The following is a 57,303-nucleotide window of genomic DNA, read 5'->3' as shown; positions in this document are numbered from 1 at the left end:
GTGCACATGGCAAGTACGGAGTCACCCGATCTCATCGTGCTCGACGTCATGCTGCCCATCATGGACGGCTGGCAAGTCTTGCGCGCGCTGCGCTTGCAGGAGGGCGGCGCCGACGTGCCCGTGATTTTCCTCACGGCGCGCGACGAAGTGCAGGACCGGGTCAAAGGGCTGGAACTGGGCGCCGACGATTACCTGGTGAAACCGTTCGCGTTTGCCGAATTGGTGGCGCGCATCCGCACTTTGCTGCGGCGCGGGCCGCCGCGCGAAGACGACGTCATCCGCATCGGCGACATGGAAATCGACGTGATGAAGCGCAAGGTGAGCCGCCAAGGCCAGCGCATCGCCTTGACGGCGAAGGAATTCGGCTTGCTGCATTTATTGGCGCGGCGCCAGGGCGAAGTCTTGTCGCGCTCCATCATCGCTTCGCAAGTATGGGACATCAATTTCGAGAGCGACACCAACGTCATCGACGCGGCCATCCGCCGCCTGCGCAGCAAGCTCGATGACCCGTTCGAACCCAAGCTGATTCACACTTTGCGTGGCATGGGCTATATCTGCGAATTGCGCGCGCCTGCCGCACCTGACAGTGGCGCGGACGCATGAAGCTGGCGCAACTTCGCCGCTCGCTGACCCTGCGCGTCACGCTCGTCTTCGTGCTGATCGTGGCGCTCGTGTCGGCCGGGCTGGGCATGCATTTATACCGCTCTTTTGTGGCGGAAATCGAGCGCCGCGACGACATATTATTGCTGGGTAAACTGCGGCAGATCCAGCAGCTGCTGGGCAATGCGGGCACCCTCGACATCATCCGCGAGCGGCCCCAGTATTTCCGCGACACCATGAGCGGCCAAGAAAATTCCCTGGTGCGCATCGTGCGCGCCGATGGCATGCGTTTGATCGATGTCAACCCGAACGGCGAGGCGGTGGCGCATCCTGTGCCCGTGGCCGTCGATGCGCCCGTGACAAACAACGACATCGTCAGCTGGACCAGCCGCGACGGTTATCCCGCACGCGTGGTGGCGGCCAGCGCGCGCATCGGCGACCCGGCGCAGATGGCCGACATCTCCGTCGCCCGGGTCTACGGCGACCGCACGGCCATGTTCGCCGCCTACCGCTGGCAAATCGTCGTCTCGGTGGCCGTCAGCGCGCTGGTGGCCGGCTTGCTGTCGAGCGTGATGCTGCTGCGGGGACTGCGGCCGCTGCGCAATATCGCCGCGCATGCGGCCCTCGTGCGGCCGGGCAAGCTGGAGCAGCAACTCGATGCGCGCGGTGCGCCGACGGAACTCTTGCCCCTGATTCAGGCCTTGAATGCCATGCTGGCGCGGCTGCAGGAAGGCTATGCGCGGCTGTCGCAGTTTTCCGCCGACCTGGCGCATGAATTCCGCACCCCCGTCACCAATCTGCTGGGGCAAAGCCAGGTCATGCTGGCCCGCCCGCGCAGCGCGCAAGAATATGAACAGCTGGTGTCATCGAATGTGGAAGAGCTGGAACGGCTGTCGCGCATGATCGACAGCATGCTGTTTCTGGCGCGCGCGCAGCAGGATGAAATGGTGCTCGTCAAGCAAGTCTTGCCCGTACAGGACGAGTTTTTGCGCCTGGCCGATTTCTTTGAGGGACTGGCCGAAGAGCGCGAGCTGGCGCTGGCTTGCCACGGCAGCGGCACGGTGACGGCCGAGCCGCAACTGCTGCGCCGCGCACTGGGCAATTTGCTGTCGAACGCGATACGCCACGCGGCGCCGGGCAGCACGATCCTGCTGCGCTCGCATGCGACGAACGAGGGCGTGGAACTCAGCGTGAGCAACCTCGGCCCCGCCATCCCCGCGCGCCACTTGCCGCACCTGTTCGAGCGCTTTTACCGCGCCGACCCGGCCCGCAGCGACTCGGCCGCTTCCACAGGCCTGGGCCTGGCCATCGTCACGGCCATCATGCAGTTGCATGGCGGCAGCGCGACCGTGGCATCGGACGCGGCCGCCACGACGTTCACCCTCGTTTTCCCCGCTGAGAACGCCTGATAAAACCGTAGCGAGCGGAAGAGAGTTGCTGTCGAGAAGCGGAGCTGTGCGAATGCACAGTGAGCATCGGAGACGGCAAATCGCGACGCGCAGTAGGTTTGATCAGGTGTTCTACCCCATCTCCACCAAAAACTCATGCATGCCCGTATGCGGCAATTGCGCGCACGCGGGCGCGAAATACGGCAATTGGCCCCACAGCAGCGGGTTGCCGACGATGTACACATGGTGCTGCGCGCGCGTCAGGGCGACGTTGAGCAAGTTCGGCGTGGCTGCCGCCCACTGCGCCGCGCCCGCCGTGCTGTCGTCGGCGCCGAGGACCAGCATCACCACGCTTTGCTCCTTGCCCTGGAAGGTATGCACGGTGCCCACCATCTGGCTGCTCCACTGGCGCAATTCGCGCGCCGTCGGCGCCTTGCCGTAGCCGAGGCGGCGGTCCCAGTCCATGTCGACGATGCGCGAACGCAATTCGTTGCGCACGGCCTTGAATGGCGTAATCACATACATGTCGGGCAGCTTGCCGTCGCGGCGGTACAGTTTCAGCAGCACTTCCAGCACAAAATCGAGTTGCACGGGCACGACCTGCTTGTAGCTGACGGCGCCGATGGCGTCGATCCAGCAGCTGGGGCCTTTCGTGAGTCCCCGCGCGCCGGCCGGCGGCGTGCGCTCGCTCAAGCCATAGACCATCTTGTCTTCGTAGGCGATGCTGTTGGCCAGCGAGAACATCGGTTCCACGCAGCGGCGGTGCACGCGCAAGGGGCTGCCGATCCACAAGGGCTGTGGGCTGCCGGCGCCGACGACGGCACCATAGCGGTTGGCCTTGTCTGCCAGTGTCTGTACGGAAACGGAAGTCGGCGCATAACTGCCATCCTGCGTGTGCGGCGACAGGGCGGACAAGGTTTGCACGAGGCGGCCCGGCACCGTGAACACGGGCTCGATCTGCAGCGGGTCGCCCACGACGACGGCACGCTTGGCGCGCCACAGGCTGCCCAGCGCCGCTTGCGGCACGGCCTGGCCCGCTTCATCGATGAACAGCCAGCCCAGCGATTCGGGACCCATGCCCTGGAACTGGCGCGCGAACGAGGCAAACGTCGTCGACACGACGGGCACGACCATGAACAGGCTGTGCCAGACCATGGCGACGTGCGACTGGTCGTAGGCGCGCTTGTTTTTCAGCAATTTGGAGACGGCCAGCAAGTTGCCGCCAAAGCCGGGGCCGCCTTTCTTTGCCACTTCCGCCAGCCATGCCTCGTGCAGGGCCAGGGCCTTGGCGAACAGGCGCGAGCGCAAGCGGGCCAGGGCCGGTTCATGCCACAGGCCGCCAATTTGCAGGGCGTCGCCGTCCAGCTCGTCCAGGGTTGCCGGCGCGGCGATGGTGGGGAAGCGCATGCGCGCGCGGCGCAGCAGTTCCGTGCTGTCATCCCATTCGCGCTGGCGCGATTGCGCCGTGCGCAGGGCGATGTGCAGGCTGTTGCGGGCACGCTCGCAGCGCGGTTCCAGCTCGCCCTTCAGCAGCAGCTTGATGGCGGAGACGTCGCGCGCGGCCTGGCGCTGCGCTTCGGCGTTGGCCACGACGGCGTCCTTGTAGGCGCGCGCCGGCGCCGTGCGGAACAGGCGGGCAAAGAAACCGGGCTGCGTCAGCGCCACCAGGCGTTCTTCTTCCAGCAATTCCTTCTTGCTGGCGAGCAGGGTATCCTGCTGCGCCAGCGCGCCGGACAGGGCGCCATTCGCCGCATCCATCTCTTGCTCGGCTGCAATCAGCGCCTGCTGGCTGCTGTGGATGAATTCGGCTTCCGTGCACGTGCCCACGGCTTGCCACAGGGCCGCGTACTGGGCGTGCTCGGCCAGCGCCTTTTCCACCACGTGTTCCGTCTCGCGGAATTCTCGCGCGGCTTGGGCGAAGCTCACGCCCTGGTGGCTGGCCAGCCACTGGCGGATATTTTGCGCATTCGGCGTCTTGCGCGCCGTGGTCTTGTCCCAGTCGTCGTCATAGAAATTGCTGACGAAGCGGCGGCGGTTCGCGCTATTGCCCAGCGCGCAGGACATCAAGCCCCATGGTGCTTCCGCTTCGCTCAGGGCGCGGTTGGCGCCATTGCCGTCGGCCACGATCCGGCGCGCCACGTTTTCAAAGTAGCGCGTGCGTGCCCATTCCTTGCCCAGCTGCTTGGGTTTTGGGAGGTCGCCGGAAATGTTTTCCACGGCCGCGTTATTCGACGAAGCGACGACCATTTCAAAGCCCGTCAGTTCCGGACGCAAGCGGGCGATGGTAATCGGGTCGCGCACGCCTTCGAAGGCCACGGCCACCTTGCCGATGAAGGCGTCGCCGGCGCGGTCCAGGCAGGACAGCACGCTGGCGCGGCGCACGATGTTGTCGGCGAATAATTCGCGCAACAAGGTCGTCTTGCCCGTGCCGGGTGGACCGTTGACGGAAAAGATGCCCCGCTCGCTCAAGCCCGTGCGCGCGCCGTGGATGGCGAACTGCTGCATGAGGCTCATGGCGTAGCTGGCGTCTTCCAGCCAGTGTCCCCGGTTCATATTGCCGGGATTGAGCATGGCGGCCAGCGCCTGGCGTCCGGCCGGGCTGTACAGGTCGATGCGCTCATCCTGTGCCAGCGGCGTCAGATAGGCCGCGACTGTCGCCGGCAACTTGCCGCCACGCAAGGCGCGAATGATCTGTTCCAGGTCATCGAGGTAAAAACTGTTGAGGATATCGATCGACGGTTCCACCGCGTCGCCGAAGTCCAGGCTGCGGTTCTGGCTGGATTCAAGCGCATCGGTTTCCGTGGCCGTTGCGCGTTTTTTGCGCGTGCGCAATTCCAGTACGGCCAGTGGCTGGCCGGCGGACGGGTGGAAGCCGGCCCAGTCGCGCAACAGGTCGGCCAGGGCGGCGATTTCCATACCGGACAGGGGAGAGGAGACATTGCCGGCCTCGTCCGTCACTTGCTGTGGCGTGCGGCTTGCCGCGAAGTTGCGCAGGCTGTCTTGCAGCGCCAGCTGGCTGTTGCTGAAGGCGTCCAGGCTCAGGCCCGACCAGTCCGGCGTGCGGGCGCGGCCCAGGGCCCACGGCAAGGTCGACACGGAAACGGGATCGAACTGCGGCTCGCCCAGCGCATTGAGATTGAGGCGGGCAAAGCACGAGCGTCCCAGCAACTCTGTTTTTTCTGTTTCGGCAATGTTTTCCGGGCCGGTGGCCGGCGGACAAGCCTTGTTGATTTCGGCCTTGTCGAACACGCCAAGGAACAATGAGAAGCCGTCGATCTCGCGGTCGGACGGTACTTGCCATTGCGCGGCGAACTGCGGCGGCAATTGCGCCAGCTGTTCGCGGTGCAGGAGACGCACGGTGGACTGGTCTTCAACGTCCGTGATTTGATTCAGGTCAAACGGGATAAAGAATTCGATCTTGTGCCAATACTCCAGGATAGCCAGGAGGCGCTGCTGTTCTGCCTGATTCATGATGACCAATATTTTGTAAAGCGAGCGAGGATTGTAAAGCGTATGCGCGGTGCACGTTTTGCACTTTTGTCTATTGCGCGGGCTTTGCGGCAAAAAAAGTGGTATTGGCAGACGAAAAAAAGCCAGGCAGCAACTTCCTGCCTGGCTTTCCCCCATTGCGATGTTGCTGAGGGTTAAAACTCGTGCATTAAAACTCTTCCCATTCGCTCTCGGCGGCCGCATTGCTGCGGCGTGCCGGCGCGGCCGCGACGGCCTTGCGCGCTGGCGCTGGCTTGGCTGCGGGGCGTGCGATGGCGGGCGCTGCCGGTGCCGTGCGTACAGGCGCCAGCTTGGCAGCGCTGGCGACATGGTTGCCGGTTTTAAAGAAGCCGACCACATGCGCCAGTTCGCCCGCCTGGTCCTGCATGCTTTGCGAGGCGGCCGCCGCTTCTTCCACGAGGGCCGCGTTTTGCTGCGTCACTTCATCCATCTGGGCAATGGCCATGTTGATCTGCTCGATGCCGATGGTTTGCTCGTGCGTGGCGGAGGTGATCTCGCCCATGATGTCGGTCACGCGCACGATGCTGTCGACGATGTCGCCCATGGTCTGGCCCGCTTCATTGACAAGGCGCGAACCCGTGTCCACGTTGGCGACGGAGGCGGCGATCAATTCCTTGATTTCCTTCGCCGCGCCCGCCGATCGTTGGGCCAGATTGCGCACTTCCGACGCCACCACGGCAAAACCGCGTCCCTGTTCACCCGCGCGCGCCGCTTCGACGGCCGCGTTCAAGGCCAGGATGTTGGTCTGGAAGGCGATGCCGTCGATGACGCCGATGATGTCGACGATCTTGCGCGACGAGGCGTTGATCGTGCCCATGGTATCGACCACTTGCGAAACGATGCTGCCGCCGCGCACGGCCACTTCCGACGCGCTTTTCGCCAGCTGGTTCGCCTGGCGCGCATTGTCCGCGTTCTGCTTCACGGTCGAGGTCAGCTCTTCCATGGCCGACGCCGTTTCTTCGAGCGAGCTGGCTTGTTCTTCCGTGCGGGACGACAAGTCGAGGTTGCCGGCGGCAATTTCGCTCGATGCCGTGGAGATCGCATCCGTGCCGTTGCGCACTTGCGCCACCACGCCCAGCAGGCTGGTGTTCATGGCTTTCAGGGCGCCCAGCAGGCGGCCCGTTTCATCGCTGGAATTGACGACGATGTGCGACGACAAGTTGCCCGAGGCCACGGTTTCTGCCACGCTGACGGCCGCATTGATGGGCTGGGTGATCGAGCGCGTGATGATCCATGCAACAAAAGCGCCCAGCAGCACGGCCAGGCTGCCCAGGGTAATCATGGAGGCGCGCGCGCTGTTGCTCAGCGTTTCGGCTTCCGTTGCCGCTTGCGCCGCCTGCTCGCCTTCATACGCGACCAGGCTGTCGAGCGCGCCCAGCACGCGTTTCAGGCTCGGCGCCGCTTGCTGCGTCAGGAAAGCGATCGCTTCTTCCGTCTGGCCCGCATTGCGCAGCTCGATGACCTTGTTGTTCAGCGGTGCGCCCGCTTTCAGGGCGGCGTCCAGCTCGGCCATCAGCGCCGTTTCCTTGTCCGTCGAAATTTTCTTTTGCAAGGTTTCCTTGGCGGCGCCGTATTTCTTGCGCGCTTCGCCGATCTTTGCCAGTTCCGCCTGCACCAGCGCTTCCGTCGGCGCCACCACAATGCTCGTGATCGCCAGGGTAATGTTGCGCACGTTGTCGCTCATGGTATTGGCGGCCGCCATTTTGACGTTCTTGTCGGCCACGATATCGTGCGTGCGCGCGCTCAGTTGTCCCATGGAATACAAGCCGACGAGCAAGACGGCCACCAGCAGGCCGAGGACGACAGCGAACCCGATCCCGAGCCGGGTGCCGATTTTGAATTGTGTGAGTGACATGATTGCTTTCGTGTTGCGGAAGTGAGGGAAAACATCGGACAGACCGGGGCTACGGGTTTATACGTAGCGGCGGCTAGCCTGTAATTGTTCCTCAAAATTCCGCACTGCAATACAAAAACTTGTATCAAGTCCGTGAAAAGCTGAAAAACTGGTAGCAACTTAACTAAGTTGTCGTGTGGAAACAACGAGCGCGGCGCCGGATGCGGGCTCAGCTTTCCGGAAATACGTGGGTGGCGAGGAAGTCGATGAAGGCGCGCAGTTTTGGCGTCAGGTGGCGGCTGCTGGGCCACAGGATGCGGAAGGCGCCGTCATGCTGGCGGTGCGCGTCCAGTACCGGCTGCAGGCGGCCTGCGGCCAGCGCGGCGCGCACGGTAAAGTCGGGCAGGGCGGCGATGCCCAGGCCGCTTTCCGCAAAGTGCAGCAGGGTCTCCACATTGTTGCAGTTGAGCAGGGCTGGCAAACCGGCCGCATGCAGGGCAGGCCACTCGGGCAGGGGCCAGGCCTCGACCTTGCCGCTGCTGGGAAATTTGTACAGCAGGCAAGTGTGCTGCGCGAGGTCGGCGGGAAGCAGCGGCGTGCCGTGTTGCGCCAGGTAGGCGGGCGCGGCCACCAGCTGCAGCTGGAACTGGCCCAGCTGGCGGCTCATCAAACGGCTGTCGGCGCTCTCTCCCGCGCGCACGACGGCGTCGTAGCCTTCCTCGATCACGTCGACCCGGCGGTCGCTGAAGTCGAGGTCGAGTTCCACCAGCGGATACGCGCGCGCGAACGCGGCCAGCACGGGATTGAGCAGGCTGCCCACCTGCGGCAAGCTGACGCGCAGCCGGCCTCGGGGCGCGCTCTTGCTGTTCGATAACTCCAGCTCGGCCGCTTCGATCTCGCCCAGGATGCGCCGGCAGCGTTCGAGAAACACGGTTCCCTCGCTGGTGAGCGCGATGCTGCGCGTGCTGCGGTGAAACAGGCGCACGCCGAGACGCTCTTCCAGCCGCGCGATGCTCTTGCCCACAGCCGAGGCGGAAATACCGAGCACGCGGCCCGCCGCGACAAAACTGCGCGTTTCGGCCGCCTGCACGAAGGCCGTGAATCCCGCCAGGTTATCCATGTCGATCCTCATTGATTGCGGATGCCAACGTCCGCACAGACAGAAACTATAGCCTGTTTTTCTTTGATCGCGCCTGCCTTACCTTGGCAGCCTGATCATTTGAAAGGCTACGCCATGATGTACAACTTCTCTCCCGCGGCCTTGTCCGCCCGTATCGATCCCTTGCTGGACTTTGTTTTGCAGCAGCAGCGCCTGGCGGGCGCCGTCGTGCTGGTACGCCAGCGCGGCAAGGACGTGTACCGCCGCGCGGCCGGCTACCTGGACCGCGAGGCGGGCACGCCCATGGTTGAAGATGCCGTCTTCCGCCTGGCGTCCGTCAGCAAACCCATCGTCTCGACGGCCGCGCTGGCGCTGGTGGGGCAGGGCCGGCTGGGCTTGGACGACCTGGTGACACGCTGGCTGCCGTATTTTGCGCCGCGCCAGCCGGACGGTGCCGTGGCGGCCATCACCGTGCGCCACTTGCTCACGCACACGGCCGGGCTCGACTATGGCTTTTTCCAGCCGCCGGGCGGCGCGTATGCGCAGGCCGGGGTGTCCGACGGCATGGATGCGTCCCGCATTTCCCTGGAGGACAACCTGCACCGCCTGGCCACCGTGCCGCTGGCGTATGTACCGGGAGAGCGCTGGGCATACTCGATTGCCACCGATGTGCTGGGCGCCGTGATCGAAGCGGTGACTGATTTTCCGCTGGCGCACGCCGTGGCACAGCTGGTGACGGCGCCGCTGGCCATGCGCGACACGGGTTTTGTGGCTGCCGACCCGGCCCGCCTGGCCGCCGCGTATGCGGACCGGGCAGCGGGAGAATCCCGGCCGCGCCGCTTGCGCGACGAGGGTGAAGACCATCTGCCGTTTCTCGATGGCATGGCAGGGTTTGTGTTATCTCCGGCCCGCGCCCGCGATGCGCAGGCCTATCCGTCCGGTGGTGCGGGCATGGTGGGTTCCGCGCCCGATTTCATGCGTTTGCTGGAAACCCTGCGCCAGGGTGGCGCGCCGATTCTGCCAGCCGGTCTGGCGCAGCAGATGGGCACAAGCCAGACGGGCGGCTTCGACTTGCCGTTCTGGCCGGGCCGCGGCTTTGGCCTCGGCTTTACCGTGTTGACGGCCCCGCTTGCCGCCGCCACGCCGGAGTCCGTGGGTACGTGGCGCATGGGCGGCACGTATGGCCATTCGTGGTTTGTCGATCCGGCGCAAGAGCTGTCCGTGGTGGCGTTTACGAATACGGCACTGGAAGGCATGGCGGGGCCGTTCGTGGCGGAACTGTGCCAGGCAGTGTATGGCGCCAAGGAAACGCCATGACCCGCCCGCACCCGATCGTCTTTCTCGCGCTGGGCCTGTTCGGCGTGTACTGCATCGAGTTTGGCGTCGTCGGCATCTTGCCGATGATCATGCAGCGCTACGGCGTGACGGCCGCGCAGGCGGGGTCATTGGTGAGCCTGTTCGCCCTCGTGATCGCCGTGGGCGGCCCTTTCCTCGTGCTGCTGGCCACGCGCTGGCGCCGCAAGCGCGTGCTGATCGTTTCTCTGCTGGTGTTCGCACTGGCCAGCGTGGTGTCGGCGTATGCGCCCCGGTTCGAGTTGCTGCTGGCGCTGCGCATCGTGCCGGCCCTGTTCCATCCTGTGTATTTCTCGCTGGCCATGGTGGCAGCCGCCGCCCTGTATCTGCCACAGGATGCGGCGCGTGCTGGCGCGCATGCGTTCACGGGCACCAGCATGGGCATGGTGCTGGGCATCCCGCTCACCACCTGGATCGCCGCCCAAGTTGGCTACGAGGCATCGTTTCTTGCCTGCGCCCTCGTCAATGCGCTGGCGGCGCTGGGGCTATATCTGTTCCTGCCCAACACGCCGCAGGAAGCGCCAATGGCATATGGCCGCCAGCTGGCCGTGCTGCGCAAACCCGCCTTGTGGTTCACCATTGCCGCCGCTGTGCTCGTGTTTGCGGCCATGTTTGCCGTGTATGCATATGCGGCCGCGTATCTGCAGCAGCAGGCGGGCTTGTCGGCGCGCCAGACGGGGCTGGCGCTGGTGGTGTTTGGTATCGGTGGCGTGGCCGGCAATCTGTTCGCGGGGCGCCAGCTGGGTACGCACGTGCTGCGTACGGTCTTGCTGCAGCCTGTGCTGCTGGGGCTGGCATACTGGCTGCTGTACCGCTATGCGGGCAGCGGTATTGGCTGGGCGCCCATGGCGGTCCTGTTGCTGTTCTGGGGCGCCGCGCATACGAGCGGGCTGATCGTCACGCAAGTGTGGCTCAGCAGCGAAGCGCGCGAGGCGCCCGCGTTTGCCATCGGCGTGTATATCGCCGCCATCAACCTGGGCGTGACGGTGGGCGCGCTGGCTGGCGGCCTGGCCATTGCGCACTATGGCATGCAGGGGGCGCTGGCGTGCGGCGCGCTGCTGGGTGTGCTGGCGCTGGCGGCGATTGCCGGGAAAGCGTGGTTGTATCGCGTGCCGTCAGTCGGCAAGATGGTTGGGGATGCGAAACAGTAAATCCGTGTCGCCAATGTCGACGCCCGCTTGCGACAGCAAGGTGCTGGCCTGGCCCCGGTGATGGGTCTGGTGATTGAAGAAATGCATGAGCAGGCTGAAAAACTCGCGCCGGTTCGGCCCCTTGCTGTTGCGGTAGTCGAGCAGGTGGTCCAGGTCTTCTTCGCGGATGGAGGCGGTCCAGTCGACGATGAGCTGGTCCAGCCATTGCCGGTGCGCGTGCATGGCGGCAAAATCCTCGGCCGCGAACAGCGGGTGCGTGAGCGACGCGGGTGGTGTGATGGCGCGGATGGGGGCGAGCAGGGGGAAGCCGGCCGGGTGCTTTGCATAGCGCTGCAGCCACAGGGTGTCGCCCACCATCACGTGGTTCAAGGTAGCCAGCAGGGAGCCAAAAAAGGCGCCCCGCTCGCGCTCCAGCTCGCCGGGCGGCAAGCTGGCTGCCGCCGCATAGACCTTGGCATTCATCCACTGGTTGTAATCGGCCATCAGGCAAATGTGGGCGCAACGGCTCATGCTGGACTCCTTCAGTGGATGAATGCTGATGTTAAACGGATTTCAAAAACGCGCGTATGCCGGCGAGCAGCATTTCAATGGCCATGGCCGTCAGGATCAAGCCCATCAGGCGCTCGAATGCCGTCATGACCCTTGGACCGAGCGCACGCTGCAAGCGTTCGGCGCACAGGAAGACGGCCAGCCAGACGACGGCCACGGCCGTCAAGCCCGCCACGTGGGCGATCACTTCGTTCATTTCATGCGAGGAAAACAGCAGCACGGTGGCCAGCGCGGACGGGCCGGCCAGCGCGGGGATGGCCAGCGGCACGATAAACGGTTCGCCGCCCATCTCGTGGTCGCTATTGCCCGCGTTTGGCTGCGGAAACACCATGCGCATGGCGATCAGAAACAGGATCACGCCGCCGCCGATGCGCAGCGCCACTTCCGACAATTGCAAGGCGTTCAGGAAATGGCGGCCGAAGAACATAAACAACAGCAAGATGCCGAAGGCGATCATGCACTCGCGCACCACGACTTTCCAGCGCCGCTCGATGGGCACCCGTTTCAGGGCATTGACGAACAGGGAAACGTTACCGAACGGGTCGGTGACGAGCAAGAGCAGGATAAATGTCTGGAAGAAATTCTGTGTCATGGTGGTGTGAGCTGAGGTCAACACCGCTGCCAGGATGGGCGCGGTGCGATAAGGCTTGCGATGATAACAAGCCTGCTCCCAATCGCCCATGATTATTGATGCATAGCAGCATTTTTTTTACGCGGCGATGACTTTAGCCTGGTAAAACGCGGTCGGCGTGGTGCCGAAATGTTTTTTAAACATGGCCGTGAACGCGCTTTGGCTCGTGTAGCCGTTGTCCATGGCCACGTCGATGACCTTGACGCCTTGCGCCAATTGCTCGAGCGCCCGCAGCAATCGCGCCTGCTGGCGCCACTGGCCAAAGCGCATGCCCGTCTGTTTCTGGAACAGCCGGTGCAGGCTGCGCTCGGTGATCGCCAGTTCCTGCGCCCAGTGCGCCACCGTCTGCTGTTCGCCCGGTTGTTCCATCAGCCGCGCGCAAATGCCGCGCAGGCGCGCATCCATGGGCAGCGGCAGATACAGGGGCAGCACGGGCAGGCTGTCGAGCTCGTGCAACAGCAATTGCAGCAGATGCCAGTCGCGGCTGCCTTCCGTGAAATCGGGCGCGATGTCGACGGCCGCCACGATCAATTGCCGCAGCAGGGGACTGATGTCGAGCACGCAACTGTGACCAGGCAGCAATGGCGAATTGGCGCAGTTGATGAACACCGTGCGCATCTTGACGGCGCCGCTCATGCGCACCTTGTGCGCGATGCCGGGCTGCAGCCACACGCCGCGCGTGGGCGGCACCACCCAGCGCCCGCCCTGCGCCTCGATGGTCATCACGCCCTCGATGGCATACAGCAGTTGCGCATGCGTGTGACGGTGCGCGGAAATCACGTGGCCGTGCGCATAGTCGACGGCCAGCGCCATGGCGCGCGCCGTGACGGGCAGCAATTCCTGAAAGGCGGGGGACGAGCAATCCATGAAAGAGGGTCAGTTTTGCGATAGGTATGGACATCTTAGCGCGAGAAGGCGCGGCGCGCCTGCGGCATGATGAATACCCGCAATTATTTATGGAGCCTCGCATGCCTGTGCGCGCCTATCTGTATCCGTTTCTGGCCATGTTGCTGTGGGCCGGCAACGTCGTCGTGTCCAAACTGGCCGCGTCCAGCATCGCCCCCACGGCCATCACCTTTTACCGTCTGGTGCTGGTCTTGCTCGTGATGACACCGTTTATCGCCCGGCCCCTGTGGCGCAACCGCGCCGCCATCCGCCGCCACTGGTGGCAGCTGGCTCTGTGCGGCCTGATGTCGATGGCCCTGTTCCAGAGTTTGTCCTACCGCGCCGCCGAATCGACGACGGCGACGAATATGGCCATCGTCACGGCGCTGGCGCCCCTGATGACGGCCCTGCTCAGCGTGCTGCTGCTGGGCGAGCGCCTGACGGTGGGCATGGCGGCCGGCGGCCTGCTGTCGTTTGGCGGTTTGCTGTACCTGGTGGGGCGCGGCGATGTGCTGGCCCTGCTGCAGCAAGGCGTGCATGCGGGCGATGCGCTGATGCTGCTCGCCTGCCTGGTGTTTGCCCTGTACGGTGTGTTGCTGCGCCGCTGGCGGTTGTCCGTTCCCGCCTGGCAAGCCATTTATTGCCAGGCGCTGGCAGCCTTGGCGTGCATGCTGCCGTTCTTCCTGCTCTTGCCGCCCGGCAGCGCCAAGCTGGACGCGACCACCTTGCCGCTGATCGGCTATGCGGGCATCGGTTCGTCCATCGTGCTGTCCTACTTGTGGATCGAAGGCGTCAAACTGCTGGGACCGAACCGCTGCAGCATTTACGTCAACCTGCTGCCCCTGCTGACGGCCCTGCTGGCCATCGTCTGGCTGCACGAAAGCATGCATGTGTATCACCTGGTCGGCGGCGGCATCTCGCTGCTGGGCGTGCTGCTGGCGCAGACGGTGCAGCGGCCCCTGTTCGGCCGGCGTCCTCGCGTGTCCGGTCTTGCCTGAACGGCCATGCATAATGGCGGTTTTCAGGCAGTGGAGTGGGCATGCGGCAAACATTTTGGATGAGCACGATGACGGCGCTGCTGGCGCTCGGTAACTTGGCGCCAGCGCAGGCAGCGCGTTTCTATGAAGGCGCCCCCATGGCCACTGCCAGCGTCGTCGAGCGTCGCGACGGCGGCGTGGTGCTGGCCTTCCTGCGGGAAAATGGCGAAGTCAACGGCTACTACTGCCAGTGCAATGGGATCAGTGAAAAACGCATGAACCTGGACAAGTATGGCAAGGCCAGCATCGCGGCCGTGTTCCAGCTTGACCTCGACAGCGAAGGTGAAACCACGTTCGTGCTCAGCCGCAGCGGTAGCGCTTACGGCTTGTACGCCTACCGCTACGAGGGCAGCGGCGGCAGGATGTTCAAGGTGGCCTCCCTGCAACCGGCCCTGGACGCCATCGTGCGCGGCGCGAAAACCATGGACGAGGCGCGGGTACGCGCCGCGCTGGCCCGTCTGCAGCTGATCGACTACAGCATCGCCTATGCGCCTACGGGCGTGGCCCAGTTCGACGCCATCGAGCATGGCCATGGCACCCTGGTCGGCTATTTCAATATCGATGGCGATTTATTGCCCGGCAAGCCGGCCGATGCGCCGGCGTTTGCCTATAAAAAAACCTTCGAGGAAAAAGATGGCCATTTCCTCACGGCCACGTATTTGCTGGGCAAGGGCTGGCAAGGCGGGCGCGCGCCCAGTTATCACATCAAGTGGATCACCTGGGAAACGCAACCGCAGCGCTTTGCCGCCAGCCAGGATGGGCCATTCATCGAGTACGAGGTGAATTGCTGCAGGGGCAGCGTGTTTGCCCGCGGCCAGTATGCGCAGGGCAAGCGCACAGGCCAGTGGCACTATGAAGAGCCGCTCACCATCCGCTCGTCTGGCGCGTTTGTCGATGACAGGGCTGAAGGAGCATGGACCTATGCAAGCGGCGAAGAAACGACGACGGGCATGATGCAGCGTGGTCAGCGCACGGGACGCTGGGAAGTGAGCCTGGGCGTGGAGGAATGGCGCGACGAGGGGAAGGGCAACTACCACGGCTTCGATACCTACCTCAAGGACAGGCTGGATGGACCCAGCGAGCGCCGCGTCGAAGGCGTGGTGCAATGGCAGGGCAACTATGTCAATGGCAAGAAGCAGGGGCAGTGGGTCGAACCTGGCGGTGGCGGAAATTACGTTGACGACGTCAAGCAGGGGCCATGGAAGAAAGCGACGCCGGATGGCGGCTGGCAAGTGTTGACCATGCTCAATGGCGAACCGGAAGGCAAGCTGGAACAATATGCGCCCGATGGCCAGCTGGAACTGGCCGAGCATTACCGCCTGGGCGTGCTTGAGGGCACGATGGAAAGTTTTTATCCGGATGGCAAGCGGCGTTATCAGGGTTCATTTGCCGACGGCAAGCGCGATGGTGAGGAAACCCTGTTTTATCCCGATGGCGAAGTGCCGCAATTTCAGCGCAACTGGCACAAGGGTGTGCTGCATGGCGTCAGCATCGAGAATTTCCAGAACGGAAAACCGAAGCTGATCGGCGCCTACAACATGGGCAAGAAAACGGGCCGGTTTCAATATTTCCGCAGCGATGGCCAGCTCATCGAAGAAACCATGTATTAACTAGTTGACTAGCATAAATGGCATTCTGGCGCGAGCGCGCACGATTGCGCAATGCCAGTTCTGCGCAAAAAACATCATCTACTTGTTACAAAGCGTGAAAATCCATGCTGGATGTTGCTACTAGTAATCTTTCCCTGTATCTTGCAGTAAGGAAATAAAAGTACAGGAAACCTCGACCTCGTTGCCCTGTCTTGCACTCCTGACGATATGCGCGGGCCGCCTTCCCCCCTGCCGCCGCACACGCCGTATCGATCTGTCCTGAACAATTCACGTGACCCGCCCATCAGGCGTTTGCTGCTATCCCGTTTGGCGGGCGCAGGCATGGTTGCGCCCCTACCAAGGAAAACTGCATGCTGTCTAACATAACAATAAAAATGCGCCTGATTGCCACCATGAGTGTGCTGGGCTTGATGATCGCCGTGCTGGGCGTCATGAGTATCATCAGCCTGAAATCGGCCAACAACAGCCTTAACGAGGTCTACAGTAATCAGCTGGCATCGACGCAAGCGATCGGCGAATCGCAAATTGCCCTGGGCCGCGCCCGGTTCACGATGGACCGCGTGATGGTGCACCCCGAAGCGGCCGACGCCAAGGATACTCTGGCCCGTGCCGAACAATTCATGGAAGCCTCGAACAAGTTCTGGAAGGTCTACCTGGCCTTGCCGCAAAGCACGGACGAAAAGCGCCTGTCCGACGACATGGACAAGAAGCGCAGCGATTACATGAGCAATGGCTTGCTGGTCATGAGCAAGGCTTTGCGTGAAGGTAATGTCGCACAAGCGGACGGTTTGATGATGACGGGGCTGACGCCTCTGTACCGCAGCCTGGACCAGGCCGCCGAAACATTGACGCAATACCAGACCACTTCGGCCGCCCGCATGTATGCGGAAAGTCAGTCCAGCTACCGTACTCAGGTGGCCATGGCCATCGGCGGCATGCTGGTGGGCGCCTTGCTGACGATTATTTCCAGCATTTTGCTGCTGCGCGCCATCTTTGGCCCGCTGGACCAGGCCCTGCGCCATTTCGGCGCCATTTCCGACGGTAACCTGGCCAACGACATCGTCATCACGCGCAACGACGAAATGGGCGCCTTGCTGACGGGCTTGCAGAAAATGCAGGAACGCCTGTCGACCACCGTGCGCGGTGTGCGCGACGGCAGCGGCGCCATCGCCACGGCCAGCAATGAAATCGCTTCGGGCAACCTGGACCTGTCCAGCCGCACGGAGCAGCAAGCGTCGAGCCTGGAAGAAACGGCCTCATCGCTGGAAGAGCTGACCTCGACCGTCAAGCAGAATTCCGACAATGCGCGCCAGGCGAACCAGCTGGCCGTCTCCGCATCGGACGTGGCCGTCAAGGGCGGCGCGCTGGTGGCGCAAGTGGTCGATACCATGGGCACCATCAGCGAATCGTCGAAAAAGATCGCCGACATCATCGGCGTGATCGACGGCATTGCCTTCCAGACGAACATCCTGGCCCTGAACGCGGCCGTGGAAGCGGCGCGTGCCGGCGAGCAGGGCCGCGGCTTTGCCGTCGTCGCCACGGAAGTGCGCAACCTGGCGCACCGCTCGGCCAGCGCCGCCAAGGACATCAAGCTGCTGATCGAAGCGTCGGTGCAGAACGTGGGGGCAGGCAGCGAACTGGTCAGTCAGACGGGCACGACGATGGACGAGATCGTGGCCAGCATCCGCCGCGTGACGGACATCATGGGCGAAATCAGCGCCGCCGGCCGCGAGCAGGAACTGGGCATCGGCCAGATCAATCAAGCAGTGGCGGAGATGGATACCGTGACGCAACAGAATGCGGCGCTGGTGGAAGAAGCGGCAGCCGCTTCGGAATCGATGCAGGAACAGGCGGCGGCGCTGGCCGAAATGGTCAGCATCTTCAAACTCGATGCCAGCCATAGCGGTCCCGCCGCCAAGCCTGCCTTGCGCAAGCCTGTCGTGGCCGCCGCCAGCACGGCCTTGAAACGCCCGGCGCTGCGCCTGGCGCCAACCCGCGCCGCCGCAGCACCTGTCGCTGCTGCAAAACCGCGTCCCGCCAAGCCTGCAGCCGATAATAGCGGCGAGTGGGAAGAGTTTTAAGTTACTGCGCCGGCAGGGTAGCCTTGCTGCCCTGTTCCTGCAAGCGCGCCGCCTCGGCCAGGGCCTGGGCGCGCGCTTCTTCCGCGGCCTGTTCCGCTTTCTCCAGTGCATCGTGGCGCGCCTGCAAGGCTGCCCGTGCGCGCACGAAGACGATTTTGATGGCCGCCATCACGGGCACGGACAGGAAGATGCCGACCACGCCACCGAGCTGGTCGCCGGCCAGCAGGCCGACGATCACCATCAGCGGGCTCACTTCCACGCCTTCGCTCATCAAATACGGGTTGACCACGTAATCCTGGAACAAACGGTAGGCGGCGATAAAGCCGATCAGCCAGAACACGTGCTCGAAGCCGCTGAAACCGGCCACGACCACGGCGATGACGGCCGCCGCCAGCGGGCCCGCAAACGGGATGAATTCCAGCAAGGCGGCCGCGCCGGCCAACAGCAGGCTGTACGGCACGCCCATCAGGGAAAAGGCAATGCTGTACGACACAAACGTGGCGATCGACAACAGCAGCAGGGCGCGCACATAGCGCGACAGCAAGATGTCGAGGTCATCGATGATGGCGCCCCAGAGTTTCTTGTTCGGACGGTTCAGCAGGGACAGCAAGCCGTCGCGCATGTCCGGCCCTTCCTTGATCAGCAAAAAGCTCAGCACGGGCACCAGCACCAGATAGATCAGGTTGCTGGCCGCATGCATGACGGTCAAACCCAGTTCTTTCGCCAGCGGCATCGCTTGTCCCGTACCGCTGCTCAGCTGCGTCTGCATGAACGACAGCAGGCGCGCGCGCAACGGCTCCATGAATTCCGGCAACGGGATGCGCTCGGCAAAGTTGTTGCCCTTGAGCAGGGTCGGCAACTGATTACTGAGCTTGATCGCTTCTTCCTCGATGCGCGCGCCGAAGATGGAGCCCAGTATCGCCACCAGCAAGATCACCACGAGGAAGACGATGCCGATGGCGGCCGTGCGCGGCAAGCGCTTCGGCCCATGGCGTTCCAGCAGGCCGATCAGCGGGTACACGAGGTAGCTGAAGAAAATGGCAAAGACCACCACGATCAAGGTCGACGAAACCTTGTAGGTGAGAAACAGCAGGAAGGCGATGAGGAAAGCCGTCCACACCATCTTGGCAACGCGCAAGTTAAAACCGAACATATGAATTCCTTAGGGGCAGGATGCGACGCAAGCGTGACTGGCTTGAAGGGCAGGGTGGACAAGGCAGGGACAGGGCCGCGCCGCACGGCCGGAAATCATACCGCAAAATGCCAAAATGCCATGTTCTTGTGCGTAATGGCAATGCTTTCCCTGCTCTTGCGCTTATTTTTCCCGCCAGCTGGCCACGGTGATGAGCACGCCATCGTCCTTGTTTGGTTCGCGCAAGGTCACCGTATAGCGGCCGCTTGTATCGCTACCCGTAAACACCACCTTGTCATCATGGCCCTTCACTTGCGCGCCCTTGGCCAGCTTGGCGTAGGTGTTAAGCACCCAGTGGAAATCGGCATAGCTGCGCACGGTGATGTCGGCATCGGGCATGGGCTCGTCACCGGCCTCGGCCGCTTCCGTGGGCGTGCGCATGGGCAAACCGGCCAGGCCAGCCGGTGTGACGATCTTGCCGCCGCTGGAACTGCTGTTCAATTCCGCATTCGGCAGCAGCAGGTGCAGCAGGCTGGCGGGAAAGCCGGGCGGCACGTCGCGCGGCTCCCAGCCGGGCTGGCCGGGGCTGGTCGTGATGTATTCCACCGCAGCAATGCTTTGCCGCTGTGCCGGCGCAGCCTGTGCCAGCATGATCGGCAACTGCCGTGCCCACACGAGCAGCGGCGCGGCCATCTCATCCTCCGCGCCCGGTGGCAGGAACACCGTCAGCACGGCGTGCGTGGGTGGCAGGCAGGCGGGGGCGGCGTCACCGGTGGCAGCCTGGCAGTGGCCGTTGACCAGGCCCAGCGCCAACAGCTTGCGTTTCGGATCGAACAGCATGGCGGCGCGCCGTGCACCGTGTGTGCCGGCATCGATGGAAGCCAGGACCGAGCGCCCGTCGGGCAGCATGGTGCGCGTGATGTCATCGAGTGAATACATGCTGTCGAGCACCTGGCGCGCGATCAGGGTGTTGCCCTGCGTATAGCTGCCGCGCGCATAGCCGAGCAGCTTGAAGATGTCGGCGCGGATCTCCGGATGCGCACTCAGGCGTAGCGGCGGCGATGGCACGGGCACGGTGGCGGCTACGAAGGCGGCATCTTCGGCAGAAATAGTTTCTGCCATGGTGGAAAGCGGCAGGCACAGCGCGGCGCAAAGCGACAGCATGCGTAGAGTGATTTTTCCTGGAGTGTTCAATGGCCATCCTTGTCGAGACGCCATGCCGGACCGGTTGCCGGCATGCGCGGGCCGCGATCTTAGCATTTCAGGAATAAATCTCTTTCTGCTAAGCTTGGCTATTGAATCACTGTCCCCCGTTGCCATGGCCCAGATCACTATTTCCTGCAGCATTTCTGTTGATGATGAGGCCGTGACCGAGTTCTTGCTCAAGTACGTGCTCCACTCGCGTGTCGGCGCGGCCAGGAAATTGCGCATGGGAGAGAAGGGCTGCTTCTATACCTGTTCCTTGTATAGCGATGAGCATGCCAAGGTGAGCCGTTTGATCCGCCGCATGCTGGCGTTCTTTGAGAGCAAGGACATCCCTTTGACCATCCTCAAGATCGGCGCCCAGGACAGCTGGTACGAGGTGGACCCCGAGCAGCGCGATCCCTGGAAGATTTCCCCGCAGGCCCTGCTGGCGCTGCTCGACGCCAGGTCCAACGGCAATACTCAGGCGGCGTTCAGCACGTAGCGGTTCTTGCCGCTTTTCTTGGCCTGGTACAAGGATTCATCGGCGCGCCGGTAGCTGTGCGACAAGTCCGCTTCCTTGAGCAGTTCTGCGACGCCGATGCTGACGGACACCTTGCGTTCCGGCACGAAAGCCGCCTCGACGCTGTCGACCAGCTGCGCGGCAAAGGCGCAGGCCGCGTTCTTTTCGCCCAGGTAAATGACGGCAAACTCCTCGCCACCCAGGCGCCCGCACAGGTGCTCGCCCGACAGCCTGGCGATCACGTCGGCGATTTTTTTCAGCACTTCATCGCCCACGTCATGGCCGTACACGTCGTTGATCTGCTTGAAGTCGTCGATGTCGATCATCAGGAAATACGCGGGTGTGCGCGCCGTGCGCTGCAAGGCGCGGGCGCCTTGCGTAAACATGCGGCGATTGTTGAGCCCGGTCAAACCATCCTTGTAGGCCATCGTCGCCAGTTCGCGCTGGGCGCGGTAGTTGTGGATGCGCAAGACGAGAAAATAAATATTCAGCGCCAGGCCGATGATGACGCTGATGGTGACGGCCAGCACGGGCCAATGCTGGTCGGCCTGGCCCGCATGCACGGGAAACTGCCCCAGTCCCAGGATGGCCCACACGCACAGCGACACGCCCAGGTAATACGCGATGCCGCTGAAAATGGGCGCCGTCGTCAGGGTGATCATCACGCCCAGCGGCAACACCCAGAAAGCGGGGTCTTCCGTGCCCAGCATCAGCACGCGAAAGCTGAAGGCGATGAACAGCACGCTGATGGTGCCGCTGGCGATAATCGCCTGCAAGGACTTCGCATACACGGTCAGCAGCAGCCCGACCAGCATGCCCGTCACGCCCAGCGCCGCCTGCGCATGCTCGAACGAGGTGCGCGGCAAGGTCAGGCTGAACGTGACCAGCCAGCAAGCCAGGCCAAACGTCAGGATGGCTATCGAAATGAAATGCAGTTCCTTGAAAAAGCGCTGCTGCTGCTCCCGTTCTCCTGAAAAGAACAGGTAATAGAAGGCAGGAGACAGGCTGCGCGAAGTGAACATTCCATTCGTCCAGGCAGACAACACGCCTTGCGGCAGGGACGCCTCCCGGCAACGGCAGGCGGCATGGCGCGCGCACAAAATTAGTTGCGCTCAGGAACTAGTGTACTGGTTTCTTGAGGGGAGTGGGGATCGGGAAGAGGAAAGCGGCGGCCAGTGTCCTGCTGCCGCCACAGTGGCAGACGGCGGCGCAAGCACGTCGTTACAGCAATATTCTGAAGATATAGTTCGACCACGCACGTCAGTTAAATAAATGGCCGGGGTAGGAGGTATTCTTCCTAGCAGCGTTAAACTTTTTTCACTTACCTGTCACAGTTTTCACTTTCTGCGCACCTGAAAAATGCCAACATCGGTTGGCATTTTTTCATTTTATATGACACGGATTTTTCACTAACTTGGCACAGTTTTCACTTTCCGTGTCACCCGACAGGTTTACACGTCAATATTTCCCGCCCGCAGCGCATTATTCTCAATAAACGCCCTGCGCGGCTCCACATCATCTCCCATCAGCGTGGTGAAGATCTGATCCGCTGCAATCGCGTCTTCTATCTGTACCTTCAGCAGGCGGCGCACGGTTGGGTCCATCGTCGTTTCCCACAGCTGGTCCGGGTTCATTTCGCCCAGGCCTTTGTAGCGCTGTTTCGAGACGGTGCGTTCGGCTTCGTCGCGCAGCCATTGCATGGCTTGATGGAAGTCGACCACGGCGATTTCCTTCATGCGCTCGCCTTCGCCGCGGCGCACGAAAGCGCCTTCGCCGATCAGGCCTTCGAAGGTGGCGGCGCCGCTGCTCAGCACGGCGTAGTCCGGGCCTTGCACGAAGTCGGCGTCGATGGCGGTGACTTTGACGTTGCCGTGGTACATGCGCTCAATGTGCAGCTTGTGTTTTTCCGACAAATCGTCGGAACGCACATGCACGCGCACGGCGCTGTCGTTGATGGCCGTCTGCAGGGCCAGGGCGGAGGTTTCCGCCAGGTCCAGGGTCGACAGGTCCAGCTGCACGCCTGTCATGATGGCCGTCAGGGCGGCGCGGTCGATGACGCGCGTCAGACGTGTCATGATGGTGTTCGACAGGTTGAACTTGCGCACCAGTTCCGTCAAGGTCTCGCCGGAAATGCCTTCCGCGCCTTCGCGCGGCACCAGCACGGCCGTGTTCAGCGCCACGGTCATCATGTAGCTCGCTTCTTCGGCGTCATCTTTCAGATAGCGCTCGTCGCGGCCGGCCTTCACTTTGTACAGCGGCGGTTGCGCGATGTAGATGTGGCCGCGCTCGACCAGTTGCGGCATCTGGCGGTAGAACAGGGTCAGCAGCAGGGTACGGATGTGGGCGCCGTCGACGTCCGCATCGGTCATGATGATGATGCGGTGGTAGCGCAGTTTCTCGACGTTGAATTCGTCCGGTCCGATCGAGGTGCCGAGGGTCGCGATCAGGGTGGTGATCTGCTCCGACGACAGCATTTTCTCGAAACGGGCTTTTTCCACGTTCAGCACTTTACCGCGCAGCGGCAGAATCGCCTGGAACTTGCGGTCGCGTCCCTGTTTTGCCGAGCCACCTGCCGAGTCACCCTCGACGATGTACAGTTCGCACAGGGCGGGGTCTTTTTCCTGGCAGTCGGCCAGCTTGGCCGACAGGCCCAGGCCGTCCATGATGCCTTTGCGGCGGGTCAAATCGCGGGCCTTGCGGGCCGCTTCGCGCGCGCGTGCCGCTTCGACGATCTTGCCGCAAATGATCTTGGCGTCGTTCGGTTTTTCTTGCAGGTAATCGGCCAGGGTCTTGGCGACGATTTCTTCCACCGGGCCGCGCACTTCGCTCGATACCAGCTTGTCTTTCGTCTGCGACGAGAATTTCGGTTCCGGCACTTTTACCGACAGCACGCAGGTCAGGCCTTCGCGCATGTCGTCGCCGTTGATTTCCACTTTCGCCTTTTTGGCGAACTCGTGTTCATCGATGTATTTGTTGATCACGCGCGTCATCGCCGCGCGCAGGCCCGTCAAGTGGGTGCCGCCGTCGCGTTGCGGAATGTTGTTCGTGAAGCACAGCACCTGTTCATTGTAGGCATCGTTCCACTGCATCGACACGTCGACCGAGATGTTCGTGTTCTGGTCCGACATGCGCTCGCCCGTGGCCTGGAAAATGGTCGGGTGCAAGACCGATTTGGCCTTGTTGATGTATTCGACGAAGCCGCGCGTGCCGCCTTCGAAGGCGAAGACTTCTTCCTTGCCCGTGCGCTGGTCGGACAACTTGATGTTGACGCCATTGTTCAGGAAGGACAGTTCGCGGATGCGCTTGGCCAGGATTTCATAGTGGAATTCCACGTGCGTGAAAATCTCTTCGTCGGCCCAGAAATGCACGTCGGTGCCGCGCTTGTCCGTTTCGCCGATGACCTTGATCGGGGAGGTGGCGATGTCGCCGACCATGACGATCTGGCGGTCTTGCGGCACGCCGCGCACGAATTCCATGTGATGCACTTTGCCATCGCGGCGGATGGTCAGTTTCAGCAGTTTCGACAGGCCATTCACGCAGGACACGCCCACGCCATGCAAACCGCCCGAGACTTTGTACGAGTTCTGGTCGAACTTGCCGCCCGCGTGCAATTCGGTCATGACGATTTCCGCCGCCGAACGCTTCGGATCGTGCTTGTCGTCCATTTTCAGGCCGGTCGGCACGCCGCGGCCATTGTCGGTGATCGAGATCGAATTGTCGCTGTGGATGGTGACGTGGATTTCCGTGCAGTGGCCGGCCAGCGATTCATCGATGGAGTTGTCCAGCACTTCGAATACCAGATGGTGCAAGCCGGTGCCGTCCGAGGTGTCGCCAATGTACATGCCCGGGCGTTTGCGTACGGCTTCCAGGCCTTCCAGGATCTGGATGGAGGCGGCGCCGTATTCTTCCGTTTTGGCCTGGATCGGGGTGTCTTGTGGATTCTCGGACATGGACTGCTTTCTCAAATAACGATTGCTGATTGATTCGGGGCTGCTGGCTGATGACCGTAGGTCGGGTTAGCCGGAACGGCGTAACCCGACAGACGGCGATTCAGCATGTCGGATTACGCTGCGCTAATCCGACCTACGTCACTGCTGTGGTCTTTAGATGCGCATCGGCATGACGACATACTTGAAGTCGGCATTGTCGGGGATGGAGATCAGGGCGGACGAGTTCGAATCACCGAGCGCGATGTTGACGTATTCGCATTTCAGGTTGTTCAGCACGTCCAGCAGATACGTCACGTTGAAACCGATGTCGACGGAATCGCCGCCGTAGTCGATTTCCAGCTCTTCGACGGCTTCTTCCTGGTCCGCATTGGTCGAGCTGATCTTCATGCTGCCCGGGGTGATGATGCAGCGCACGCCCTTGAACTTGTCGCTGGTCATGATGGCGGCACGTTGCAGCGAGCGCAGCAGTTCATCGCGGCCGATGGTGAAGTCGTTTTTGTAGCCTTTTGGAATCACGCGCGTGTAGTCGGGGAACTTGCCTTCCACCAGCTTCGAGATCAGCTCGATGTCGGCAAAGGTCAGTTTCACCTGGTTGGCGGCGATGTCCAATTGCACCGGCTCATCGTTCTCTTCCAGCAGGCGCTGCAGTTCGATGATGGTCTTGCGCGGAATAATGACTTCCTGGCGCGCGAAGGTCTGCTCGGTGGCGACCTGGCAAAACGCCAGGCGGTGGCCGTCGGTGGCCACGGCGATGACATTATTGCCATCCAGAACCAGCAGCAAGCCGTTCAGGTAATAGCGGATGTCTTGCTGCGCCATCGAGAAATGCACCATGTTGAACAGGTGTTTCAGCGTTTTCTGGGGCAGGGTGACGGACGCGTTGTAGCTCTCCGCCTGTTGCACGGTCGGGAACTCTTCCGCCGCCAGGGTTTGCAGGGCGAAACGCGACTTGCCCGTTTGCACGGTCAGGCGCTTGTTCAGCAGGGTCATCGTGACGTCGCCCGATTCGGGCAGGGCGCGCAGGATGTCCAGCAGCTTGCGCGCGGCCACGGTGGTGCCGGTGACGTCCGCGCCGGAGCCGATTTCCGCGTGCGTGGTGATCTGCACTTCGGTGTCGGTCGACAGGAAGGAGACATTTTCACCGTCTTTGCGGATGAGGATATTGGCCAGAATCGGCATAGTGTGCCGACGCTCGACAATACCGCTCACGATCTGCAGTGGCCGGAGAAGGGTATCTCGGGTGGTTTTGACCAATTGCATATTTATCCTCAATGTATAGGTTGAACAGTACGACGTTTAACGTATTAATTTAACAATTGTTACCATAGGGAGCCCCGACAGACCGGCTGCGGTGCCCTCCCAGATGATAAGGGTAAAGCACGTTTTGAGCCAGTCTTGCTCAAGCGGCGCTTAGCCTTTTAATGTTTGCTCCAGCACATGCAATTCATGGTTGCATTCCGGATTTTTGGTGCGGTCCAGCGCGATCTTGCGCACGGCATGCAGCACCGTGGTGTGGTCGCGGCCGCCGAACAGCTCGCCGATCTCCGGCAAGCTCTTCTGTGTCAATTCCTTGGCCAGGTACATGGCGATCTGGCGCGGCCGGGCGATATTCGCGGGGCGACGCTTCGAATACATGTCGGCAACCTTGATATTGAAGAAGTCGGCCACCGTTTTCTGGATGTTTTCCACGGAAATCTGGCGGTTCTGCACCGACAGCAAGTCCTTCAGGGCTTCCTTGACGATATCGATGGTGATGTCTTTGCCATGGAAACGCGAGTACGCGAGGATCTTGCGCAGCGCGCCTTCGAGCTCGCGCACGTTCGAGCGCAAGTGCTTGGCGACAAAGAAGGCCACGTCGTCGGAGAAGGTCACGCCTTCCTGCTTGGCTTTTTTCAACAGAATCGCCACGCGCATTTCCAGTTCCGGCGGTTCGATGGCCACCGTCAGGCCCGAGTCGAAGCGCGAGATCAGGCGGTCGTCCATGCCCGTAATTTCCTTCGGATACGTATCCGAGGTAATGATGATCTGTTTCTTTGCGGCAATTAATGCCTCGAACGCATAGAAAAACTCTTCCTGCGTGCGGCTCTTGCCGCCAAAGAACTGAATATCATCGATCAGCAGCATGTCGAGCGAGTGATAATAGTGCTTGAAATCGTCGAAACCCTTGCGCTGGTAAGCGGTCACTACGTCGCGAACGTACTGTTCCGCGTGGATGTAGCGAATTTTTGCGCCCGGATTGTCGGCCATCACCTGGTTGCCGATCGCGTGGATCAAGTGGGTTTTACCGAGGCCGACGCCGCCGTAGAAGAACAGCGGGTTATAGGACACGCCCGGATTGTTCGCCACCTGGATGGCGGCGGCGCGCGCCAATTGGTTGGCCTTACCGGTCACAAAGCTGTCGAAGGTCAGATCGGTGTTGATGCGGCTCTGTTCGCGGCGCGGCGCCGCGCCGATGCTCAGTTCCGGCACGCTGGGCTGCGGCTCCGCGGCGCGCGCGCTGGGCGCGCCGCCATTCGGATCGCTGGCCGGGGTGCTGGCGGCAACGGGCTTCTTCGGCAAGGCCAGGCGCGGGTCGAGCACGAACTGCACTTCCGTCGGTGCTTCGAAGTACTGAATGGCCAGGGCAGTGATGCGGCTGGCGAACTGGGTCTTGACCCAATCGAGCTTGAAGCGATTGGGCGCAGCAATGCGCAGCTTGCCCTCTTCGTAATCGAGAGGGATAAGCGGTTTGATCCACGCACTGAATTGTTGCGGTGTCAGCTCCAGTTCCAACTGCGCGGAACAGGCCTGCCAGAAATTATCCATGTATGTCTATGTGAAAAGGTGTGGGAGGGCGTATCGATTCTGCCCTGCGTTCACCGTGTTGCAAGGCCGGCGTCGCGCGAGGGCTCGCCACACGTAACGCGCTATTCTACTCCCGACTGAGAAAGTTATCCACAGGCACGACGCTTATTTTTCTGTGGCGGGGTGGGGCGCCATGTGCATAAGAGGCGACTTATCCCCCGGTTATCCCGTCACAAGCAGTGCTGGCGCGGCCTGTGGCGGGGCCTTGCAAGCAGATGGGGGCCTGCGCGGAAATTTCCAGGCGATCACGGCAATCCTTGACAAGAGGGGGGCATATGCTGAATAATTCAGGGTTCCCCGCCCGTATTCCGTGTTTATTCATTTGGAACGACAATATGGACTAAGCGTGGATTAAGCGGGCGATGAGATTGGCCAGCTTGTGCCTTGGCATAAGTGCGCGATTGTCATTGGCACCAAAAACTGACGGGACGTCAGACCCGATTTTGCATTTTTTTTGTTTTTAGCGAGACCAACATGAAACGTACTTACCAACCTTCCGTCGTTCGCCGCAAGCGTACGCACGGCTTCCGCGCTCGTATGGCTACCCGTGGTGGCCGTGATGTGCTCAACGCACGTCGCGCAAAGGGCCGCAAACGTCTGGCCGTCTAGGCTTGTCGTTGACAGCTGATCGCGTGGCTAGCTGTACTCCAGTCGGCAATCAACGCGAAGGTTCACACGACTTCGCGCGCGTTCGGCGTATCGTTAAAACGGATGAATTTTCATCCGTTTTTCGTTTGCGCCCTTCGCAAAAAACAGCGCATTTTGTGCTGTACACCCGACACAATCAATTGCCGCATGCGCGGCTGGGCGTCGTTGTGGCGAAGCGTTTCGCGCCGCGCGCGGCGACCCGCAACACGATCAAGCGCGTCACGCGCGAGCTGTTTCGCAACAGCGCGATGCCGCCGGTCGACTGCGTGGTGCGTTTGTCGCGCGCCGTCAACAGCAAGGATGGCCCGGCCACCACGACCAAGCTCAAAGCCGAGCTGCGTGAAGAATTGAGCCGCCTGTTCGCGGCGCAAATCGCCGCCCAGGCCCGTTCTGTTGCTGCGCCACCACCATCCGCGCCATGAAAACCCTGCTGCTGTTCCTGCTGCGCGCTTATCAGTTGCTGATCAGCCCCATGCTGGGACAGAATTGCCGTTTCTATCCGAGCTGTTCGCATTACGCGATGGAAGCGCTGCGCGTGCACGGTACGGCCAAGGGCAGCCTGCTGGCTGCCAAGCGCCTGTGCCGTTGCCACCCCTGGAATGAAGGGGGCGTCGACCCGGTGCCGCCGGCCGACGGTAAACAATCTTCAACGACCGCTTGCGGTTGCAACCACTCCTGACAAATACCCTAATGGATATCAATAAACGTACCATCCTGTGGATCGTGTTTTCCGTCTCGCTGGTAATTCTCTGGAACGAATGGATGATCTCGAACGGCAAGCCGTCGATGTTCTCCGCGAACCCGGAACAAACCGCCAAGGCGCCTGTCACCCCGGCCAAGACGGACGCCCTGGCTGCCGCGGCTGCCGGCGCCGCCGCCGTGCCTGGCGAAGCGACCGATCCCGCCGCGTTCAAGCGCGAAGTGATTACCATCACCACCGACGTCATCAAGGTCGACATCGACACCCTGGGCGGCCAGGTCAAGCGTCTGGAATTGCTGAAGTTCAAGGGCGCGGGCAATCCGGGCTGGTTCGGCGGCTGCTTCGGCCTGTTCACATGGTGCCAGCCTGACGATGGCAAGCAAAACGAAGTGCTGTTCGACGAAGGCGCGAACCGCACCTATCTGGCGCAATCGGGCCTGGTCGGCGGTCCATTCCCCACCCATGCGAGCGGTTTCACCGTACAGCCTGGCGTGCGCACCCTCGGCGACGGCAAGCAAGTGCAACTGGTGATGGAAGCGGTCGAAGGCGGCGTCAAGCTGACCAAGACGTTTACCTTCAAGCGCGGCGACTACGTCATCGACGTGCGCCACGACGTGGCCAACATGGGCGCAGCCCCAGTCACGCCGCAGCTGTATCTGCAACTGACGCATGACGGCAACAAGCCGGTCGGCGACTCCTTCTTCAACAGCAGCTTCACGGGTCCAACCCTGTACACGCCGCAAGACAAGTACCAGAAGCTGACGTTCGAGAAAATCGAAAAAGCGGCCGTGGAAGACGAGAAGAAGGGCAACGACAACGCCATGAAGGGCCTGCATCCGGCCACGGCGAATGGCGGCTGGTTTGCGATTTCGCAGCACTTCTTCGTCTCGGCTTTCGTTCCGCCCGAGAACGCCAAGCGCGACATCTTCACGAAGAAGGTCGGCGCCAATTTGTACGCCATCGGCAACGTGCTGCCACTGCCTACCCTGGCGCCAGGCGCCGCGGCCAGCATGGACAGCAAGCTGTATTCGGGGCCGCAAATCGCCCACCTGCTCGAGCCGGTCTCGCCTGGCCTGGAACTGGTCAAGGATTACGGCTGGCTGACCATCATCGCCAAGCCGATGTTCTGGGTCATGGAACAGATCCACAGCGTGCTGGGCAACTGGGGCTGGACCATCATCGCCTTCACGATCCTGATCAAGCTGGCGTTCTTCCCGCTGTCGGCCGCCGGCTACCGCAGCATGGCCAAGATGAAACTGGTCACGCCGAAGATGCAGGCGATTCGCGAGCGCTACAAAGGCGATCCGCAAAAGATGAATCAGGCCACGATGGAGCTGTACAAGACGGAAAAGATCAATCCGCTGGGCGGCTGCCTGCCGATCCTGATCCAGATGCCCGTCTTTATCGCCCTGTACTGGGTGCTGAACGCGTCCGTGGAAATCCGCGGCGCGCCATGGATCGGCTGGATCACCGACCTGGCCCAGCATGACCCATGGTGCATCTTGCCAGTGCTGTACGCGATCTCGATGTACATCACGACCAAGCTGAACCCGGCTCCTGCCGATCCGATGCAAGCGAAGATGATGCTGTTCATGCCACTGGCATTCTCGGTGATGTTCTTCTTCTTCCCGTCGGGCTTGGTACTTTACTGGGTCGTCAACAACGTCCTGTCGATCGGCCAGCAATGGGTGATCACCAAGAAATACGCGCCTGCCGCCAAGTAATTCCGGCCAGCGAACAGAAAGCCCGCCTCGTGCGGGCTTTTTAATTCTTGTAGGTCGGATTAGCGTGGCAAGGCCACGCGTAATCCGATACTACCGCCAGCGTGTGCTGCGTCGGCTTACGCGCTGCGCGCTAAGCCGACCTACGTTGCTGCACCTTCCCTTGCCGTACCTATTACAATATCCCCATGAAACTCGACTCTTCCCCTATCGCCGCCATCGCCACCGCTCCCGGTCGCGGCGGCATCGGCGTGGTACGCGCCTCCGGCAAAAATCTCGCTCCTTTAATGACGGCCCTGTTCGGCGCGCAGCAACTGAAGCCACGCCACGCCACCTACCTGCCATTCACGGAAAGCGATGGCAGCATCATCGACCAGGGCATCGCCATCCACTTCAAGGGCCCGCATTCGTACACGGGCGAAGACGTGCTGGAATTGCAGGGCCACGGCGGCCCCATCGTGCTGCAGTTGCTGCTGGCGCGCGTGCTCGAAGCGGGCAAGGACAGCGGCTTACGCCTGGCCGAGCCGGGCGAATTCACGCGCCGCGCGTTCCTCAATGACAAGCTGGACCTGGCGCAAGCGGAAGCCGTGGCCGACCTGATCGACGCATCCACGGAAGCGGCGGCCAAGTCCGCTTCGCAATCGCTGTCGGGCGCGTTCTCGAATACGATACATGCGCTGGTGGAACAGGTGACGGGGCTGCGCATGCTGGTCGAGGCGACCCTGGATTTCCCGGAAGAGGAAATCGACTTCCTGGAAAAATCGAATGCGCGCGGTCAGTTGAAAGCCGTCATCGAAGCCTTGAATAAAGTGTTTGCCCAGGCGGCGCAGGGCGCGCTGCTGCGCGAAGGCCTGAACGTGGTGCTGGCCGGCCAGCCCAACGTCGGTAAATCGTCGCTGCTGAACGCGCTGGCGGGCGCCGACGTGGCCATCGTCACGCCGATCGCCGGCACCACGCGCGACAAGGTCAGCGAAACCATCCAGATCGAAGGCATTCCGCTCAACATCATCGACACGGCCGGCATCCGCAGCGCCGGCGACACCATCGACGCCGTCGAGCGCATCGGCATTGAGCGCACCTGGGGCGAAATTGGCAAGGCCGACGTGATCTTGCACCTGCTCGATGCCGACCACGGCCCGACACTGGCCGATGAAACCATCGTCGCCGCCTTCCCCGAAGGCGTGCCCGTGGTGCGCGTGTGGAACAAGATCGATCTGTCCGGCCACAAGCCCGGCGTCGACAGCATGCCGGACGCCACCCACGTGTATCTGTCGGCACACGAGCACATCGGCATCGACTTGCTGCGCGCCGAGCTTCTGCGCATCGCCGGCTGGCAGCAGACGGGCGAATCGCTGTACCTGGCGCGCGAACGCCATTTGATCGCCTTGAAATCGGCCGGCAAGCATCTGGATATCGCCGCCGCGCACGCGGCGCAGGACGACCAGTCGCTGGACCTGTTTGCGGAAGAGCTGCGCCTGGCGCAGGTGCAACTGTCGAGCATCACGGGCGAATTCTCGCCTGACGATCTGCTGGGCGTGATCTTCAGCCGTTTCTGCATCGGCAAATAAGGAGGTGGCGATGAAGCTTGTGCTCGCTTTCGTGTTCGGCTGCCTGCCCATGCTGGCTGGCGCGCAGGAAAAATTGCCGCAGGACGTGGCGCGCTTTGTCGAAAATGCCCAGATGTGCGAGCACTTTGCCGGCGAGTGGGATGAGAACGACAAGGCGCGCCAGCGCGAGATCATCGCTGCCGTGGACGATGCTTGCGGCCAAGCGCAGCGGCAGTGGAAACGGCTGTCCGCCAAGTATGCGGGACAGCCGGCGATCAAAAAAGTCATCGACGCGCATGCGAATGATGCGGTCAGGAGCTTTCGGAAATAAGTCCGAACGGTGAACAGGCCGGGGTCAGACCCTCAACACCGCCAACACAAAGGTCATCGCTAACGTGCGAGGGGGGCTGATCCCAGGGTTTGTTACCCCTTCTTCCCCTTCGCCTGCTCTTCCCTGAACTTCTGGAACGTCTCGATATGCTCGGCGCGGCGCAGCACGCGCGATTGCGGGTCGAGCGTGTACGTGGCGCCAGCCGGCAGGGGCAGTTCGCCAAAGCCCAGCGACATGGGAACGGTATGGATTTCTTTGCCGATACGTACTTCCACCGGCATCGGGAAGGCGATGTCGGCCGGCGTCTTCCATAGCAGGCGCAAGGTGTCGCCGTCGCGCACGGCGGACAGCTCGGGCAATGCCGCCTGGTACAGATAGACCTGGAAGAACCAGTCGTAATTGCTGCCCGTGACTTTGTTGACGATGGCCATGAATTCCGTCGTGCTGCCATAGCGCGGCTGGAACTGGCCCGGCTGCGGCTGTTCCGTGCCGTAGACGAGCAGGCGCACGGCGCGGAAGAAGGCGTCGTCGCCGATCAGGCCGCGCAAGGTGTGCAGCACCAGCGCTCCTTTCACATACAGGTCGCCTCCCGGGCCGCCCTTTTTCAGGTCGTAGACTTCTTCCTCGCTTTTCGGCTTGCCCGACACCAAGGGCGCCTTGTTGACGATGCCGGCGCGCATTTGCTGCAATGAAGCAAAATACTCTTGCTCGCCCCGCAGATATTGCATGTACAGCGGTTGCATATACGTGCCGAAGCCTTCGTGCAGCCACATGTCGTCCCAGTTGCTGTTGGTCAGCTGGTTGCCGAACCATTCATGGGCAAACTCATGCTGCAGCAATTCATCGTAGCCATAGCTGGTCTTGGCGAATTTGTTGCCATAGGCATTGATGGTCTGGTGTTCCATGCCCTTGTGCGGGGTTTCGGCGATGCCGACCTTTTCATCGCCAAACGGGTAGGGGCCGATGACGCTTTCAAAAAAGTTGAGCATGGGCGGCAATTCCGCGAACAGGGCGCCCGCCTTGGCCTCGCTTTCCGGCAGATACCAGAATTGCAGGGGGATGCGGTTGCCGTAGCGGCTCACATACTCGCTCTGCATGCTGCGGTAGGGCGCCACGTTGAGGGCGATGCCATAGGTGCTCGGATGCTTGGCGCGCCAGTGCCAGGTGCGCCAGCCGTCGGCCTCGTCCATGCCAAGCGCGATGCCGTTGCTTGCCGCGACCAGCGGCGCCGGTACCTGGATGTGCTGATCGATCAGCCGGGCCTTGCCCATCGGGTGGTCGATGCAGGGCCAGAACAGGTCGCAGCCCTCGCCTTGCACGGCGCTGGCGATCCATGGCGCGCCATCGGCCGTGCTCGACCACACCATGCCGCCATCCCACGGTGCTTTCACGGCGACGTGCGGCACGCCGTGGTAGACGACGCGGATGGTGGTGCGCGCGCCTGCCGCGAGTGTGGCAGGCAAGGTCATGCTCAGGCGGCCGTCCGGGTTGGCATAGTCTTGCGGCCGCAGCGCCTTGCCGTCGATTTCAATGGCATCGACGGGCAGGTTGCGGTCCAGGTCCAGCGCGAAACGCGAGATCGGCTGCATGGTCAGGAAGGTCAGGCGCGCATCGCCGGCAATGCTGCGGCGGGCCGGGTCGATGCGCAGGGTCAGGTCGGCCTGTTCGAACACCACCGCCAATTGTTCCGGCGTGCGTTCGGCGCCTGAATTGAGGGTGTAGGCGGTGGGCGCGCGCGTGGCGCAGGCGCTGAGCAGCAAGCAGGACAGCAGCAGGGGAATGTGTTTCATGGCGAGCGCGCAAGTGAACGAAACACTGATTGTAGTGTGAAGTGACAACGTTGTCGTTTGGAAATTTCAAGGTGCCGATGGGGCAAGCGTGGCCCCGGTTGAGAAATGTCATGGGCTTCAAACGACGCTGACGTAATCTTGCTGAGCGGCCTTGAAGTGCCGCTAGGAAAGGAAGCGCCATGGACAGCGAACAGCCGGAAGTCGTGGAATGCAGGGGAATGGTGGCGCCGCCATTGCCTTCCCTGCCGCAATTGATCGCAGCGCTACCGCCAAAAGGCGCATGCTGGTACTGCGACAAGCCGCTCGATGCCGTGCGCCGTTTCTGTTGCAAGAGTTGTTGCGTGGCGTATGCGGAAGAGGCGCAGTACAACAGCTGAGTGCTAGCGGCGCCGCAGCAGTGCCGCCAAGGCGCCTTCGAAATCGAACTCGTGCGCGGCGGCTGCCACTTCCTGGTAGACGTTGACGCCCAGGCTGGCCGCGAGCAGGCTGGCCGAGTTTTCCAGGATATCGATGGCCGCGCCGTCGCCTTCGCGCAGGTGGCTGGCCAGGCGTGCCAGCAGCAGCTGGATGGCGGGTGCGGCCGGGTCGGGCGCCACGTCCTGCGCCGCCGTATGGGCCGCTTCCGGCGTGCCCAGCATGCTGCTGACCGCGCCGAGCAATTGATCCTGCGCCAGTTCCAGCTGCAGCATCTGCTGGGCCAGGTCGGGCGCCTGCGCACGCAGTGCCGATTCCAGGGTTTCCGCCAGGCTGTGCACGTGGCGCGCGCCGATCATGCCGGCGGCGCCTTTCAGGGTATGCGCCTTCAGGCGCGCGGAAGCGTAGTTGCCCGTGTCGAATTCGGCGCGGATCTGGCACGGCGTGGTGCCGTGGTCGTGCAGGAAGCGGCGCAGGATTTTCAGGTACAGGATGCGGTCGCCCATGATGCGGCCCAGTCCGTTCTCGACATCGAGAATACGGACCATGTCGGATGCCGCAACGGCGGCGTCATCATCGCAAGTGGCGTGTGGTTTCAGCATGCTGTACAGAGCGCCCCAAAACTTCTCAATTGCCGTAAAGCAGGAACAGCTATTCTACATCCAGTCATCCTCGACGCCGCGCCCGCTTGGCATGGCTAGCGCGTCGTGAATGACCAGCTGTGCGTGACGTCCGCGCCATTGACTTTGCCGATGAAACTCACGTCATAGCTGGTGTTCGCGTTCAAGGTCGCCAGCGGGATGATGGATGCGGCCGAGACCGGCGTATGCACATCGTTGCCGCTGGTGAGCAGGCGCACCGCCAGGTCCGTGGCGGCACCGCGCTGGCGCACGCTGAACGCCGTCACGCTGACGGGCGTGCCGTAGTTGGCATGCACGCTGATCGGGTAGCCGACCACGTCCTGGTTCGGCACGGGATCGGGCGATTCGTTATCGCTGGAAAAACTGACGGCCACCTTCTGCTGTCCGCTGAAAGGGTAGGTGACGATCTGTCCCGCCGGCAGCCCGGGGCCATAGTTGCGGTTGCCGGCCATGTCGGTGGTGAAATACGCATAGCCGGCGCCGCTCACGGCCGCGCCCGCACCACCTTCCTTGAACAGCGGCTCGAAAATGACGAAGCGGTGATAGATGGCCGTGACCAGCTCTTCGGCCAGGTAAAAGCCGGATGTGTTGCCCGCGCCGGCGATGACTTCGCCCTGCAGCGAGGTGACGACGTAGCCGGCCTTGGCCAAGCGGTCGCCCAGCTTGACGCCTGTAAAGCCGGGCTTGCCCTGCACCTGTTCGTGCGCCACCGTACTGTTGAGATTGAGATAGCTGGAATGGCCCAGGGCCGCGCTGTCGATCAGGCTATTGCGCACCATCGGCGACAGGCCGATCTGGCTGCGCCGGTAGTTGAACCAGTTAAAGCCATCGGTGGCAATATTGTTGCTGAGGACGGGAGCCCCCGGCTCCTGTGTCAGCTGTCCGGCCGGAGTCGAGGTGCTCAGCGACGTATTGCTGCCGCTATCGCCGCCGCCGCAGGCGCTCAGCAGTGCTGCACTCAGCAGGGCGGGTATCCAGTATTTCCAACGCAGTGACGAGGCAATCAAGTCGGCTCCTGTATAGGTAGGCGGACAGCGGTGGGGCCAGCGTGCTGTCCTGTAAAACGATTCTAAGGTATTTTGATACCGCGTAGCGCATCCATGAAAAGATATGTCGCGCTTGTGCGCGGACGGTGCCGCAGCTGCGCAGGGTAGAATGAGCGTAGCGCAGCGTTTTCCGCTGCATTGCCTTATTTCCGCTACTTTGATTGCCCATACATTTGAATACATTGCCCAAGTCGCGCCTGCAGCGCGCCAAATACGCCTTGCCCAGCATGGTGACTTTGCTTTCGATAGCATGCGGTTTTGCCAGCATCGTCATTTCCGTCGATAACGCCGCCGTGGGCGACGCGGATGCCTACCGCCTGGCGGCGGCGCTGCTGGTGCTGGCCGGCGTGTTCGACGCGCTCGACGGCTATGTCGCGCGCCTGACGAACACCAGTTCGCAGTTCGGCGTGCAGCTCGATTCCATCGCCGACGTGATGAATTTCGGCTGCGCCCCGGCCGTCCTGCTGTACTGCTACGGCTTCGTACAGATGGGCGTGCACGATCCGCTGCTGCTGCGCTTTGGCGGCATGGCCAGCTTCTTCTTTGTCGCGTGCGGCGCCATGCGCCTGGCGCGCTTCAATGTGAACGTGGGACGCACGGACCCCCTGTATTTCGTCGGCATGCCGATCACGGCAGGGGCTGCCTGCGTGGCGGCCGTCGTGGTGGCCTGGCCGGCGCCCATCGATTCCATGCTGCACAGCTATCTGCTGATGCTGCTGCTCGTGGGCGTGGGCAGCCTGATGGTGTCGACCTTGCGGTTCCCCAGCTCCAAGCAAAAGAAAAGCCTGGCCGCGCTGCTGGTGCTGATCGCGGCCATCGCCCTGCTCGTGTGGCTCAAGACCAGCTTCTTCGCGCTGTTCTTCGCCGTCTACATCGGCGCCACCCTGCTGCTCAACCTGGCGTGGTACCTGGGCTGGCGCGGCATTGCTTTACCTCAGGTTTTCAACGATCTGGATGAAATTGACTAAGCTACCTCGTGCCCGCGTGCGGCGCGCAAGATGGCGAACCAGTCGCTGCGGCTGAGTGTAAATTGCGTGCCTTCCACTGCCACGGCCACGGCCTCGATGCGGCCCGTGCCTGTCAGCGGCAGGGGGCGGCAAGGCAGTTGCATGATCCAGGCAAACACGACGCTGGCAAACGGACGCTGCAGCTGGTCAGCGATCTGCTTGATGACATTGCGCAAGTTCTCCACATTCGCATCGCCGCCCTGGAACAGCCGGCCGCCCGCCAGCGGCGACCAGATCATCGGCGCCACTTTCAGATCTTGCAAGCCGTCGAAGGTTTCATCGAACAGGGGCGCCACGTGCAGCGGCGAAAATTCCACTTGGTTCGTCACCAGCGGAAAGCGCCGGTGCAGGCACTCGAACTGGTGACGGCTGAAGTTCGATACGCCAAAGTGCAGCACCTTGCCCGTCTGTTGCAGCTGGGTGAAGGCACTGGCGATCTCGTCGAAATCCATCAGCGGATCGGGACGGTGGATCAGCAGCAAGTCCAGGCGGTCCGTATGCAGCTGGCGCAAGGTGTGCTCCACGGAACTGGTGATGTGCGCCGCGCTCGTGTCGTAATGCTGGATGGCATGGCCGGGACGGTGCGGCGACAGCAGCTTGATGCCGCACTTGCTGATCAGCTCCATCTTGTCGCGCAAGCCCGGCTGCAGGGCCAGCGCTTCGCCAAATAAACCTTCGGCGCTGTAATCGCCATAGATATCGGCATGATCGAAGCTCGACACGCCCAGCGCCAGGCATTGCTCGATGAAAGCCAGGCGCTGCTGCGCCGACATATTCCACTCGCCGATGCGCCACATGCCGGCGACGATGCGCGACAGTTCAGGACCGTTGCTGCTCAAACGGCTGCGCGGCGCTTGCAGGCTGGCGGGAAATACATGGCTCATGGGCTGGCTTTCTGATGGTGGAGGCGAAGGTGACGCCACGATTATAGCCAGCTACGCTACAGCATGCTGTGGAGAAAGCGGCGGCGGGACAGACGAAAAAAATGCCCGCAGCATCTGCGGGCATTTTTTATGGGGAATGCTAACTGCTTATTTCATCCACAGGCGCATCGAATCCCAGGCGCGGCCGAAGATCGTGGCCTGGTTGATGGTTTCCAGCGCCACGACAGGCAGTTCCAGCAGGACCTTGTCGTCGACCATCATTTTCAGCTTGCCGACCGGGGCGTTTTCAGCCAATGGCGCGACCAGCGGGTCCTTGCGTTCCAGCACAGGTTTCATCTTGGCAGCCGTGCCTTTCGGTACGGTGACGAGCACATCGCGGGCGAAACCGATTTTCACGGTGCCTTTCGAACCTTTCCACACTTCCGGCGTGGCCACTGCCTGACCCTTCGAGTACAGCTTGACCGTATCGAAGTTCTGAAAGCCCCAGTTCAGCAGCTTCTGGCTTTCCTGCGTGCGGGCCTGGTCCGACGAGGTGCCCAGCACCACGGAGATCAAACGGCGCTCGCCGGTGCCGCCTGGACGGCGGGCCGACGCGATCATGCAATAGCCGGCCGCTTCCGTGTGGCCCGTTTTCATGCCATCGACAGTTGGGTCCAGCCACAGCAGGCGGTTGCGGTTAGGCTGGGTGATCTTGTTGTACGTAAAGCTTTTGATGGAATCGATTTTGTAGAATTCCGGGTAGTCGGCGATCACGCGCTTGGCCAGCACGGACAAGTCTTGCGCCGTGGAATAGTTATCAGGACTAGGCAAGCCATGCGGATTGGCAAAACGCGTATTTTTCAGACCCATGCGCTGGGCTTCACGGTTCATCAGCACGACGAAAGTGCCTTCATCGCCGGCAACGGCTTCCGCCAGCGCCACGGCGGCGTCGTTACCCGATTGAATCATCAGGCCGTGCAGCAAGTCGTCGATCGAGACGGGGGTAGCGGGGTCGATGAACATCTTCGAGCTGCTCGAATCGACTTTCCATGCGCGCACGGACACGTTGACTTTTTGGTCCAGCGCCAGTTTCTTTTCGCGGATGGCGGCAAACGTCAGGTAAGCCGTCATGATTTTGGTCAACGAGGCCGGCTCGATGCGCGCGTCCGGATCTTGCGAAGCAATGATCTGGCCACTGGTGGCGTCAAGCAACAGCCAGGACTTGGCGGCGATGGTCGGGGCTGGAACGCTCTGGGCGTAGGCGGCGGAAAAGAAAAATACACTGGAGGCCAGTGCCGCTAAAAGTTTTTTCATGGAGGCTGGTCTGCGAGAAAAAGATGAAGGCTGAGGGCCATGCTGTTGCTGCTTGCATGGCCGCGTGGAAAAAACGGATCAATTATAGCCGTGGAGGCGCTAGTAAGCCCACACTTCAATGATCATCTGCTGCGATTGCGGGTTTGTCACCATGCCACAGGGCAATCACGAGGTTCTTGATGTGATTGAGCTTGCGGTGGAAAAAGTGGTCGGCGCCGGGGATCACGATCACGGGAATGTCTTGTGGACGGGCCCAGTCGAAGACGGCGGACAGGGGGATCGTGTCGTCCAGTTCGCCGTGGATCAAGATGGTGTCGGCGGGAATATCGGCCATGGCCCACTTGCCGGCCGCGCTGCCGATCAGTGCCAGGCGCTCGACGGGCGTGCCTGCGGCGGCCAGGCGTTCCTGCAGTTTCGATTGCACGAAGGTGCCGAACGAGAAACCGGACAAGGCCACGGGCAAGCCCGGATACAGGCCGCGCATGTGTTCATACAACAACTGCATGTCGTCCGTTTCGCCCACGCCATGGTCGTGCACACCTTCGGACGCACCGACGCCGCGGAAATTGATGCGCGCCACCACGTAACCGAGCGCGACAAACGCGCGCGCCAGGGTTTGCGTGACCTTGTTATCCATCGTGCCGCCGTACAGCGGATGCGGATGGGCAACGAGGGCGATGCCGCGCGGAGTGTCTGCCGGGAAATCGAGCAAGCCTTCCATGCTGCCTGCATGGCCGGCGAGGGTAAATTTTTCCGAGTTTCTGTTCATGATGCTCATACTGGTGGCGTAGGCTTAATTTGAAGTTAAAACGTTAAAATTAAATATGCGGCTCAGATTTTCAGGCGTTCGACGACCTTGCCGCCCACCAGGTGCGTATCGATGATTTCATCGATATCGCTGGTGTCGACGTAGGTGTACCAAGTCGCTTCCGGGTAGATGACCAGCAGCGGGCCTTCTTCGCAGCGGTCCATGCAGCCGGCCTGGTTGATGCGGATCTTGCCCGCGCCATTCATGTCGAGTTCCTTGATGCGGCGCTTGCAATGCTTTTGCGCCGCTTCCGCGCCATGGTCGCCGCAGCTGTTGCGGCCGTCTTCACGTTTGTTCATGCAGAAAAAAACGTGGCGTTCAAAATACGGTGCGTCGCTCATACTATGCTCCTGCGGAATCATCAATGCGCCATGATAACGCTTATGGGGGGTCTTCGCGACGCTGGCGCTGCACATCTTCCTGCCGGTTCAGGCGGTGCGAGGGCAGGCACAGGAACCACAGGGCCATGAAGGGCCACAGCAAAGCCAAAAATTGCGCCGCGCCATTGAAGTTGAGGAACTTTCCTTGAAACCAGCCTTGCAAGGTTGACATGAAGTATGGGTTGATCGGTGTCGTATTCACCATTACCAGGCTCAGCAGCAAGGTGGCGGCCGCGATGCGGCGCTGCGCCACGTGCGGCGCGAACGCCAGGCCGCCCAGCATGATCAGGCCGATCAAAAAGCCGCCCTGGGCGCCCGGCGTGATCCAGACGAAGGCATTTTCCGGTGAAAACAGCAGCGCGCTGGCCATCGAGCGCACGATCAAGGCGGCGGCGATCAGGGCCAGCATCAAGATGGTGCGCGGCGCGGCGCGGCGTAGCAGGCACAGCAAGGTCAGCACGGCGCCCGTCATGCCGCAAGCCGTGATGATGGTTTCCGAAAGCCAATATTGCTCGACCGTCAATACGACGTCGGGACGCAGATACGCGGCCAGATCGATGTCGATGCCCGCCAGCTGCGACAGCCAGTCCGACAGGATGGGCAGCAGCTGGCCCAGGCCGAACAGATAGCCTTGCGGATAGATTTGCGCCAGCGGCCACAGGGCCACGAGCACCAGGCCCTGGCTGGCGTGCTGGGCAAACCAGCGCTGGCGCAAGCGGAACAAATGACTTTGATCGAGCAGCTTGCGCGCCGTCAGGGCGCCGATGATGGAACCGATGCAGCAGCCGGCCGCATTCGTATAAAAGTCCAGGTTCGACGATACACGGCTGGGCAAATAGGTTTGCACGGCTTCCATGCTGCCTGAAATCAACATGCCGCACAGGCTGGCGACGATGACGGCAAAGAAACCGGTGATCCTCGGAAACAGCGAATACACGATCAGCGCGCCGAGCGGAATGTAGCCGACGACGTTGATGCCCACGTCAAAGCCCGTCCAGTAGCGGGGCATGCGCGTGTTTTCCAGGAACGTCAGCGGCGACAGGCCATTGCTGTGCCAGCCCGTGAACGGGAACCAGCTCGCGTACACGATCAGGAAGACGTAGGCGAGCAGGGTCGCGCGCGACACGGGCGAGGAACGGACGGACGGCAGCGGCGCCGCCGGGCTGACTGGGGATGCGGGGTCGGTCATTCTTTCGCGATATTCAGCGTGCCCAGCCAAGTGAGCAGGTCGGCGGCGATGGCGTCCGATGCCGCCGCCAGCGCCTGCGCGCCGCCTTGCGCATCGGCGCTGCCGGCGGGTCCGCTGCGGCTGAAGGTTTTCTGGTCGATCAGGCGGTGGCCGCGAAACAGCGAGGCGCGCAGCGACACATGGCCGCTGCTGTGCGTCTGCGTATCGAAGTTTTGCGAGAAATCATCGACGTCGATGCGCAGCAGGGGCATGCCGGCGGCCGCGTCCGTGGTCGACAGCACTTTCACGCCGCTTTGCGCCACACGGGTTTTCAGGCGCTGGCTCAGCAGTTGCAGCGGCGGCGTGTTCCAGCGGTTGTAGGCGTACGGACGCGATTGCTGCGCATCGGCGTACAGCAGCCGGTAATACATGCGCTGGCTGTCGAGCCAGGATGGGCCGTTGGCGTCGGCGATCACCAGCACGGGCACGGCCGGCGCAGCTGTTGCCGCTGCCAGCGGTGCGGCCGGGCCGAAATCATAGAAAGTGGGGACGGGGCTGCGGCTGGCGCAGCCGCCCAGCAGGAATGCGGCGGCCAGGATGAGTGCGCTGAGGTTGCGTGGGATAGGCATGCGGTGTTCTCCTTATTTGCCCGGTGCCGAAAAACCGGGCTCGCCCGGGCCGGGCGGAATGTCTGGGGCGCCGAACAAGATGCTCTGCGGCTGTTCATTGAGCGTGCTCATGGTGGTTTTCAGGGCGCGCATCGAGGAACGCGCTTCGCCGCTCAGCTCGATTACCTGTGGCAAGACTTCCAGCGACACGCCATTGGCCACCGTTTCCACCGAGCTGCCGACCCGGTCGACCGTGCCATTGACCTTGTCGAGCACGCCGCCTGGCGCCTGGATGTCGTTGCCCAGTTTTTTCCACGTGGCCGTCAAGTCCGATACGTTCTTGCTGGCCGTACTGACGGCCGTCAGGGTTTGCCGCGTCTGTTCCGTCAGTTGCGGCAATTGCGTCAGGGTCGGCTCGAGCTGCTGCGGAATGGCGCCAAAAGCCTTGGCGGCCTTGCCCACTTCCGTGAAAGCGCCCAGCATGGCCGCCTGATTGTCGGGGCTGAGCAGGTTGTTGACCTTGTTGGTGATCTGCTCGGCCTGGTCGAGGATGCGCTTGCCCCGTTTTTCCAGCTGATCGAGCAAGCCGGCGCGCAGGGGGATCAGCGACGGCTTGTCCTTGCTGGTGCCCAGCAACTTGGAACCGACGTGCTCGTCGTCGAGCTGGATGTAGGCGATGCCCGTCACGCCCTGGTAGCCGAGGGTGGCAAACGTGGTGTTGGTAACGGGGGTGTCGGGCGCCACGCTGATGTGCACGAGGATTTGCCCGGCCTTTTGCGTGTCGAAATCGATGGCGTCGACCTTGCCCACTTCCAGGCCCCGGTAGCGCACGGTGGCCTGCGGGTTCAGGCCCGGTACGGACAGGGTGGTGGCGAGCAGGTAAGGCACCCGTTCCACCCGGTCGCGGTTGAACCAGACGCCGAACAGGATAGCGGCCACCAGTAAGGTCAGTGTAAAAAATCCCGTCATCAGGGCATGTGATCTGTTTTCCATTACTTCTCCGCTTTCGTGTCTGTGCCGGCGTCGTCGCCTGGCTGCGTCGCCTTGCCCGCCACCGCCGCCTGTTTTTCATCGAGGACGGCCAGCGCGCGCTTGCCGCGGTCGCCAAGGAAAAATTGCTTGATGAACGGGTGGTCGACTTCGATCACCTCGCGCGTGGGGCCGATGGCGATCACGTGTTTTTCCGCCAGCACGGCGATGCGCGTGGACAGGGCGAACAAGGTGTCGAGGTCATGCGTGACCATCACCACCGTCAAGCCCAGCTCGCGGTGCAGCGACTGGATCAGGGCGACAAAACTTTCCGACAAATCCGGGTCCAGGCCCGCCGTCGGTTCGTCGAGGAACAGCAGCTTCGGTTCCAGCGCCAGGGCGCGGGCCAGGGCCACGCGCTTGATCATGCCGCCCGACAAGTCCGACGGCATCTTGAGTGCATGTTCCGGGCCCAGGCCCACCATATTCATCTTCAATAATACCGCGTCGTGCACCAGCGCTTCGGGCAGCACGCGCAATTCGCGCATGGGCTGGGCCACATTGTCGAACACGGTCAGTGCCGAATACAGTGCGCCTTGCTGGAACAGCATGCCCCAGTGGTTGCGCAACTGTTGCAGCTGGTCTGAACTTGCCTTGTTGATATCTTCGCCAAAGACTTTGACGCAGCCGCGCGCCGGATGTTCCAGGCCCAGCATCTGGCGCAGCAGCACCGTCTTGCCCGTGCCGGAGCCGCCCACGATGGAAAGGATCTCTCCCCGTTCGATTTCCAGGTTCAAGTCCTGGTGCACGACGGTGCGGCCGAACTTGGTCCACAGATTGGTGATGTCCACCACGGGCGCGTTGCCGTGCAGGTTGAACTGGCCTTCCTTGCCGGTGCCGCAGGCGATATTGGTGTCGTCCGCCATCAGTAGCCCACTCCATTGAAGACGATGGCGAACACGGCGTCGGCCAGGATCACGACGGTGATGGCCGTGACGACGGCGGTGGTGGTGCCGCGCCCCAGGCTTTCCGTATTGGCCTTGATGCGCAGGCCGAAGTGGCACGAGACAAGCGCGATCAGCATGCCGAAAATTACGCCCTTGCCCAGGCCGATCATGTAGTTGGCCAGCGGCACGGCGTCGGGCAGCTTCTGGATGAAGTAGCGCGCCGACAGGTTCAGTTCCACCTTGGCCGCCACCATGCCGCCGATCAGCGCGGCCGTATCCGTCCAGATGACGAGCAGGGGCATGGAAATGGCCAGGGCCAGCACTTTCGGCATGATCAGGCGGAAACCGTGCGAAATGCCCATTACCAGCATGGCATCGAGCTCTTCCGTGACGCGCATGACGCCCAGCTGGGCCGTGATGGACGAGCCCGAGCGCCCGGCCACGAGGATGGCGGCCAATAAAGGCCCCAGTTCGCGGATGACGCTCATGCCCAGCAGGTTGACCAGGTAGATGTCGCCGCCAAACGCGCGCAGCTGTTGCGCGGACAGGTAGGACAGCACGACGCCGATCAGAAAGCCGACAAGGGCCGTGATGCCCAGCGCCTGGAAGCCCGCATGGAAGATATTGGCGGAAATTTCACGCCACGGCCCGCGCATCGGATGGCGCGCGAAGCGGCCGACATCCTGCGTCACCTGGCCCACGAGGGCGATAAACCCCTTCAAATGTTCGAAAAACAGCAGGATGGCCATGCCCAGCTTCATCACGGGCGTGAGGCGGTTGGCGCGCGAGGGCGGCGTTTCCAATGGTCCCGTCTCTTCGATGCGCCGGAAAAACTCTTCCTGCGACGGCGCCAGGGTCAGCTGCGCGGGGCGCTGCTTGCCCCAGGCATTCCAGAACAGCTGGGCGCCGATATGGTCCATGCTGTCGATGGCCGACAAATCCCATTGCACCTTGGCGTCGCCCTGCAAGGGCTTGAGCTGGGCGTCGATGGCCTTGATCGCATTGTCATGCGCGAGGGCGTGCACCTGCCAGGTGCCGCTGGCGGCCACGATGGCTCCCTGTTGGGGGCTGGTCTGGGAGAGGGTCAGTTTCGGCGATTGTACAGTCGGCATCGTGCCAGTTTAAGGGAGAATGGCGCAGACCGCCACCGCTGTTCAATCGCCGGCCTGTCAGGACGCCAGATGGCGCGCCTGCCGCTGGGGCAAGGCGACGTCCGGACGCACCTTGGCGCCGCCAGTACTCACTTCGGCTGGCTTGGTATGTGCGGCCGCTTGCGCGCCGCCCGCATAGTCGCTGGCTACGAGGGCGTTGGCCTCCAGCGCGCTCATGCCGCGCGTCTGCAGCCATTGCGCCACCAGCTTGGCCAGGCGTTCCATGGCGATGCGGTGGGTGGCGTCCGTGTGGGCATACAGCCAGTTCGAAAAATCCATGAAGTTTTCAAATGGCGCATCGCCGAGCATCCATTGCACTGTATTGGCGAAGCGGCCCGAGTTGGCGACCAGGTCCCAGTAGCGGGCGAAGCGCACGAGGCGCTGCATGCTCATGAAATCGAGCTGCTTGTTCGCCAGGATGGTGTACGGCGGGTGCGGGTCGAACACCATGCCATAGTTTTCCGTGTGGCGGATGATGGGCGTGCCGCGCAGCCGCTTTAATATGCCGAACTGGATTTCATGCGGTTTCAAGGCCACCAGTTTGTTGAAACCGGCCGCGAAGCTCGCTTCATCCTCGCCCGGCAAGCCGGCGATCAAGTCCACGTGCAAGTGGGCGTTCGACTCTTCGCACAGCCAGCGGATGTTGTCGGCCGCCTTTTGATTGTCCTGCTTGCGGCTGACCAGCGATTGCACGTCCGGATTGAAACTCTGGATGCCGATCTCGAACTGCAGCGCGCCGGGCGGGAATTTGCTGATGCCTTCTTTCAAGGCATCAGGCAAGTGGTCAGGCACCAGTTCGAAGTGGGCGTAGATCGGGTCGTCCGGATTCGCCTCGATCTTGTCCAGGAAGAACTGCATGATCCTCAGGCTGGTCTTGATATTCAGGTTGAACGTGCGGTCGACGAACTTGAACAGGCGCGCGCCGCGCGCATGCAATGACTCCATCTCGGCCAGGAAGTTCTCCAGCGCAAAGGGCCAGGCCGTCTTGTCCAGCGCCGACAGGCAGAATTCGCACTTGAACGGACAGCCGCGCGACGCTTCCACGTAAATCGTGCGGTGGCGGATATCGTCGTCTGTATACAAGGAGTAGGGCAGCTGCAGTTCCGCCAGCGGCGCTTGCACGCCCGCGTGGATCTTCATCAGCGGCTTCGGCCCGTTGAGGATCTCGCCGCATAGCTTGGGGAAGGTGACGTCGCCCCAGCCCGTGACCAGGTAGTCGGCCAGCTTGACGATCTCTTGCTCGCCCGCCTCATGCGACACTTCCGGCCCGCCCAGCACGATGATGACCTCGGGCGCCACGCGCTTGAGCATGGCCACCAGTTTCGTCGTTTCCTCGACGTTCCAGATATACACGCCAAAACCGATGATGCGCGGTTTGTTGATGAGGATGCGTTCGACCAGTTCCGTGGTTTTCGTGCCGATGACGAATTCCTGCAGCCGCGTCTGCGCTTGCAACGGCCCCATATTGGCCAGCAGATAGCGCAGTCCCAGCGAGGCGTGGGTGTAGCGGGCGTTCAGGGTGGAGAGCAGGATGGTCATGGGAGGCGATGAAAACGGCGAAACCGCTATTTTACGCTGTCGCATCAGCTGTGCGCTGCGGCAACAAATGCCATGTTACCATTTGTCAATAATTACTAACTTGTCAATGCTGTGGCAGGCTAAAAGGATACAAGGTGCTGGCGAAAAAAGTACTCAATAAAAAAGTCCTGCTCGGGACGCTTGCCGGCGTGGCCGTGGTAGCCGCCGCGCTGATCGGCTACCGGGTGTTTGGCTGGGGCGCGATGGGGCCGGTCAACGGCCTGAAGCTCGATTTATCCCGGCCCGATGCGCTGGTCCGCACGAAAAGCCTGTCGGCCTTGCCGCGCGACCTGCTGACGGTGCCGCTGGCGCGCGACGTGCTGCGCGAGGATTTCCTGTTCTATTACGAGCAGAGCGAGGATCGGCTGGGCCTGAAGGGCAGCCTGCGCCGCATCGCTTATGAGCATGAATTGGGCTGGGGCGACCAGCTGCTGCGCATGGTGCTGGACCAGCCGGCGGAAGTGGCCTTGTGGCGCGACGCCGATGGCTCGCTCAAGCATTTTGCCATTGCCGTGTCCCGCAGCCAGCTCACGCGGTTGCTGGAGGAAGCGGGCAAGATCGCCTTGAAAGATACGCAGATGCGCGTGGCCGGCAGCTTGCGCGTTGATGGCGGCCAGGTGCCCGTATATGCGCTGAACTATGCCTACCAGCGCACCTTGCTGTTTGCCGCGCATGGCCAGCGCCTGGTCATCCTGTCCCATCCCGGCATGCTGTATGGCGGCAGCGACGGCAAGCATGGCGATGGCACGGCCGAGAAAACCGTGGCCAGCCTGCTGGCGCCGGAGCCGGCCAAGCAGAACGTCTTTCATGCGCAATTCCACCTCGATCCAACCGCGCCCGAGGGCCACAGCATCGCCGTCAAGGCGGACTTCCTGTCCTTCGGCTACCAGCCTTTCTTTGGCGGGCTCGAAGCGCTGCGCTTCGATTTTCAACAGGGCGCCTGGCAATCGAAGGTGCTGCTCAATGCCGATAAACTGAAAAACGGCGGCTATGACAGCAGCGCTCTGTGGCCGCAACTGCCGCACAACCCGAGTGCCTGCTTCAGCGTGCCGGTGGACTGGACCGCGCTGCAGCCCGTGCTCAAGCGCCTGGGCAGCAAGACATCGGAGCCGGTGGTGCCGCTGGCCGGGCACTTGCAAGGCCCCGCCGCAGCCTGCTGGTATGGCACTTCGCGCCTGCATACGCCAGTTTTCGTTGCCACCCGCAGTGCGCAGGCCGGTGATGACGCTCTGTATGGCAGCCTGTTCGAGGCGGCCATCGGCGGCAAGGACCCCGTGCGCAAAACGACAGGTAAAGATGGTGCCACGCGTTGGGAGCGCAGCGTCGCCACAGCCTTGGGCCAGTCCACGCCGGCGCTGGCCGTGGCCGGCAATACCGTTGTCTTTTCCAGCGACGGCAAGCTGGTGGACCAGGTGCTGGCCGTGCGCCGCAAGCAGGCGCCGGCCGCCAGCGACCTGCTGCCCGATGGCGCGCGCACGATCGGCCTGATCGCGCCGGCGTCGCTGGCCCGGCTGATCCAGCTGGAAGCCTTCGATACCCTGCCTGCGAATAACGAACCGGTCTTGCGCGCGGCCGCCAACGAACACCTGGTGCCACGCCTGAACGCCTTGAAAAAATATCCGCCGCTGCGCATGGTGCTCAAGCGGCAGCCGGCCAGCGGCACGTCGTGGGAAACGCTGGAATGGCAAGAGGCTGGGCGATGACGCTGTGGCATAGGCGGCATGGACGCCGTGCCGCCTTGCGCTGGCTGGCGGCTTGCGCCGCCACCGTGGCAATGCCCGCCTGGGCCTTGCGCGCGGCTGCCGAGCCTCAGGTGCAGCTGTCGCAGGCGCAAAGCCGTGCCTTCCAGGCCTGGATGCTGCGCATCGTCAACGCGCAGATCGAACGGGGGCCGTCGCCGCGCTGGACGCACCGCGATTGCGCTGGCCTGGTGCGCTTTGCCGTCAATGAGGCGCTCACCGTGCATGACGCGAAGTGGCTGCATGCGAACGGCATCGCCAGCGACCGGCGCCTGCCGCCCGAGCTGGAACTGGATGCGAAGCAGGCCGCCTTGCGCAACCGCTGGGTGCAGACAGGCGGCAATGTCGGCCACTTCGTCACGGCGCTGGCGCTGGTGCAGCACAACAGCCGTTTCATCGCCCGCGAAATCAGCCAGGCGCTGCCCGGCGACCTGCTGTTTTTCGACCAGGGAGACGAACAGCACTTGATGGTCTGGATGGGAGCGCGCATCGCCTACCACACCGGTACCGTCACCCCCGACGACAATGGTCTGCGGACCGTCGATATCAAAGAACTCACGAGCTGGAAGGACACGCGGTGGCAACCTGTGGTCAACAATCCCAATTTCGCCGGTGTGTTCCGGCTGGCGTTCCTGTCATGAAGCTGTTATTCATGGGCCTGCTGGCGCTGCTCATGCTGGGCAGCGCCTCCGCGCAGCAGCGCGAGCCAAGTAACTACAGCACCTTCAAGGGCGAGCCGTTCTTCCTGCTGTCGGATGCCAGCTACGGCAGTCTTGATGAAGCGCGCGTGCGCCTCGAGGTACCGGGCCGCGACATGGGGCGCATGAACCTGGAAGCGTATTCGGGCGCCGACATCGTCGTCTACCGCGTGCCCGAACCGATGGAATTCCTGAAAAAGCAGCGCAATCTGCACCGTATCCAGGTCGAGGGCAATTACCAGGGCGAAGGCCTGGCCAACACCTTGAGCTTTTTGTGGGATAGCTGGTGGAAGCAGTCGCGCCTGGCCTGGCGCAAGCTGTTTTCCGGCGAAGCGCGCCTGGCCGTCACGAAGGAACAGCCGCAGTTGGCGACCAATGACGCGATCCGCCGGCGCACCGTGTTCGCCAACCACCCGCAGTACAAGCCGATCAAGGGCATGGAACTGGTCGACAGCTTCCGCTATCCGATCTGGCAAGCCAAGGCCATCGCGCCGCCCAAAGGCGTCAAGCTCGATGGCTCCAGCAGCGACTTCATCGTCGCCGGCGCCGGCAATGTGATGATCCCGCTGGGCAAACGCAAGCCTGGCCTGTACCTGGTCGAAGCGATCATCGGCGAACACCGCGCCACCACCCTGGTATTCGTGTCGGACACGGTGGCCGTGACCAAGGTGTCGTCCGGCCAGATGCTGGTATGGACGGCGCGGCGCGACAACAGCGCCGCCGTGGCTGGCGCTAGCGTGGCGTGGACGGACGGCACGGGTGTGCTGCAGTCGGCCACCACGGCTGCCGATGGTGTCGCCTCGCTCGAACGCGGCAGCCCGGAACACACGTATGTGCTGGGCCAGGACCGCGCCGGCGGCGTGTTCGTGTCCGAGAACTTTTACTATGACAGCGAGATCTATAACACCAAGATCTATGCCGTGACGGACCGACCCCTGTACCGGCCCGGCGATGAAGTCAACGTCAAGTTTTTGGGCCGCGAATTTACCTCCGCGCGCAACTCGCAGGCAGCAAGCGCGGCGCCGGTCAGCCTGACCGTGCTCAATCCGAACGGCACGCCGCTGCTGACGCAAACGCTGCAGCTGTCCGGCGACACGGGTGCCGACACGCGCTTCCGCCTGCCCACGGAAGCCACCGCCGGCGGCTATGAACTGCGCTTCAACTACAAGGATGGCGTGTATGGCGCGGCCTTCCGCGTGGCTGAATACGTCAAGCCGCACTTTGAAATCAACGTCCAGCCATCGAAGCCGGAATTCAAGACGGGCGAGGCGGTCAAGGGCAGCATCGCACTGCGCTACCCCGATGGCAAACCCGTGAAAAACGCGAAGATGACCCTGTCCTTGCGTGGCCAGCAAAACACCATGGTCGAAGGCGAGCTGCGTTACAGTGGCCTGTTCCCCGTGGTCCTGAAAACCGAGGAAGTGACGAGCGACGGCAGCGGCAATGTGGACTTCAGCTTGCCGCCCGCCGCCGATCCCTCGCGCTACATCTTGACCGTGCTGGCGACCGATGGCGCGGCCTACCGCGTCAAGGCGACGCGCGAGCTGATGATAGAACGCTCGAGCAGCAGCTACCAGTTGAAGGCGACGCGCCAGTTTTCCGACCCTGGCCAGGCCGTGCATTTTGACTTGCTGGCCGATGGCCAGGGCGCGGCCAAGCCCGTGCGCTGGGAGATGGTGCAGCTGGAAAAACAGAGCACGACCGACGGCGCGTTCGATCCAAATGCCAAGGGCTGGGACGTGACGTTCCCCGCCTCCGGCTCGTATCAGCTGGCGCTGCGCGACGAACGCGGCAACCTGCTGGCCGCCGCCAGCCACTGGGTCGCCGGCGATGGAATCCAGACCACGCCGGGCAGCATCGAGATCGTGCTGGACCGCGCCCGCTATCGTCCGGGCGACACGGCCGAAGCCTTGATCACGTTCTCCGACAAGGTCGACCAGGCGCTGTTGACGCTCGAGCGCGACAAGGTGGAACACCATGGCTTGATGGCCGGCGCCGCTGACTGGTACCAGGCGAAGCGCGTGGCGCCGCGGCAGTGGAGAGTGCGCATCCCGGTAAAAGAAGAGCATGGCCCGAACATGACGTTCTCGGTGGCGTACACGCGCAATGGCGACTTTGTCTTCGAGAACGCCGGCCTGCAAGTGATCGAGCCGCGCATCGCGCTGCAATTCAAGAGCGACAAGGAGGTCTACCAGCCTGGCGAGAAGGTCACGCTGGATGTGAAGGCTACCCTCGATGGCAAGCCCTTGAGCACCATGGTGGCGCTGGGCGTGGTCGATGAAATGATCTATGTGCTGCAGCCGGAAATCGCGCCCGATATCGGTGACTTCTTCTACCATCCGCGCCGCAACAACGTGCGCACCACGGCCAGCCTGTCCTTCATCAGTTACGACATGGCCCAGGGCCGCACCGCCGGCGCGCCGGCGCGCCACAACTACAACGAGCGTGGCGTCAAGGTGCTCGAGCGTCCACGCCGCGACAATATCGACACGGCCTACTGGGCGCCATCGCTGAAGACCGATGCGAATGGCAATGCGCGCGTGAGTTTTACCATGCCCGACGCGCTGACCCGCTGGAGGATCACGGGCCGCGCGATGGATGAACAGGGGCGCGTCGGCCAGCGCACCGCCTATCTGCGCTCCGATAAAAACTTCTATGCCAAGTGGACGGCGCCCGACTGGATGCGCGTCGGCGATGCGCCGCATGCCTCGGTGGCCGTGTTCAACCAGACGGGCAAGGAGCAGGCGCTCGACGTCGTTCTCTCCGGCGGGGCGCAGCCGAAGACGGAAAAGCTGTCCGCCAAACCGGGTGTCAATTACGTCGAATTCCCGCTCGCCGCTGGCGCTGCCGGGCTGCTGCGCCTGGAGCTGAAACAGAATGGCAAACTGGTCGACGCGCTCGACACGGCCATGCAAACCTTGCCCGCCGCCTGGAGCAGCCCGCGCTCGCTGGTGCTGCCGCTCGATGGCGCCACCGCTGATATTCCACTCAAGCTGCCGGCGGACGCGCGCAATATCCGCGTTTCGTTCGCTCAAGGAGCAGCCAGTCAGTTCGCGCGCATTGCCGACGACCTGATCGACTATCCGTATGGCTGCGTCGAGCAGACGGCCAGCCGTTTGATTCCGCTGGCGCTGGCCACGCAAAGCCTGGGGTCGGACGCCGGCGCGGCAAGCGAACGCCTGCAAACGCTGCTGACGGCGCAGCGCCTGCGCCTGGTCTCGATGGCCGGCCCGAACGCCGTCTTCGGCTGGTGGGGCAACGCCACGGCCGGCAATGCCTTGATGACGGCGTACGCCTATTACGCCGACTGGTACGCGGCACGCGCGCTGCACATCGAGCTGCCGTCCGAGCACTGGAACAAACTGCTGGCCGTCTACAGCGAACATGGTTTGAAGGATGCGATGGGCGACCGCGCGCTGGTGCTGTGGATGGCGCGCGAGATGGGCCTGCCCACGCAGACCTTGGCGGCCGGCCTGGTGGAGGACAGCGCCATCGCCGTCCTGGGCGGCAAGCCGCGCCAACCTGGCGACACGAGCAGCATGCTGCTGGGCGGAGCTCTTGATCGCGAAGCGCAAGCGATGTCGTTGGGCTTGGTGGCGCTGGTCGCCGCCCAGAATGGCATCGCCCTGCCGCATTCGCTGCAGCTGCAAGTGGCCAGCTCGTGGCAGGTGCTGCGCGAGTCCAAAGCGCCGGTGGCGCAGGCCCTGCTGATGCTGGCCGGCGAAGTACCGACTACCCAGGCCGAGGCGGTGCTGACCGGCGTGCGCGCCGAGATGCCGACCCTGGACCGCGCAATGACCTTGATGTGGGTGCAAAAGAAGCAGGGCGGCGCATCGTTCGGCAAGGGACCGGCCGTCGCGCTGGACGGCGCCTGGCAAAAGCGCGACAGCCGCAGCGGCCAGCCGCTCTGGCGCTGGAGCGACACCAAGAGTATTCCCGATAAATTGCGTCTCGCCGCACCGGCGCCGGCCGGCACGGTGGCCGTGCTGCAGTACGACAGCCACGCGGCCGAAGCGCAAACCTTGCCGGTCGCCGTCGAGCGTCGCATCCTGCGCATGAAGGCGGGCAAGGGCGGCTACACGACGGAGCTGGTCAAGCCGGGCGAAGCGCTCAGCACGGACGCGCTGTATCTTGATGAAATTACCTTGAAAGCAGCGCCGGGTGCGAAGCACCGTTTTGGCTTGCTGGAAGTGGCGCTGCCGCCCGGTGCCATGGTCGAATCGACTACCTGGGGCATGGTCATGGCGGGCGACAAGCCGGCCGCGCTGGAACGCGCGCGCCACACGGAGCGCCGCGACGGCTACGCTGTACCGATCGAGCCGATGGAAGGTGACGTGACCGTGCGCCACTTGCTGCGCTTTGCGCAGAAGGGCAATTATGTGCTGCCGCCGGCGCGCTTTTACCGCATGTACCAGCCGGAGCAGAAAGCCTTCGAAGGCGGCGGCAAGACCACGCGCGCGCTGAAGGTCGAGTGATGGGCTTTGCACGTCCGGCATTGATGCTTGCCACGCTGCTGGCCACACCCGCTTTTTCAGCCTCGTTGGATGTGGCCTGGTGGCGCGACGGCAAAATCGAAGTGCGGCAGCTGCGCCAGGGCGGTGCGGCGCCACCGCCGTTCGACGGTGCGCGGCAAGTCCCGCTGGCCAGCCTGTGGAAGCTGTTCGTGTATGTCTACGCGACGGATAACAAGGTGGCGATGCCGGATTACCGCTGCGGCGGCCGCGATCCGGAAGAAGTGTATTGCTGCGATGCGGGCCAGAGCATCGGCCACGACGCGGCACTGGCGCAATCGTGCGGCCCATTTTTCTCGCCCAGGCGCCTGATGATCACGGCCACGCCGTGGCGCAAATACTGGACCGGCCGCCTGGGTAGCGCGCCCGCAGGCGACTTTGCCTGGCTGTCCGACCCTGCGCAACTGGCGCCGGCGCGCACGATACGCCTGGATAGCCTGCTGCGCGCGCTCGACAGCATTCCAGCCGCCAGCCGCGTGGACGCCGAAGCGGCGCTGCTGCGCGTGGTGCTCGATGGACGCGGCGCCGGCACTGCCCGCTGGTTCGGCAGCCAGTTGCGCGTCAAAACGTATTCCTGGCACGAGCGGAGGCGGGCAGACGAACGTATCGGCGGCGCGGCCGGCTGGCTGGCCGACGGCACACCGATCTGGTTTGGCGGCGCGGGCGGCAGCAGCAATGTGTTCGAGCAGTGGGCGCCCAGGCTGGCCGCCAGTCTGCCGCCAGTGGGTGCGGCAGACGACGGCGGTTGCGTGGTGGTCGATTATTTCAAGCGCTATCCGATCCGTGCCGTGCGCGGCGAACGTGGCGTAGCCATACCGGGGCCTCTCAATGGCCGCTACCATGTGCAATTCGACAATGGCCAGAACCTGGCCTTGCGCAGCACCGGCGAGCTGATGCTGCTGCAAGAGAAGGGCGGCAGTCCGCAATTGCGCGGCCGCTTCGGCGTCAATGAATATGTGGCGCGCGTGCTTGACCGCGAAGCGAACGCCAACGAGCCGGAAGCGGCCAAGGCGCTGGCGATTGCCGCGCGCACGTATCTGCAGCAGAACGCGGTGACGGTGGCGGGCTGCCAGCAGATCGCCGACAGCAGCGCTACCCAGCGTGTCAGTCCCAGCCCCGCCACGCCGGCGGCGCTGGCGATTGCGCGCTGGACTGACCAATTGATCGTCGATGGCGTCACCGTGCGCTATCACAGTAATCTGCCGTCCGAGGGCACGATGGCTTGGAGCGAGGCGGTGCGCCAGGCCAAACAAGGTAAGCACTATGATGAATTGCTGGCGGCGGCTTATCCCGGCGGCGCGCTGAGTACCTTTGGCAATACCGGCGCGCGTTGCCGTCGCCTGGCGCAGAACGAGGATTGGCTGGCGCGGTCCGTGCCGCGCTGGCAGCGTGTGCTGCTGCGCGAGGCCGGCTACGAGGCGCCGCCGCAAGCGCCACTGGTCTGCGCCTTGCAGAGCGGCGCGCCGTATTCGGAACAGTCGCGCAACCGCATCTTCATGCGGCCGCTGGCCACGCGCGAAGACCGCATTACTTTGGCCCATGAATATTTACACCTTGGCCTACGCCGTCATCCGCGTGGCCAGGACGAAGAATATGTCGAGCGGCTGGCCCGCCGGCTCGTCGACCTTAACCTGGAGGCACTGTGAGTTCCCCTATCCGCTACTGGATTCCGTTATTGCTATTGCCACTCTGGGCGCAAGCCCAGGTCACCATCGATGCGCCGAAGAGCGGCTGGCGCAATTCGGCCGGCGCGCGCGAGGACTATACGCAAGCGGTCAATTACCCCGCCGCGTCGGTCAACCTGCAGCCGGGGCAGGCTGAAACGGCGCAGATACGCGGGCGTATCGCGGGCGCCGTCAAGGGTAAACCCGCCACCTTGGTGGTCAATGGCGTGGCCATGCCGATGGAGGTGGGTGAGGACGGCAGCTACGGCCGTCCCTATGGCTTCGGCAGCGGCTCGAACAGCGTGGAAGTGCGCTCGCCCGATGGCAGAAGCCGCGCGCGCACCCAGTTTGTCGACAGCTACCAGGGCAAGACCCAGGCACGCTTGCGCATAGTGCTGTCGTGGGACAGCGCCGGCACCGACCTCGATCTGCACGTGGTCACGCCGGACGGTGGCCACGCCTGGTATGGCAATCGCGTATTAAAAGACGGCGGCGCGCTGGACGTTGACGTGACGACCGGCTATGGCCCGGAAATCTTTTCCAGCGCCGCGCCCGTGAAGGGCAACTATCACGCCTACGTCAATTACTACGGCAGCGGCGAGAACAGCGCCATGCTGACCGTCGCGCGCATATCGATCATCACCAATGAAGGCACGCCGCGCGAAAAGCTGCAGAGCTTCCAGGTGCCGATGCGGGCCGCCGGCGAGCTGACCCTGGTGAAATCGTTCGTCTTGCCATAAATGGCTCTTGCGTCGCCGTGGCGCCTTGGCTATAATTCGCCCCCTCGCTGAACGACGCATGCAAATGCAGAGTAAAGCAGGGTGAAAAAAGAAGGTTGACGAAATGCTGAAAACGCTTCATACTCTTCCTTCTTCGCAGCTGACAAACACAACGCTTTGTCGATAGCGCGAAAGCAGTAACCGAATACAGTTCTTTAACAATTAACAGTCGATAAGTGTGGGCATTTGATGTAGTGCAGCGATGATCTTCGGATTGTCGTAAAACTTAAAATATCAAATGTTCACAAGAAATAATGAAATAGGCGCTACGAAAGTAGTGGCCTGTCAGTTTTTTGAGTGAGCGACCCGTCAGCAATGACGGTGCCGGTAAAACGGCAAAGTAACAGAGATTAAACTGAAGAGTTTGATCCTGGCTCAGATTGAACGCTGGCGGCATGCCTTACACATGCAAGTCGAACGGCAGCACGGAGCTTGCTCTGGTGGCGAGTGGCGAACGGGTGAGTAATATATCGGAACGTACCCTGGAGTGGGGGATAACGTAGCGAAAGTTACGCTAATACCGCATACGATCTAAGGATGAAAGTGGGGGATCGCAAGACCTCATGCTCGTGGAGCGGCCGATATCTGATTAGCTAGTTGGTAGGGTAAAAGCCTACCAAGGCATCGATCAGTAGCTGGTCTGAGAGGACGACCAGCCACACTGGAACTGAGACACGGTCCAGACTCCTACGGGAGGCAGCAGTGGGGAATTTTGGACAATGGGCGAAAGCCTGATCCAGCAATGCCGCGTGAGTGAAGAAGGCCTTCGGGTTGTAAAGCTCTTTTGTCAGGGAAGAAACGGTGAGAGCTAATATCTCTTGCTAATGACGGTACCTGAAGAATAAGCACCGGCTAACTACGTGCCAGCAGCCGCGGTAATACGTAGGGTGCAAGCGTTAATCGGAATTACTGGGCGTAAAGC

46 protein-coding genes and 1 rRNA gene (1 of these 47 only partly in view) are annotated in these 57,303 nt (G+C 62.5%); 22 read left to right on the top strand and 25 right to left on the bottom strand.

The window, feature by feature from the left end; translation table 11 throughout:
• Together ACQ4WO_RS25380 and ACQ4WO_RS25375 are read left to right on the top strand one after the other, a co-directional pair.
• A protein-coding gene (locus ACQ4WO_RS25380; protein WP_436483756.1) for a heavy metal response regulator transcription factor crosses the window boundary here: on the top strand, positions 1-603 show its 3' portion. The gene continues 108 nt to the left of window position 1, outside the view; 603 of the gene's 711 nt are visible here — the last part of the coding sequence; its start codon lies off the left edge, out of view; its stop codon occupies positions 601-603.
• Entirely contained in the window at positions 600-2,009 is a 1,410-nt protein-coding gene (locus ACQ4WO_RS25375; protein WP_436483755.1) for a heavy metal sensor histidine kinase, read from the top strand. The genes ACQ4WO_RS25380 and ACQ4WO_RS25375 overlap by 4 nt, the downstream gene beginning before the upstream one ends.
• 111 nt (positions 2,010-2,120) lie before the next feature.
• Here ACQ4WO_RS25375 and ACQ4WO_RS25370 read toward each other — a convergent pair whose 3' ends face one another.
• The 3 genes from ACQ4WO_RS25370 to ACQ4WO_RS25360 form a co-directional block, all read right to left on the bottom strand.
• Positions 2,121-5,459 carry a DEAD/DEAH box helicase gene (locus ACQ4WO_RS25370; RefSeq protein WP_436483754.1) on the bottom strand — a complete coding sequence of 1,113 codons (3,339 nt, stop codon included), beginning with the start codon at positions 5,457-5,459 and terminating at the stop codon, positions 2,121-2,123.
• 187 nt (positions 5,460-5,646) lie between these two features.
• Complete coding sequence (locus tag ACQ4WO_RS25365) at positions 5,647-7,353, bottom strand: methyl-accepting chemotaxis protein (RefSeq protein WP_436483753.1); 1,707 nt, start codon at positions 7,351-7,353, stop codon at positions 5,647-5,649.
• A gap of 208 nt (positions 7,354-7,561) precedes the next feature.
• On the bottom strand, positions 7,562-8,452 hold the full coding sequence (locus ACQ4WO_RS25360) for a LysR family transcriptional regulator (RefSeq protein WP_436483752.1): 891 nt from the start codon (positions 8,450-8,452) through the stop codon (positions 7,562-7,564).
• Between the two features lie 114 nt (positions 8,453-8,566).
• Here ACQ4WO_RS25360 and ACQ4WO_RS25355 point away from each other — a divergent pair, with 114 nt between their 5' ends.
• Both ACQ4WO_RS25355 and ACQ4WO_RS25350 read left to right on the top strand, forming a co-directional pair.
• Positions 8,567-9,748 carry a serine hydrolase domain-containing protein gene (locus tag ACQ4WO_RS25355; protein WP_436483751.1) on the top strand — a complete coding sequence of 394 codons (1,182 nt, stop codon included), beginning with the start codon at positions 8,567-8,569 and terminating at the stop codon, positions 9,746-9,748.
• The gene (locus tag ACQ4WO_RS25350) at positions 9,745-10,935 is read left to right on the top strand and encodes an MFS transporter (RefSeq protein ID WP_436483750.1); all 1,191 of its coding nucleotides are present in this window, start codon (positions 9,745-9,747) and stop codon (positions 10,933-10,935) included. The genes ACQ4WO_RS25355 and ACQ4WO_RS25350 overlap by 4 nt, the downstream gene beginning before the upstream one ends.
• Here the strand turns inward: ACQ4WO_RS25350 and ACQ4WO_RS25345 are convergent.
• The 3 genes from ACQ4WO_RS25345 to ACQ4WO_RS25335 all read right to left on the bottom strand — a co-directional run bounded on the left by ACQ4WO_RS25345 (position 10,900) and on the right by ACQ4WO_RS25335 (position 12,982).
• The gene (locus ACQ4WO_RS25345; protein ID WP_436483749.1) at positions 10,900-11,445 is read right to left on the bottom strand and encodes a DinB family protein; all 546 of its coding nucleotides are present in this window, start codon (positions 11,443-11,445) and stop codon (positions 10,900-10,902) included. The two genes, ACQ4WO_RS25350 and ACQ4WO_RS25345, sit on opposite strands and share 36 nt — an antisense overlap.
• Positions 11,446-11,476: 31 nt before the next feature.
• Positions 11,477-12,076: a MarC family protein gene (locus ACQ4WO_RS25340; protein ID WP_034754361.1), complete on the bottom strand. Its 600-nt coding sequence runs from the start codon at positions 12,074-12,076 to the stop codon at positions 11,477-11,479.
• Positions 12,077-12,193: 117 nt separating this feature from the next.
• Positions 12,194-12,982, bottom strand: coding sequence for an AraC family transcriptional regulator (locus tag ACQ4WO_RS25335; protein WP_436483748.1), 789 nt, complete (start codon positions 12,980-12,982; stop codon positions 12,194-12,196).
• 101 nt (positions 12,983-13,083) lie between these two features.
• Between ACQ4WO_RS25335 and ACQ4WO_RS25330 the strand changes: the two genes are divergently transcribed.
• The 3 genes from ACQ4WO_RS25330 to ACQ4WO_RS25320 all read left to right on the top strand — a co-directional run bounded on the left by ACQ4WO_RS25330 (position 13,084) and on the right by ACQ4WO_RS25320 (position 17,728).
• Positions 13,084-13,998 carry a DMT family transporter gene (locus ACQ4WO_RS25330; protein WP_436483747.1) on the top strand — a complete coding sequence of 305 codons (915 nt, stop codon included), beginning with the start codon at positions 13,084-13,086 and terminating at the stop codon, positions 13,996-13,998.
• A 41-nt stretch (positions 13,999-14,039) separates the two neighbouring features.
• On the top strand, positions 14,040-15,647 hold the full coding sequence (locus ACQ4WO_RS25325; RefSeq protein WP_436483746.1) for a toxin-antitoxin system YwqK family antitoxin: 1,608 nt from the start codon (positions 14,040-14,042) through the stop codon (positions 15,645-15,647).
• 350 nt (positions 15,648-15,997) lie between these two features.
• Entirely contained in the window at positions 15,998-17,728 is a 1,731-nt protein-coding gene (locus ACQ4WO_RS25320; RefSeq protein ID WP_436483745.1) for a methyl-accepting chemotaxis protein, read from the top strand.
• Between the two features lies 1 nt (position 17,729).
• Here the strand turns inward: ACQ4WO_RS25320 and ACQ4WO_RS25315 are convergent, their stop codons facing one another.
• Positions 17,730-18,881, bottom strand: a complete 1,152-nt coding sequence (locus ACQ4WO_RS25315; RefSeq protein ID WP_436483744.1) for an AI-2E family transporter — start codon at positions 18,879-18,881, stop codon at positions 17,730-17,732.
• A 162-nt stretch (positions 18,882-19,043) separates the two neighbouring features.
• Entirely contained in the window at positions 19,044-20,024 is a 981-nt protein-coding gene (locus tag ACQ4WO_RS25310; RefSeq protein ID WP_436483743.1) for a hypothetical protein, read from the bottom strand.
• On the opposite strand from ACQ4WO_RS25310, the gene ACQ4WO_RS25305 reads away from it, so the two are divergent.
• The gene (locus ACQ4WO_RS25305) at positions 20,023-20,547 is read left to right on the top strand and encodes a hypothetical protein (RefSeq protein WP_436483742.1); all 525 of its coding nucleotides are present in this window, start codon (positions 20,023-20,025) and stop codon (positions 20,545-20,547) included. The two genes, ACQ4WO_RS25310 and ACQ4WO_RS25305, sit on opposite strands and share 2 nt — an antisense overlap.
• Here the strand turns inward: ACQ4WO_RS25305 and ACQ4WO_RS25300 are convergent.
• The 4 genes from ACQ4WO_RS25300 to dnaA form a co-directional block, all read right to left on the bottom strand.
• Positions 20,526-21,587 (bottom strand): GGDEF domain-containing protein, encoded by a 1,062-nt coding sequence (locus tag ACQ4WO_RS25300; RefSeq protein ID WP_436483741.1) that lies wholly within the window; start codon positions 21,585-21,587, stop codon positions 20,526-20,528. The genes ACQ4WO_RS25305 and ACQ4WO_RS25300 overlap by 22 nt on opposite strands.
• Positions 21,588-22,016: 429 nt before the next feature.
• Entirely contained in the window at positions 22,017-24,515 is a 2,499-nt protein-coding gene (gyrB, locus tag ACQ4WO_RS25295; RefSeq protein WP_436483740.1) for a DNA topoisomerase (ATP-hydrolyzing) subunit B, read from the bottom strand.
• A 153-nt stretch (positions 24,516-24,668) separates the two neighbouring features.
• Positions 24,669-25,775, bottom strand: coding sequence for a DNA polymerase III subunit beta (gene dnaN, locus ACQ4WO_RS25290; RefSeq protein WP_034754341.1), 1,107 nt, complete (start codon positions 25,773-25,775; stop codon positions 24,669-24,671).
• Positions 25,776-25,925: 150 nt separating this feature from the next.
• Positions 25,926-27,320, bottom strand: coding sequence for a chromosomal replication initiator protein DnaA (gene dnaA / locus ACQ4WO_RS25285; RefSeq protein ID WP_034754339.1), 1,395 nt, complete (start codon positions 27,318-27,320; stop codon positions 25,926-25,928).
• 513 nt (positions 27,321-27,833) lie between these two features.
• On the opposite strand from dnaA, the gene rpmH reads away from it, so the two are divergent.
• The 6 genes from rpmH (at position 27,834) to ACQ4WO_RS25255 (ending at position 32,306) form a co-directional block, all read left to right on the top strand.
• Positions 27,834-27,968, top strand: a complete 135-nt coding sequence (gene rpmH / locus ACQ4WO_RS25280) for a 50S ribosomal protein L34 (RefSeq protein ID WP_010401996.1) — start codon at positions 27,834-27,836, stop codon at positions 27,966-27,968.
• 8 nt (positions 27,969-27,976) lie between these two features.
• Entirely contained in the window at positions 27,977-28,429 is a 453-nt protein-coding gene (rnpA, locus tag ACQ4WO_RS25275) for a ribonuclease P protein component (protein ID WP_072457608.1), read from the top strand.
• Entirely contained in the window at positions 28,426-28,686 is a 261-nt protein-coding gene (yidD, locus tag ACQ4WO_RS25270; protein ID WP_034754335.1) for a membrane protein insertion efficiency factor YidD, read from the top strand. The genes rnpA and yidD overlap by 4 nt, the downstream gene beginning before the upstream one ends.
• Positions 28,687-28,697: 11 nt before the next feature.
• Entirely contained in the window at positions 28,698-30,431 is a 1,734-nt protein-coding gene (gene yidC / locus ACQ4WO_RS25265) for a membrane protein insertase YidC (RefSeq protein WP_436483739.1), read from the top strand.
• Between the two features lie 185 nt (positions 30,432-30,616).
• Positions 30,617-31,996: a tRNA uridine-5-carboxymethylaminomethyl(34) synthesis GTPase MnmE gene (gene mnmE, locus ACQ4WO_RS25260; RefSeq protein ID WP_166448506.1), complete on the top strand. Its 1,380-nt coding sequence runs from the start codon at positions 30,617-30,619 to the stop codon at positions 31,994-31,996.
• Between the two features lie 10 nt (positions 31,997-32,006).
• Entirely contained in the window at positions 32,007-32,306 is a 300-nt protein-coding gene (locus ACQ4WO_RS25255; RefSeq protein WP_436483738.1) for a hypothetical protein, read from the top strand.
• A gap of 92 nt (positions 32,307-32,398) precedes the next feature.
• Here the strand turns inward: ACQ4WO_RS25255 and ACQ4WO_RS25250 are convergent, their stop codons facing one another.
• On the bottom strand, positions 32,399-34,096 hold the full coding sequence (locus ACQ4WO_RS25250) for a M1 family metallopeptidase (protein WP_436483737.1): 1,698 nt from the start codon (positions 34,094-34,096) through the stop codon (positions 32,399-32,401).
• Positions 34,097-34,275: 179 nt separating this feature from the next.
• Here ACQ4WO_RS25250 and ACQ4WO_RS25245 point away from each other — a divergent pair, with 179 nt between their 5' ends.
• Entirely contained in the window at positions 34,276-34,473 is a 198-nt protein-coding gene (locus ACQ4WO_RS25245; RefSeq protein WP_128140534.1) for a hypothetical protein, read from the top strand.
• Between the two features lie 3 nt (positions 34,474-34,476).
• On the opposite strand, the gene ACQ4WO_RS25240 is transcribed toward ACQ4WO_RS25245, so the two are convergent.
• Both ACQ4WO_RS25240 and ACQ4WO_RS25235 read right to left on the bottom strand, forming a co-directional pair.
• Positions 34,477-35,112 (bottom strand): Hpt domain-containing protein, encoded by a 636-nt coding sequence (locus ACQ4WO_RS25240; RefSeq protein ID WP_128140533.1) that lies wholly within the window; start codon positions 35,110-35,112, stop codon positions 34,477-34,479.
• 95 nt (positions 35,113-35,207) lie between these two features.
• Positions 35,208-36,158 (bottom strand): CAP domain-containing protein, encoded by a 951-nt coding sequence (locus ACQ4WO_RS25235; RefSeq protein WP_436483736.1) that lies wholly within the window; start codon positions 36,156-36,158, stop codon positions 35,208-35,210.
• A 266-nt stretch (positions 36,159-36,424) separates the two neighbouring features.
• Between ACQ4WO_RS25235 and pssA the strand changes: the two genes are divergently transcribed.
• Positions 36,425-37,165, top strand: coding sequence for a CDP-diacylglycerol--serine O-phosphatidyltransferase (pssA, locus tag ACQ4WO_RS25230; protein WP_436483840.1), 741 nt, complete (start codon positions 36,425-36,427; stop codon positions 37,163-37,165).
• On the opposite strand, the gene ACQ4WO_RS25225 is transcribed toward pssA, so the two are convergent.
• The 10 genes from ACQ4WO_RS25225 to ACQ4WO_RS25180 all read right to left on the bottom strand — a co-directional run bounded on the left by ACQ4WO_RS25225 (position 37,162) and on the right by ACQ4WO_RS25180 (position 46,951).
• Complete coding sequence (locus tag ACQ4WO_RS25225; RefSeq protein WP_436483735.1) at positions 37,162-38,088, bottom strand: aldo/keto reductase; 927 nt, start codon at positions 38,086-38,088, stop codon at positions 37,162-37,164. The two genes, pssA and ACQ4WO_RS25225, sit on opposite strands and share 4 nt — an antisense overlap.
• 147 nt (positions 38,089-38,235) lie before the next feature.
• The gene (locus ACQ4WO_RS25220; RefSeq protein ID WP_034754313.1) at positions 38,236-39,381 is read right to left on the bottom strand and encodes a D-alanyl-D-alanine carboxypeptidase family protein; all 1,146 of its coding nucleotides are present in this window, start codon (positions 39,379-39,381) and stop codon (positions 38,236-38,238) included.
• 115 nt (positions 39,382-39,496) lie between these two features.
• Positions 39,497-40,150, bottom strand: coding sequence for an alpha/beta hydrolase (locus tag ACQ4WO_RS25215; RefSeq protein ID WP_058050378.1), 654 nt, complete (start codon positions 40,148-40,150; stop codon positions 39,497-39,499).
• Positions 40,151-40,212: 62 nt separating this feature from the next.
• Positions 40,213-40,530 carry a (2Fe-2S) ferredoxin domain-containing protein gene (locus tag ACQ4WO_RS25210; RefSeq protein WP_070310269.1) on the bottom strand — a complete coding sequence of 106 codons (318 nt, stop codon included), beginning with the start codon at positions 40,528-40,530 and terminating at the stop codon, positions 40,213-40,215.
• A 40-nt stretch (positions 40,531-40,570) separates the two neighbouring features.
• Positions 40,571-41,758 (bottom strand): VanZ family protein, encoded by a 1,188-nt coding sequence (locus ACQ4WO_RS25205; RefSeq protein WP_436483734.1) that lies wholly within the window; start codon positions 41,756-41,758, stop codon positions 40,571-40,573.
• Complete coding sequence (locus ACQ4WO_RS25200; RefSeq protein ID WP_436483733.1) at positions 41,755-42,366, bottom strand: ABC-type transport auxiliary lipoprotein family protein; 612 nt, start codon at positions 42,364-42,366, stop codon at positions 41,755-41,757. The genes ACQ4WO_RS25205 and ACQ4WO_RS25200 overlap by 4 nt, the downstream gene beginning before the upstream one ends.
• 12 nt (positions 42,367-42,378) lie before the next feature.
• A complete protein-coding gene (locus tag ACQ4WO_RS25195) occupies positions 42,379-43,338 on the bottom strand; it encodes an MlaD family protein (protein WP_034754305.1) in 960 nt (319 codons plus the stop codon).
• Positions 43,338-44,240 carry an ABC transporter ATP-binding protein gene (locus ACQ4WO_RS25190; RefSeq protein ID WP_436483732.1) on the bottom strand — a complete coding sequence of 301 codons (903 nt, stop codon included), beginning with the start codon at positions 44,238-44,240 and terminating at the stop codon, positions 43,338-43,340. Before ACQ4WO_RS25190 ends, ACQ4WO_RS25195 begins: the two co-directional genes overlap by 1 nt.
• Positions 44,240-45,373 (bottom strand): MlaE family ABC transporter permease, encoded by a 1,134-nt coding sequence (locus tag ACQ4WO_RS25185; protein WP_436483731.1) that lies wholly within the window; start codon positions 45,371-45,373, stop codon positions 44,240-44,242. Before ACQ4WO_RS25185 ends, ACQ4WO_RS25190 begins: the two co-directional genes overlap by 1 nt.
• A gap of 57 nt (positions 45,374-45,430) precedes the next feature.
• Complete coding sequence (locus ACQ4WO_RS25180; protein WP_436483730.1) at positions 45,431-46,951, bottom strand: B12-binding domain-containing radical SAM protein; 1,521 nt, start codon at positions 46,949-46,951, stop codon at positions 45,431-45,433.
• Positions 46,952-47,085: 134 nt separating this feature from the next.
• On the opposite strand from ACQ4WO_RS25180, the gene ACQ4WO_RS25175 reads away from it, so the two are divergent.
• The 6 genes from ACQ4WO_RS25175 to ACQ4WO_RS25150 all read left to right on the top strand — a co-directional run.
• Positions 47,086-48,693, top strand: a complete 1,608-nt coding sequence (locus tag ACQ4WO_RS25175) for a DUF2138 family protein (protein WP_436483729.1) — start codon at positions 47,086-47,088, stop codon at positions 48,691-48,693.
• Positions 48,672-49,370: a DUF1175 family protein gene (locus tag ACQ4WO_RS25170; RefSeq protein WP_436483728.1), complete on the top strand. Its 699-nt coding sequence runs from the start codon at positions 48,672-48,674 to the stop codon at positions 49,368-49,370. Before ACQ4WO_RS25175 ends, ACQ4WO_RS25170 begins: the two co-directional genes overlap by 22 nt.
• A complete protein-coding gene (locus tag ACQ4WO_RS25165; RefSeq protein WP_436483727.1) occupies positions 49,367-53,902 on the top strand; it encodes an alpha-2-macroglobulin family protein in 4,536 nt (1,511 codons plus the stop codon). Before ACQ4WO_RS25170 ends, ACQ4WO_RS25165 begins: the two co-directional genes overlap by 4 nt.
• Positions 53,902-55,584 carry a DUF2300 domain-containing protein gene (locus ACQ4WO_RS25160; protein ID WP_436483726.1) on the top strand — a complete coding sequence of 561 codons (1,683 nt, stop codon included), beginning with the start codon at positions 53,902-53,904 and terminating at the stop codon, positions 55,582-55,584. The genes ACQ4WO_RS25165 and ACQ4WO_RS25160 overlap by 1 nt, the downstream gene beginning before the upstream one ends.
• The gene (locus ACQ4WO_RS25155; RefSeq protein WP_436483725.1) at positions 55,581-56,342 is read left to right on the top strand and encodes a YfaP family protein; all 762 of its coding nucleotides are present in this window, start codon (positions 55,581-55,583) and stop codon (positions 56,340-56,342) included. The genes ACQ4WO_RS25160 and ACQ4WO_RS25155 overlap by 4 nt, the downstream gene beginning before the upstream one ends.
• Before the next feature lie 391 nt (positions 56,343-56,733).
• Positions 56,734-57,303, top strand: a 16S ribosomal RNA gene (locus tag ACQ4WO_RS25150); the annotation flags it as partial.

Source organism: Janthinobacterium aestuarii (assembly GCF_051380835.1).
Classification (GTDB): domain Bacteria; phylum Pseudomonadota; class Gammaproteobacteria; order Burkholderiales; family Burkholderiaceae_D; genus Janthinobacterium; species Janthinobacterium aestuarii.
The sequence above is the reverse complement of the archived record's forward strand: the minus strand, read 5'-3'. Positions and strand labels throughout refer to the sequence as shown.

Coding starts and splice junctions, on each gene's coding strand:
- ACQ4WO_RS25375 (WP_436483755.1), top strand. CDS start 600: ATGAAGCTGGCGCAACTTCGCCGCTCGCTGACCCTGCGCGTCACGCTC.
- dnaA (WP_034754339.1), bottom strand. CDS start 27,320: ATGGATAATTTCTGGCAGGCCTGTTCCGCGCAGTTGGAACTGGAGCTG.
- ACQ4WO_RS25305 (WP_436483742.1), top strand. CDS start 20,023: ATGCGTAGAGTGATTTTTCCTGGAGTGTTCAATGGCCATCCTTGTCGA.
- ACQ4WO_RS25220 (WP_034754313.1), bottom strand. CDS start 39,381: ATGAAAAAACTTTTAGCGGCACTGGCCTCCAGTGTATTTTTCTTTTCC.
- ACQ4WO_RS25195 (WP_034754305.1), bottom strand. CDS start 43,338: ATGGAAAACAGATCACATGCCCTGATGACGGGATTTTTTACACTGACC.
- gyrB (WP_436483740.1), bottom strand. CDS start 24,515: ATGTCCGAGAATCCACAAGACACCCCGATCCAGGCCAAAACGGAAGAA.
- ACQ4WO_RS25345 (WP_436483749.1), bottom strand. CDS start 11,445: ATGAGCCGTTGCGCCCACATTTGCCTGATGGCCGATTACAACCAGTGG.
- ACQ4WO_RS25225 (WP_436483735.1), bottom strand. CDS start 38,088: ATGAGCCATGTATTTCCCGCCAGCCTGCAAGCGCCGCGCAGCCGTTTG.
- ACQ4WO_RS25360 (WP_436483752.1), bottom strand. CDS start 8,452: ATGGATAACCTGGCGGGATTCACGGCCTTCGTGCAGGCGGCCGAAACG.
- ACQ4WO_RS25315 (WP_436483744.1), bottom strand. CDS start 18,881: ATGTTCGGTTTTAACTTGCGCGTTGCCAAGATGGTGTGGACGGCTTTC.
- ACQ4WO_RS25160 (WP_436483726.1), top strand. CDS start 53,902: ATGGGCTTTGCACGTCCGGCATTGATGCTTGCCACGCTGCTGGCCACA.
- ACQ4WO_RS25180 (WP_436483730.1), bottom strand. CDS start 46,951: ATGACCATCCTGCTCTCCACCCTGAACGCCCGCTACACCCACGCCTCG.
- ACQ4WO_RS25255 (WP_436483738.1), top strand. CDS start 32,007: ATGAAGCTTGTGCTCGCTTTCGTGTTCGGCTGCCTGCCCATGCTGGCT.
- ACQ4WO_RS25310 (WP_436483743.1), bottom strand. CDS start 20,024: ATGCTGTCGCTTTGCGCCGCGCTGTGCCTGCCGCTTTCCACCATGGCA.
- ACQ4WO_RS25205 (WP_436483734.1), bottom strand. CDS start 41,758: ATGACCGACCCCGCATCCCCAGTCAGCCCGGCGGCGCCGCTGCCGTCC.
- ACQ4WO_RS25340 (WP_034754361.1), bottom strand. CDS start 12,076: ATGACACAGAATTTCTTCCAGACATTTATCCTGCTCTTGCTCGTCACC.
- ACQ4WO_RS25250 (WP_436483737.1), bottom strand. CDS start 34,096: ATGAAACACATTCCCCTGCTGCTGTCCTGCTTGCTGCTCAGCGCCTGC.
- ACQ4WO_RS25170 (WP_436483728.1), top strand. CDS start 48,672: ATGGCAAGAGGCTGGGCGATGACGCTGTGGCATAGGCGGCATGGACGC.
- ACQ4WO_RS25165 (WP_436483727.1), top strand. CDS start 49,367: ATGAAGCTGTTATTCATGGGCCTGCTGGCGCTGCTCATGCTGGGCAGC.
- ACQ4WO_RS25370 (WP_436483754.1), bottom strand. CDS start 5,459: ATGAATCAGGCAGAACAGCAGCGCCTCCTGGCTATCCTGGAGTATTGG.
- ACQ4WO_RS25210 (WP_070310269.1), bottom strand. CDS start 40,530: ATGAGCGACGCACCGTATTTTGAACGCCACGTTTTTTTCTGCATGAAC.
- ACQ4WO_RS25240 (WP_128140533.1), bottom strand. CDS start 35,112: ATGCTGAAACCACACGCCACTTGCGATGATGACGCCGCCGTTGCGGCA.
- pssA (WP_436483840.1), top strand. CDS start 36,425: ATGGTGACTTTGCTTTCGATAGCATGCGGTTTTGCCAGCATCGTCATT.
- rpmH (WP_010401996.1), top strand. CDS start 27,834: ATGAAACGTACTTACCAACCTTCCGTCGTTCGCCGCAAGCGTACGCAC.
- yidD (WP_034754335.1), top strand. CDS start 28,426: ATGAAAACCCTGCTGCTGTTCCTGCTGCGCGCTTATCAGTTGCTGATC.
- ACQ4WO_RS25330 (WP_436483747.1), top strand. CDS start 13,084: ATGCCTGTGCGCGCCTATCTGTATCCGTTTCTGGCCATGTTGCTGTGG.
- ACQ4WO_RS25325 (WP_436483746.1), top strand. CDS start 14,040: ATGCGGCAAACATTTTGGATGAGCACGATGACGGCGCTGCTGGCGCTC.
- ACQ4WO_RS25185 (WP_436483731.1), bottom strand. CDS start 45,373: ATGCCGACTGTACAATCGCCGAAACTGACCCTCTCCCAGACCAGCCCC.
- ACQ4WO_RS25365 (WP_436483753.1), bottom strand. CDS start 7,353: ATGTCACTCACACAATTCAAAATCGGCACCCGGCTCGGGATCGGGTTC.
- ACQ4WO_RS25190 (WP_436483732.1), bottom strand. CDS start 44,240: ATGGCGGACGACACCAATATCGCCTGCGGCACCGGCAAGGAAGGCCAG.
- dnaN (WP_034754341.1), bottom strand. CDS start 25,775: ATGCAATTGGTCAAAACCACCCGAGATACCCTTCTCCGGCCACTGCAG.
- yidC (WP_436483739.1), top strand. CDS start 28,698: ATGGATATCAATAAACGTACCATCCTGTGGATCGTGTTTTCCGTCTCG.
- ACQ4WO_RS25335 (WP_436483748.1), bottom strand. CDS start 12,982: ATGGATTGCTCGTCCCCCGCCTTTCAGGAATTGCTGCCCGTCACGGCG.
- ACQ4WO_RS25320 (WP_436483745.1), top strand. CDS start 15,998: ATGCTGTCTAACATAACAATAAAAATGCGCCTGATTGCCACCATGAGT.
- ACQ4WO_RS25200 (WP_436483733.1), bottom strand. CDS start 42,366: ATGCCTATCCCACGCAACCTCAGCGCACTCATCCTGGCCGCCGCATTC.
- ACQ4WO_RS25300 (WP_436483741.1), bottom strand. CDS start 21,587: ATGTTCACTTCGCGCAGCCTGTCTCCTGCCTTCTATTACCTGTTCTTT.
- ACQ4WO_RS25355 (WP_436483751.1), top strand. CDS start 8,567: ATGATGTACAACTTCTCTCCCGCGGCCTTGTCCGCCCGTATCGATCCC.
- ACQ4WO_RS25350 (WP_436483750.1), top strand. CDS start 9,745: ATGACCCGCCCGCACCCGATCGTCTTTCTCGCGCTGGGCCTGTTCGGC.
- mnmE (WP_166448506.1), top strand. CDS start 30,617: ATGAAACTCGACTCTTCCCCTATCGCCGCCATCGCCACCGCTCCCGGT.
- ACQ4WO_RS25215 (WP_058050378.1), bottom strand. CDS start 40,150: ATGAACAGAAACTCGGAAAAATTTACCCTCGCCGGCCATGCAGGCAGC.
- ACQ4WO_RS25245 (WP_128140534.1), top strand. CDS start 34,276: ATGGACAGCGAACAGCCGGAAGTCGTGGAATGCAGGGGAATGGTGGCG.